General features: G+C 34.7%; 56 protein-coding genes (1 of these 56 running past the window's edge). 14 read left to right on the top strand and 42 right to left on the bottom strand.

Annotated elements, in window-relative coordinates:
- From FLB_RS10285 to FLB_RS10300, 4 genes are all read right to left on the bottom strand, one after another.
- A partial coding sequence (locus FLB_RS10285) for a PorP/SprF family type IX secretion system membrane protein (RefSeq protein ID WP_157490596.1) occupies window positions 1-1,849 on the bottom strand: 1,849 nt, incomplete at its 3' end.
- Between the two features lies 1 nt (window position 1,850).
- Window positions 1,851-3,341, bottom strand: coding sequence for a gliding motility-associated C-terminal domain-containing protein (locus tag FLB_RS10290; RefSeq protein ID WP_064715882.1), 1,491 nt, complete (start codon window positions 3,339-3,341; stop codon window positions 1,851-1,853).
- Between the two features lie 95 nt (window positions 3,342-3,436).
- Window positions 3,437-4,729, bottom strand: a complete 1,293-nt coding sequence (locus FLB_RS10295; protein WP_064715883.1) for a hypothetical protein — start codon at window positions 4,727-4,729, stop codon at window positions 3,437-3,439.
- Between the two features lie 107 nt (window positions 4,730-4,836).
- Window positions 4,837-5,277 carry a hypothetical protein gene (locus tag FLB_RS10300; RefSeq protein ID WP_064715884.1) on the bottom strand — a complete coding sequence of 147 codons (441 nt, stop codon included), beginning with the start codon at window positions 5,275-5,277 and terminating at the stop codon, window positions 4,837-4,839.
- 349 nt (window positions 5,278-5,626) lie between these two features.
- On the opposite strand from FLB_RS10300, the gene FLB_RS10305 reads away from it, so the two are divergent.
- The 4 genes from FLB_RS10305 (at window position 5,627) to recA (ending at window position 8,883) form a co-directional block, all read left to right on the top strand.
- Window positions 5,627-6,775 carry an ATP-binding protein gene (locus FLB_RS10305; protein ID WP_064715885.1) on the top strand — a complete coding sequence of 383 codons (1,149 nt, stop codon included), beginning with the start codon at window positions 5,627-5,629 and terminating at the stop codon, window positions 6,773-6,775.
- Between the two features lie 5 nt (window positions 6,776-6,780).
- Entirely contained in the window at window positions 6,781-7,164 is a 384-nt protein-coding gene (locus FLB_RS10310) for a DoxX family membrane protein (RefSeq protein WP_064715886.1), read from the top strand.
- Between the two features lie 29 nt (window positions 7,165-7,193).
- Entirely contained in the window at window positions 7,194-7,703 is a 510-nt protein-coding gene (locus FLB_RS10315) for an acyl-CoA thioesterase (protein WP_064715887.1), read from the top strand.
- A 172-nt stretch (window positions 7,704-7,875) separates the two neighbouring features.
- The gene (recA, locus tag FLB_RS10320) at window positions 7,876-8,883 is read left to right on the top strand and encodes a recombinase RecA (RefSeq protein ID WP_064716079.1); all 1,008 of its coding nucleotides are present in this window, start codon (window positions 7,876-7,878) and stop codon (window positions 8,881-8,883) included.
- A 195-nt stretch (window positions 8,884-9,078) separates the two neighbouring features.
- On the opposite strand, the gene FLB_RS10325 is transcribed toward recA, so the two are convergent.
- The 9 genes from FLB_RS10325 to FLB_RS10365 all read right to left on the bottom strand — a co-directional run bounded on the left by FLB_RS10325 (window position 9,079) and on the right by FLB_RS10365 (window position 18,783).
- Window positions 9,079-9,828, bottom strand: coding sequence for a lysophospholipid acyltransferase family protein (locus FLB_RS10325; RefSeq protein WP_064715888.1), 750 nt, complete (start codon window positions 9,826-9,828; stop codon window positions 9,079-9,081).
- A gap of 68 nt (window positions 9,829-9,896) precedes the next feature.
- The gene (locus FLB_RS10330; protein WP_064715889.1) at window positions 9,897-11,285 is read right to left on the bottom strand and encodes a murein hydrolase activator EnvC family protein; all 1,389 of its coding nucleotides are present in this window, start codon (window positions 11,283-11,285) and stop codon (window positions 9,897-9,899) included.
- Between the two features lie 106 nt (window positions 11,286-11,391).
- Complete coding sequence (locus FLB_RS10335; protein WP_064715890.1) at window positions 11,392-12,615, bottom strand: murein hydrolase activator EnvC family protein; 1,224 nt, start codon at window positions 12,613-12,615, stop codon at window positions 11,392-11,394.
- A gap of 23 nt (window positions 12,616-12,638) precedes the next feature.
- Window positions 12,639-13,412, bottom strand: coding sequence for a DUF4292 domain-containing protein (locus FLB_RS10340; RefSeq protein ID WP_064715891.1), 774 nt, complete (start codon window positions 13,410-13,412; stop codon window positions 12,639-12,641).
- Window positions 13,412-14,761 carry a tetratricopeptide repeat protein gene (locus FLB_RS10345; RefSeq protein WP_064715892.1) on the bottom strand — a complete coding sequence of 450 codons (1,350 nt, stop codon included), beginning with the start codon at window positions 14,759-14,761 and terminating at the stop codon, window positions 13,412-13,414. Before FLB_RS10345 ends, FLB_RS10340 begins: the two co-directional genes overlap by 1 nt.
- Window positions 14,762-14,774: 13 nt before the next feature.
- A complete protein-coding gene (locus FLB_RS10350; protein WP_064715893.1) occupies window positions 14,775-15,791 on the bottom strand; it encodes a sugar phosphate nucleotidyltransferase in 1,017 nt (338 codons plus the stop codon).
- Window positions 15,792-15,926: 135 nt separating this feature from the next.
- Complete coding sequence (dut, locus tag FLB_RS10355; protein WP_064715894.1) at window positions 15,927-16,361, bottom strand: dUTP diphosphatase; 435 nt, start codon at window positions 16,359-16,361, stop codon at window positions 15,927-15,929.
- A 115-nt stretch (window positions 16,362-16,476) separates the two neighbouring features.
- Window positions 16,477-17,940 carry a lipopolysaccharide biosynthesis protein gene (locus FLB_RS10360; RefSeq protein WP_064715895.1) on the bottom strand — a complete coding sequence of 488 codons (1,464 nt, stop codon included), beginning with the start codon at window positions 17,938-17,940 and terminating at the stop codon, window positions 16,477-16,479.
- A gap of 399 nt (window positions 17,941-18,339) precedes the next feature.
- Complete coding sequence (locus tag FLB_RS10365; protein ID WP_064715896.1) at window positions 18,340-18,783, bottom strand: GNAT family N-acetyltransferase; 444 nt, start codon at window positions 18,781-18,783, stop codon at window positions 18,340-18,342.
- Between the two features lie 232 nt (window positions 18,784-19,015).
- Between FLB_RS10365 and FLB_RS10370 the strand changes: the two genes are divergently transcribed.
- The gene (locus FLB_RS10370; protein ID WP_064715897.1) at window positions 19,016-19,282 is read left to right on the top strand and encodes a hypothetical protein; all 267 of its coding nucleotides are present in this window, start codon (window positions 19,016-19,018) and stop codon (window positions 19,280-19,282) included.
- A 55-nt stretch (window positions 19,283-19,337) separates the two neighbouring features.
- On the opposite strand, the gene atpG is transcribed toward FLB_RS10370, so the two are convergent.
- From atpG to FLB_RS10445, 15 genes are all read right to left on the bottom strand, one after another.
- On the bottom strand, window positions 19,338-20,198 hold the full coding sequence (gene atpG, locus FLB_RS10375) for an ATP synthase F1 subunit gamma (protein ID WP_064715898.1): 861 nt from the start codon (window positions 20,196-20,198) through the stop codon (window positions 19,338-19,340).
- Between the two features lie 74 nt (window positions 20,199-20,272).
- Entirely contained in the window at window positions 20,273-21,850 is a 1,578-nt protein-coding gene (gene atpA / locus FLB_RS10380; protein WP_064715899.1) for a F0F1 ATP synthase subunit alpha, read from the bottom strand.
- Between the two features lie 38 nt (window positions 21,851-21,888).
- Window positions 21,889-22,422: an ATP synthase F1 subunit delta gene (atpH, locus tag FLB_RS10385; RefSeq protein WP_064715900.1), complete on the bottom strand. Its 534-nt coding sequence runs from the start codon at window positions 22,420-22,422 to the stop codon at window positions 21,889-21,891.
- 2 nt (window positions 22,423-22,424) lie between these two features.
- Window positions 22,425-22,925 (bottom strand): F0F1 ATP synthase subunit B, encoded by a 501-nt coding sequence (locus tag FLB_RS10390; protein WP_064715901.1) that lies wholly within the window; start codon window positions 22,923-22,925, stop codon window positions 22,425-22,427.
- 84 nt (window positions 22,926-23,009) lie between these two features.
- Window positions 23,010-23,201: an ATP synthase F0 subunit C gene (gene atpE, locus FLB_RS10395; RefSeq protein WP_064715902.1), complete on the bottom strand. Its 192-nt coding sequence runs from the start codon at window positions 23,199-23,201 to the stop codon at window positions 23,010-23,012.
- Window positions 23,202-23,297: 96 nt separating this feature from the next.
- A complete protein-coding gene (gene atpB, locus FLB_RS10400) occupies window positions 23,298-24,455 on the bottom strand; it encodes a F0F1 ATP synthase subunit A (protein WP_064715903.1) in 1,158 nt (385 codons plus the stop codon).
- Between the two features lie 118 nt (window positions 24,456-24,573).
- Window positions 24,574-24,969, bottom strand: a complete 396-nt coding sequence (locus FLB_RS10405) for a hypothetical protein (RefSeq protein ID WP_064715904.1) — start codon at window positions 24,967-24,969, stop codon at window positions 24,574-24,576.
- Window positions 24,969-25,196: an AtpZ/AtpI family protein gene (locus FLB_RS10410; protein WP_064715905.1), complete on the bottom strand. Its 228-nt coding sequence runs from the start codon at window positions 25,194-25,196 to the stop codon at window positions 24,969-24,971. Before FLB_RS10410 ends, FLB_RS10405 begins: the two co-directional genes overlap by 1 nt.
- On the bottom strand, window positions 25,177-25,569 hold the full coding sequence (locus FLB_RS10415) for a polymer-forming cytoskeletal protein (protein WP_064715906.1): 393 nt from the start codon (window positions 25,567-25,569) through the stop codon (window positions 25,177-25,179). The genes FLB_RS10410 and FLB_RS10415 overlap by 20 nt, the downstream gene beginning before the upstream one ends.
- Window positions 25,570-25,572: 3 nt before the next feature.
- A complete protein-coding gene (locus FLB_RS10420; RefSeq protein ID WP_317039027.1) occupies window positions 25,573-28,098 on the bottom strand; it encodes a gliding motility protein in 2,526 nt (841 codons plus the stop codon).
- A gap of 170 nt (window positions 28,099-28,268) precedes the next feature.
- Window positions 28,269-28,964, bottom strand: coding sequence for an ABC transporter ATP-binding protein (locus tag FLB_RS10425; RefSeq protein ID WP_064715907.1), 696 nt, complete (start codon window positions 28,962-28,964; stop codon window positions 28,269-28,271).
- A gap of 50 nt (window positions 28,965-29,014) precedes the next feature.
- Window positions 29,015-30,475 carry a DUF5687 family protein gene (locus tag FLB_RS10430; protein ID WP_064715908.1) on the bottom strand — a complete coding sequence of 487 codons (1,461 nt, stop codon included), beginning with the start codon at window positions 30,473-30,475 and terminating at the stop codon, window positions 29,015-29,017.
- 215 nt (window positions 30,476-30,690) lie between these two features.
- Window positions 30,691-31,398, bottom strand: coding sequence for a hypothetical protein (locus FLB_RS10435; RefSeq protein ID WP_064715909.1), 708 nt, complete (start codon window positions 31,396-31,398; stop codon window positions 30,691-30,693).
- On the bottom strand, window positions 31,395-32,030 hold the full coding sequence (locus FLB_RS10440) for a hypothetical protein (protein WP_064715910.1): 636 nt from the start codon (window positions 32,028-32,030) through the stop codon (window positions 31,395-31,397). Before FLB_RS10440 ends, FLB_RS10435 begins: the two co-directional genes overlap by 4 nt.
- An 11-nt stretch (window positions 32,031-32,041) precedes the next feature.
- Window positions 32,042-32,377, bottom strand: coding sequence for a PadR family transcriptional regulator (locus tag FLB_RS10445; protein ID WP_064716081.1), 336 nt, complete (start codon window positions 32,375-32,377; stop codon window positions 32,042-32,044).
- Window positions 32,378-32,518: 141 nt separating this feature from the next.
- Between FLB_RS10445 and FLB_RS10450 the strand changes: the two genes are divergently transcribed.
- Both FLB_RS10450 and FLB_RS10455 read left to right on the top strand, forming a co-directional pair.
- The gene (locus tag FLB_RS10450) at window positions 32,519-33,571 is read left to right on the top strand and encodes a ferredoxin--NADP reductase (RefSeq protein WP_064715911.1); all 1,053 of its coding nucleotides are present in this window, start codon (window positions 32,519-32,521) and stop codon (window positions 33,569-33,571) included.
- A gap of 46 nt (window positions 33,572-33,617) precedes the next feature.
- A complete protein-coding gene (locus FLB_RS10455; protein WP_064715912.1) occupies window positions 33,618-33,926 on the top strand; it encodes a hypothetical protein in 309 nt (102 codons plus the stop codon).
- Window positions 33,927-33,981: 55 nt separating this feature from the next.
- On the opposite strand, the gene FLB_RS10460 is transcribed toward FLB_RS10455, so the two are convergent.
- From FLB_RS10460 to FLB_RS10475, 4 genes are all read right to left on the bottom strand, one after another.
- Complete coding sequence (locus FLB_RS10460) at window positions 33,982-34,743, bottom strand: GLPGLI family protein (RefSeq protein ID WP_064715913.1); 762 nt, start codon at window positions 34,741-34,743, stop codon at window positions 33,982-33,984.
- A gap of 83 nt (window positions 34,744-34,826) precedes the next feature.
- On the bottom strand, window positions 34,827-37,610 hold the full coding sequence (locus tag FLB_RS10465; protein ID WP_064715914.1) for an outer membrane beta-barrel protein: 2,784 nt from the start codon (window positions 37,608-37,610) through the stop codon (window positions 34,827-34,829).
- Between the two features lie 233 nt (window positions 37,611-37,843).
- Complete coding sequence (locus tag FLB_RS10470; protein ID WP_064715915.1) at window positions 37,844-38,833, bottom strand: glycosyltransferase family 9 protein; 990 nt, start codon at window positions 38,831-38,833, stop codon at window positions 37,844-37,846.
- A gap of 136 nt (window positions 38,834-38,969) precedes the next feature.
- Window positions 38,970-39,575, bottom strand: coding sequence for a DUF4254 domain-containing protein (locus FLB_RS10475; RefSeq protein WP_064715916.1), 606 nt, complete (start codon window positions 39,573-39,575; stop codon window positions 38,970-38,972).
- Window positions 39,576-39,663: 88 nt separating this feature from the next.
- On the opposite strand from FLB_RS10475, the gene upp reads away from it, so the two are divergent.
- Window positions 39,664-40,317 carry a uracil phosphoribosyltransferase gene (gene upp, locus FLB_RS10480; RefSeq protein ID WP_064715917.1) on the top strand — a complete coding sequence of 218 codons (654 nt, stop codon included), beginning with the start codon at window positions 39,664-39,666 and terminating at the stop codon, window positions 40,315-40,317.
- Here upp and FLB_RS10485 read toward each other — a convergent pair.
- On the bottom strand, window positions 40,312-41,241 hold the full coding sequence (locus FLB_RS10485; protein WP_064715918.1) for a DUF6427 family protein: 930 nt from the start codon (window positions 41,239-41,241) through the stop codon (window positions 40,312-40,314). The two genes, upp and FLB_RS10485, sit on opposite strands and share 6 nt — an antisense overlap.
- Window positions 41,242-41,388: 147 nt before the next feature.
- Here FLB_RS10485 and FLB_RS10490 point away from each other — a divergent pair, with 147 nt between their 5' ends.
- On the top strand, window positions 41,389-41,619 hold the full coding sequence (locus FLB_RS10490) for a DUF6341 family protein (protein ID WP_064715919.1): 231 nt from the start codon (window positions 41,389-41,391) through the stop codon (window positions 41,617-41,619).
- 79 nt (window positions 41,620-41,698) lie between these two features.
- Here the strand turns inward: FLB_RS10490 and purD are convergent, their stop codons facing one another.
- Window positions 41,699-42,973: a phosphoribosylamine--glycine ligase gene (purD, locus tag FLB_RS10495; protein WP_064715920.1), complete on the bottom strand. Its 1,275-nt coding sequence runs from the start codon at window positions 42,971-42,973 to the stop codon at window positions 41,699-41,701.
- Window positions 42,974-43,126: 153 nt separating this feature from the next.
- Here purD and FLB_RS10500 point away from each other — a divergent pair, with 153 nt between their 5' ends.
- Genes FLB_RS10500 through FLB_RS10515 form a run of 4 tightly spaced genes read left to right on the top strand, consistent with a single transcriptional unit; the run spans window position 43,127 to window position 47,286 of the window.
- Window positions 43,127-44,446 (top strand): phenylacetate--CoA ligase family protein, encoded by a 1,320-nt coding sequence (locus FLB_RS10500; RefSeq protein WP_064716082.1) that lies wholly within the window; start codon window positions 43,127-43,129, stop codon window positions 44,444-44,446.
- A gap of 32 nt (window positions 44,447-44,478) precedes the next feature.
- Window positions 44,479-45,000 carry an ORF6N domain-containing protein gene (locus tag FLB_RS10505; RefSeq protein ID WP_064715921.1) on the top strand — a complete coding sequence of 174 codons (522 nt, stop codon included), beginning with the start codon at window positions 44,479-44,481 and terminating at the stop codon, window positions 44,998-45,000.
- A gap of 7 nt (window positions 45,001-45,007) precedes the next feature.
- Complete coding sequence (gene wecB / locus FLB_RS10510) at window positions 45,008-46,102, top strand: non-hydrolyzing UDP-N-acetylglucosamine 2-epimerase (RefSeq protein ID WP_064716083.1); 1,095 nt, start codon at window positions 45,008-45,010, stop codon at window positions 46,100-46,102.
- Complete coding sequence (locus FLB_RS10515) at window positions 46,102-47,286, top strand: glycosyltransferase family 4 protein (protein WP_064715922.1); 1,185 nt, start codon at window positions 46,102-46,104, stop codon at window positions 47,284-47,286. The genes wecB and FLB_RS10515 overlap by 1 nt, the downstream gene beginning before the upstream one ends.
- Here the strand turns inward: FLB_RS10515 and FLB_RS10520 are convergent.
- Window positions 47,283-48,632 carry an exopolysaccharide biosynthesis polyprenyl glycosylphosphotransferase gene (locus FLB_RS10520; RefSeq protein ID WP_064715923.1) on the bottom strand — a complete coding sequence of 450 codons (1,350 nt, stop codon included), beginning with the start codon at window positions 48,630-48,632 and terminating at the stop codon, window positions 47,283-47,285. The genes FLB_RS10515 and FLB_RS10520 overlap by 4 nt on opposite strands.
- Before the next feature lie 24 nt (window positions 48,633-48,656).
- Window positions 48,657-49,640, bottom strand: coding sequence for a UDP-glucuronic acid decarboxylase family protein (locus tag FLB_RS10525; RefSeq protein WP_064716084.1), 984 nt, complete (start codon window positions 49,638-49,640; stop codon window positions 48,657-48,659).
- 291 nt (window positions 49,641-49,931) lie between these two features.
- Here FLB_RS10525 and FLB_RS10530 point away from each other — a divergent pair, with 291 nt between their 5' ends.
- Window positions 49,932-51,038 (top strand): glycosyltransferase, encoded by a 1,107-nt coding sequence (locus tag FLB_RS10530; protein WP_064716085.1) that lies wholly within the window; start codon window positions 49,932-49,934, stop codon window positions 51,036-51,038.
- Here the strand turns inward: FLB_RS10530 and FLB_RS10535 are convergent.
- The 6 genes in view from FLB_RS10535 to FLB_RS10560 are tightly spaced (at most 45 nt apart) and all read right to left on the bottom strand, a layout consistent with a single transcriptional unit that may run on beyond the window.
- On the bottom strand, window positions 50,974-52,278 hold the full coding sequence (locus tag FLB_RS10535; RefSeq protein ID WP_064715924.1) for an O-antigen ligase family protein: 1,305 nt from the start codon (window positions 52,276-52,278) through the stop codon (window positions 50,974-50,976). The two genes, FLB_RS10530 and FLB_RS10535, sit on opposite strands and share 65 nt — an antisense overlap.
- Window positions 52,250-53,314 carry a hypothetical protein gene (locus FLB_RS10540; RefSeq protein ID WP_082923266.1) on the bottom strand — a complete coding sequence of 355 codons (1,065 nt, stop codon included), beginning with the start codon at window positions 53,312-53,314 and terminating at the stop codon, window positions 52,250-52,252. Before FLB_RS10540 ends, FLB_RS10535 begins: the two co-directional genes overlap by 29 nt.
- 26 nt (window positions 53,315-53,340) lie before the next feature.
- A complete protein-coding gene (locus FLB_RS10545; protein WP_064716087.1) occupies window positions 53,341-54,651 on the bottom strand; it encodes an MATE family efflux transporter in 1,311 nt (436 codons plus the stop codon).
- A gap of 31 nt (window positions 54,652-54,682) precedes the next feature.
- Window positions 54,683-55,666 (bottom strand): hypothetical protein, encoded by a 984-nt coding sequence (locus tag FLB_RS10550; protein WP_064715925.1) that lies wholly within the window; start codon window positions 55,664-55,666, stop codon window positions 54,683-54,685.
- Between the two features lie 8 nt (window positions 55,667-55,674).
- On the bottom strand, window positions 55,675-57,354 hold the full coding sequence (locus FLB_RS10555; RefSeq protein WP_064715926.1) for a DUF6909 family protein: 1,680 nt from the start codon (window positions 57,352-57,354) through the stop codon (window positions 55,675-55,677).
- Between the two features lie 45 nt (window positions 57,355-57,399).
- Window positions 57,400-57,671 carry the final stretch of a carboxypeptidase-like regulatory domain-containing protein gene (locus FLB_RS10560; RefSeq protein ID WP_197488956.1) on the bottom strand. The gene runs 625 nt beyond the window's last position, so only the last 272 of its 897 coding nucleotides appear in the window; its start codon lies beyond the right edge, outside the window; its stop codon occupies window positions 57,400-57,402.

Here is a 57,671-nt window from a genome sequence, read left to right on the forward strand (position 1 = left end):
TTGCCTTAGCATCCGCAGCTATTTTTTCTTGACGAAGACGCTCGGCTTCTGCATCGGCTTTGGCTTTAGCATCGGCTGCTGCTTTTTGTTGTGCTTCGGCATCAGCTTTTGCCTTAGCATCCGCAGCTAGTTTTTCTTGACGAAGGCGCTCGGCTTCTGCATCGGCTTTGGCTTTAGCATCCGCTGCTGCTTTTTGTTTTGCCTCTGCATCAGCTTTTGCCTTAGCATCCGCAGTTATTTTTTCTTGACGAAGACGCTCGGCTTCTGCATCTGCTTTAGCTTTAGCATCGGCTGCTGCTTTTTGTTGTGCTTCGGCATCAGCTTTTGCCTTAGCATCCGCAGCTAGTTTTTCTTGACGAAGGCGCTCGGCTTCTGCATCGGCTTTGGCTTTAGCATCCGCTGCTGCTTTTTGTTTTGCCTCTGCATCAGCTTTTGCCTTAGCATCCGCAGCTATTTTTTCTTGACGAAGACGCTCGGCTTCTGCATCTGCTTTAGCTTTAGCATCCGCTGCTAATTTTGCTTGACGAAGACGCACAGCTTCAGCGTCAGCTTTGGCTTTAGCATCCGCGGCTAATTTTTGTTTTGCCACTGCTTCGGCTTTTGCCTTAGCATCCACTGCTAGTTTTTCTTGACGAAGAAGCTCGGCTTCTGCATCCTCCTTGGCTTTAGCATCGGCTGCTGCTTTTTGCTTTGCTTCCGCATCAGCTTTCGCTTTAGCATCCGCTATTTCCTTTAATTTAGCTTGACGCATGGCTTCTCTAGCCGCTTGTGCTTCTAATCGAGCAGCTTCTAGATTAGCTTTATCGACTGGAGAAAGCAAAGTACTTTGTTTCGGTTGGGTACTTATAGGTTTTGCTGAAGGTTTCGTTGGAGCTTCATTTGGCTTAATTAAAGCACCTTCTTCTTCATCATCTCCATAATAATACGTTTTGTTTTTGAATTTGTAGGCCAAAACAATATCATGTGAGGCACCAAAATTATCGAAAGCACCCATCGCCTTTTCAAAATTATATTCAATTGAAATAGTAGAAGTAATATTTAAACCAATACCTCCAGAGACTCCATATAAGCTATTGTATCCAGCTTGTGCCCAAACACCCATAGGAATTGAAAACATAGCCAATCCAGAAACAACCGTTTTGTCTTTTTTGAACTCAGAACGTACTAATGCAGAGAATTTACTTTTATCGAAAAAACCATAGGAATCCAAATATCCCGTATACATAATATGGGCTTGGATCGCTTTTTCTGGATCATCCTTAAGCATATTGGAAGTACCAAAATTGTAACTAACGATATTATTTAATGCTAAACCAAAATCTAAAAAAGTAGTTCCATAATTAATCCCTGGACTAACCGTAAGTAAAAAATTGGAAGGAATATTGTTTAAAGAAGGATCCGCAATGCCGTTTGTGATGACTTTTCCAGCATCCAAACCACTCTTATATGCACCTAAATTTAACCCAAAAGTAAGGTTACTATCTTGTTCTAAAATGACATTATGTGTAAAGTTGGCTACCGCACCAAAAGTAGCAAGTACACCATAATTTTGTTTAAAAACACCTAAACCTACTCCTTGATTTTCTAAAAAACGTCCTGAATAGCTTGCAAAATAAGTAGTGGGAGCATTATCAAATTGAACCCATTGTCTTTTGCTATATATAGTCGCTACAGTATTTTGTTCACGGACAAAACTAAAGGTAGGATTGATTACAAATCGATTGTATTTTAAAGAATTTCGTATCGGAAGGGAAAACGAAACAACTCCATCCTCAGCCGGAACAGCTTGAGCATAGAGTTCGTGGTGCATACCATAAAAAAAAGCAATGAATAGTAAAATTTTCTTCATATTATTTTATCACAGTTATTGACCCTTTTTTTACCTTTTTATCTGGAGTAGTGATAATATAATAATAAATGGGATTAACATTTTTAAAATCGGTAGGGCTTGTTACCGAAGGCCAATCGTTTTGATAATCATTAGTTTGAACCACAACTTCACCCAAAGCACTTACAATTAAAACTTCGGTATTAGTGCCACTAACATACGCTAAAGGAAGTATCCAAGTATCATTGATAAAATCCCCGTTTGGACTAATCACATTAGGGATCTCAGCTACATCTGGAAAAGGATTCGGATCCGTTGAATAGGTTACCTCAAAGGTTAAATCTTTGGCTACAGTACAACTTCCAGGTTGCGTAATGGTCACTTTATAAATTCCTTTAACAGTAGCACTATACGTATTTGAAGTTACATTGGGTATTTGAACACCATTTAAAAACCACTTAAACGTTGGATTTACAGCATTAGTAGTAACCGCAACTGCTAAACTTTCACCTGGAACAATAGCATAAGTAGCCGCAATATTTAAACTACTGGTAAAGGATACTTCCTTCAAATCTATAGTCGCATTAGCATCACAAGAACCAAAACCAACTTTTACACTATATTGCCCAGCTGTGGTAGCCGAATACGTTTGATTTGTAGCATTGGGAATCGCCACGTTGTCTTTATACCATTGATAAGTGTTTCCTTTAGTAGCCGACAAAATTGTTGGTCCTTGACTAGTACAAAAAGGATTGCCCAAACTTGAAGTAATAACAGCTGTAGCGCCAGAATTAGATGAAGTAACGGTAACACGATTAGAATATGAGTCAGAAGTACAGGTCCCATAATTGGTCTCGGCATAATAAACACCCGGAGAAGTTACGGTATAATTAGCACCTGTTGCAGAAGCTACTTTAGTTGGTAAAACTGTAGGGCCGTTATCTCTAAACCAATTAAAGGTAAGTCCTGGATATTTTAAAGGAGAATCATTAGTTACAGCTCCAGGGTTATCGATCGAAAGCACATAGGAACCTCCAGAGCAAATTACCACATTAGAGGTGTTATTGTTAATGGTAAATTGACTGTCTTGTGGCTTATAGTAGGCAGGAAAAGAATTGGAGAGTTGACTAGTTGCTGCTGGTGAAGTACTTCGAATACGCAATCTATAGCCTTCTCCACTTGTGGTCACAGGAACAGCAAATGTAATTTTGGCTGGCGAAGTCGTTATCGCTCCCGCCACTGAAGTGTGCAATACCGTAGGTGTTACGAAACTTCCATTACCGTCAGATAGCTCAACAATAAATTGGTTTGAAGCTGTAATTCCACTAGTTGGAGTGAAACTAAAAGTAACATCGAAAGTATTGAATGATGGATTTGCACAAATCTGAGTAAATGGGAAAGTAGGTTTTCCAATTGCGATTTGTGCCTGAATTTTATTTACAAATGGGAAAAAACCAATTGAAAAATAAAAAAAAAATTGTACCAAAAAAAAGACCTTATTGTACCTTTTCATGTTTTAAATCTGTGGTTTTACAAGGTTTTTGAATAAAAAAATAAAAACTTCGATTGTTGGGGTGCAACCAAAGTTTTTATTTTTTTAAAAACAGTCTAGTTGTTGTTTGAAGCTGTAATTTTTGAAATTCTTAATCTGAAATCTGGTCTTTTTTCATTTGAGAAATCAATAAATGCCTCAGCGTTATTCTTTTTATCATATACATTAAAGAAGGCACTATTGCCATACCAATTTTCTAACTCCTCATTTTCAGGGTTAAACTCGGTAAAAATATTCCCTTTACAGAAATTAATGTACAATTGTTCTAATTTAATTTTTTTCAAATTTGGTGCTGTAACTTCCATTTTGGCATCTAAAACTACAGCTGGATTAAAGCCTGAAATCACACTTTTCTTTAATTCTAAAAAGGTGTTTTCTGCAACACGCACGGCATCTTTAATCAAACCATTTTGAATATCCGCTGCTATATCATCACTATCATTAACAAATGTCATATTACTTGCAACGATATTGGTTTGTTTTTTATTAAAATCAACTTCGCTTTTTTGATCATATGAAGCCAAGTCAAAACATCTTGATGCTGAAGTATTACTAGAAATATAAGATGATCGTATCGCTAAGGAATTATCTATTTTACATTGAACACCATAATTAAACTTATAGTCAATTCCGTTAGATTTTAATGAAATCATTTTATTCATGACTACATCACCACCATACACTTCAAAAGAATCTCCTGCACAATAACTTACCATAACATTTTCAACAGTGGTTTTGTTGCCTACTCCACCTAAAAATAATCCATTAAAATTACCACTTCCTTTTACTTTTTTTCCAGCATATTCAATGCGAACAAAACGTAAAACTCCAGAATTTGCAGCAGGATTACTACCACCGTAAACAGTCATCGCATTATCTAAATCATAATTTACAGAGGCTACTCCACCAAATTTGTTTATTGGAGCCTCACCTAAAATTATTAATCCTCCCCAATCACCAGCCTTTTTAACGCTACGATTAGAAGTAAAAACAATAGGATCGGTTTCTAAACCGTCAGCAATGATTGAAGCTCCTTTTGTTATAATCAAAGCAGCTCCTGAATCAAAATCACCAATAATTACAGTACCTGGTTCAATAGTTAAGACTGCATTATTACTAACATAAACTGCACCTTGCAATAGGTAGATATTCTTTTTTAACAATTTAGTGTTAGAAGAAATAGTACCAGCCAAAATTTGATTGGCTTCACCATAATCCACTTTAGCTGGCTTAAATTCTGTCCAATTGCTCAACCAATTTGTAGAACCTATGATGCCTTTCTCTTGTTGTGCATTTGCACTACAAACAACCAATAGCAATAAAGCTAAAACTTGAATACTTTTTTTCATGAGGTTAAGATTTAGGGGGGGGATATATCTTTCACATCTATTTAAAGAGTGACAAAAGTTGAAAACAATTTGGTTAAATTAATGGAAGTTAAGTCTATTGACTACTTCTAGTTTTCACCTAAAGAATTCAACGATTTTAAAGTTTCTTCATAAAACAAAATAGCAGAAATTAAATTTCCTTTATCTGCGTATGGCACCATTTTTCTTTGAAATTCAACGGTAACTTCCAAGAAAGAATTCATACTTTCTGACTGCACTGTCAATGCTTTAGTATTATTAGCATCTTCTGGAATACCTAAATCAGTTAAGGTTACGCCAGGTTTACTTACCAATGCAATGTATGGCAACGTTTTAACTAAAACTTTAATTCTTTCTATGTACAACTCCAAAAGAGGACCTTTTTGCAACTGCTCCAATTCTGGCTTCGTATAGTATTTTTTTACTAAAGCTGTTCTACTAATAATACTTTGAGGAACTTTAGTTTGTGCAGAAGCTACTCCTACAGTTAATAAAAATACTAACCCAAAAAAAATAATTTTCCCTTTCATGCTTTTCTTTTTTGTTAATTAAAATGTTAATAACAAAAATAAACAAATTTACTTAACTCACAACTTTTCACAATAATTTTATGAATAAAAAATAGTACATAAATTAAAGAAAGTGGTTGTTTGTCGATAAAACAAAGCACTTAACATTTTGTATAATAGGTATTTATACGTAATTTATTAACTTAATATTAACAAGAATATAGGCGAAAGAAGCCAAATATTAACAGTTTTAAATTGTTAATAAACAGTAATTATTTACAAAAGAAAATGATAAAAGCGACCTTAGCAATCCGCACAAAGTTTAATCCATAAAATTTTCGTCTCAATCAATTTCTATTATCTTTGCTTTATGCTATTTTCATCTATTCTAGGTCAACAACACATTAAAAATCATTTAATTAAAAGCGCCGAATCCGGAAGAATTCCCCATGCACAATTGTTTGTAGGACCAGAAGGATGCGGAACACTTGCCATGGCTATAGCCTATGCACAATATATTCTTTGCAACAATACCAATTGTGAGAATCAAAATGGAAATGAAAGCCGCAATTTGAAGTTTCAAAATTTAGCACATCCAGACCTCCATTTTGTCTACCCAACCGTTAGTACAGAAGAGGTAAAAAGTAAGCCAAAAAGTATTGATTTTATAACGGATTGGCGAGCATTCGTACTTCAAAACCCATATGGAAGTTTATTAGACTGGTATTCTTACCTTGGGGTACAAAACAAACAGGGTGAAATACGAGTAGATGATGCTCAAGAAATCCTTAAATCATTAGCCCTGAAAGCGTACGAAGGTGGGTATAAAATAATGATCGTTTGGATGGCTGACAAACTCAATACGGCAGCAGCTAACAAATTACTAAAACTGTTAGAAGAACCACCAGAAAAAACGATTTTTTTATTGGTAACCGAAAATGAGGAATCCATAATTTCTACTATCCGTTCAAGATGCCAAGCCATTCATTTTAATGGAATTCCAGAGCATGATATCACCCAGGCTTTGGTTGAATTACAAAACTTGGATATAAAATTGGCTCAAAATATAGCCCATCAAGCACAAGGAAATTACAATAAAGCCCTACATCTATTGCATCAAGACGCTGATGATTTGGCCTTTGAAGAATGGTTTGTGGTTTGGGTTAGAGCTGCTTTTAAAGCCAAAGGCAATCCTGCCGCTATTCAGGATTTGATTCAGTGGAGCGAACAAATTGCTCAGTTAGGAAGAGAAAGACAAAAAAAATTCTTAGAATTCTGTATCGAAATGTTTCGTCAAGCTTTGTTACTTAATTATCAAGCCCCGCAATTGGTTTATCTAAGTCCAAAAGTTGAAAAATTTAAATTAGAGAATTTTGCGCCTTTCATACATGGCAATAACATTGATGCTATTTTTACCCAACTATCAGAGGCTTTGTATCATATTGAAAGAAACGGAAACGCAAAAATAATCTTAACCGACTTATCCATCCAATTAACTCGATTAATTCATAAAAAATAACGATCATGCACAATACTGCCTCACTTTTATTACTTGTCTTTCTGGCCATCACGTTCATACAGTCTGGATATGACAAAATATTCTACTGGAAGGACAATGTAGCTTGGCTTAAAGATCACTTTGCCAAAACACCATTAAAAAAACAAGTGCCTTTGGCCTTAGCAAACGTTCTTATTTTAGAACTACTATCAGGGATTTTATGCATCGTTGGAAGCATCGAATTATATCTAACCAACGAAAAACTTTACGGATATTATGGCGCTGTATTTTCTTGCCTTACCTTATTAATGCTTTTGTTTGGACAACGTTTGGCCAAGGATTATGATGGCGCAAGAACCATAGTAATCTATTTTGTTCCAGCAGTAATGGCTGTTTTTTTGCTCAACTAATTTTAATTTTAATATTTTACCTTACCTATATGATTCCAAAACATCCTTCAGAATCCTTGACCATTTTAACAGATTTGGTTTTACCAAGTGAAACCAATCCATTAAATAATCTTTTTGGCGGAGAACTTCTAGCACGAATGGATCGCGCTGCCAGCATTGCGGCAAGAAGACATTCTAGAAGAATAGTAGTAACTGCTTCTGTAAATCATGTAGCCTTCAATAGAGCAGTACCTATTGGAAGCGTAGTAACTGTAGAAGCAAAAATCTCTAGATCATTCAAAAGCTCAATGGAAATCTATATTGATGTATGGATTGAGGATCGCGAATCCGGGCTTCGAAATAAAGCAAACGAAGGCATCTATACCTTTGTAGCCGTTGACGATACTGGAAGACCTGTAGAAGTGGCTCCAATTATTCCTGAAACCGAATTAGAAAAACAACGATTTGATGCCGCTTTACGCAGAAAACAATTAAGTTTGGTACTTGCTGGAAAAATGAATCCTCATGATGCTACAGAATTGAAAGCACTATTTAGTTAAGAAATCAACTCGTGCTATTTTTTATTTTGAATACTAAAAGAGAGCGCGATTAGCATTAAAAAAAAATGTATTTTTACCTTAACTATTTTAAAAGTATTTCGTTATTTCATAATATAAAAATTCATATACGCCAAAAATTAGTTATAAACCAAAAAATTAGATGAAAGAAAAGATGAGTTCAGACAAAGAAGCCAAATTAAAAGCGTTACAACTTACGCTTGACAAATTAGACAAAACCTACGGAAAAGGGACGGTAATGAAAATGGGCGATAAGGCCATTGTAGAAGTAGAAACAATCTCCTCAGGTTCGTTAGGAATAGATTTAGCATTAGGAGTTAATGGATACCCAAAAGGGAGAATCATCGAAATTTATGGTCCTGAATCTTCAGGTAAAACTACGCTAACCCTACACGCAATAGCCGAAGCTCAAAAAGCAGGAGGAATCGCCGCATTTATTGATGCGGAACATGCCTTTGACAGAAATTATGCCGAAAAACTAGGAGTAGATATTGAAAACCTCATTATTTCTCAACCTGATAACGGGGAGCAAGCTTTAGAAATTGCGGAAAATCTAATCCGTTCTGGAGCAATTGATATTGTAGTAATTGACTCGGTAGCTGCCTTAACTCCAAAAAGTGAGATAGAGGGTGAAATGGGAGATTCAAAAATGGGCTTACATGCTCGTTTGATGTCTCAAGCGTTAAGAAAACTAACAGGAACCATCAGCAAAACACATTGCACAGTTTTCTTTATCAACCAATTGAGAGAAAAAATAGGTGTAATGTTTGGTAATCCTGAAACTACAACTGGAGGTAACGCTTTGAAATTTTATGCTTCCGTTCGTTTGGACATTCGTCGTTCTACTCAAATTAAAGACGGAGAAAATGTTTTAGGAAACCGTACCAAAGTCAAAATTGTAAAAAACAAAGTCGCTCCACCATTTAAAGTAGCCGAATTTGACATTATGTATGGAGAAGGAATTTCAAAAACTGGAGAAATTTTAGATCTTGCTGTAGAATTCGAAATTATCAAAAAAGCGGGTTCATGGTTTAGTTATGGAGAAACCAAATTAGGTCAAGGTCGTGATGCTGTAAAAACTTTAATCAAAGATAATCCTGAATTAGCCGACGAATTAGAAGTTAAAATAAAAGCACATATCAAAGAATTGGCTAACGAATAAACGATTCAAAAAAATATAAAAAGCTATCTATTCACTATTTGTTAGTGAATTGATAGCTTTTTTTATGACAATTCTTTAACAAATAAAGAAAAAACCTACGATTTAAGTCGCTGAGAATTGCGTATTTAAAAAAAAATGAACAGAGTACTGAAATATTTAAAAATCAAGAGGTGTTAAAATAAGGAAAAACTTAAATTAACTTTCTCTCTTTTCAAAATCAGAGAGCTTATTCAATATAATCAATCGAACCCGCTCTTTTATTTCTTTTCTAGCTTCACCTGTCAATCCATTCGTTTGAAGAATAGGATGTATATGTGCACGCATCAAACCAGGACTTCCGCTAAAAAAAGTATAGGAAAAACGTTTTTTATTATCAGGGAACGTAATGGGTAAAATGGGTATTTGATGTTCAATCGCAAGCCTGAAAGCTCCATCTTTAAACTCGTCCAGTAAAATTGATTCGTCATCCGGAACACCGCCTTCGGGAAAAATACAAACACTCAATCCTCTATTAATTCTTTGTTGGGCGGCTTCAAAAACAGCTCTCCTACTCTTCGCAGAACCACGATCCACAAGGATACAAGTTCTTTTATAGAAAAAACCAAACAACGGAATCTTAGATAATTCCTGCTTTCCGACAAAAACAAATGGATTTTTTATTATAGCTAACATCAACATGATATCTGCCATCGAGGTATGATTCGCCACAATCATATAGCTCGTCTTAGCCGCTATAATGGGTTCTTGTTTTACTTTGTAATTGAAACCCATTCCGAACAAAATAACCTTTGCCCAAATCCGAGCCATCTTAAAAAAATAGGGATACCCACTCTCTGTAAGGATGGAGATCACCAAAAAAGGAAACATCACCAGTATAGGAATGGCCATAAGTATGTAAAACCAAATCCTCCAAATTATCCAAAAAAAAACTTTCAACATTCTCATGGTCTCAAAAGTAAGGAATTTTGAATACCAATTGTAAAAAAAAAAAGCAAGAAAAGCTACACCAAATATTATTTAGGAGATAACCAAGGTCTTGGATTCACATAAACTACATTCTGACACAAAGTAAATTTTAGAATAGTCTTCCCATCAGAATTGGTGCGTATGGTTCCCAAACTTTGCTTGGTACTCACTTTGTCTCCTTTACTAACATTAATCGTACTCAAGTTTTGGTACACTGTAAAGTAATCTCCATGCTGAATCATAACTGCTTTATTATTTGAAATAGCAATTACCGAGAACACTTCTCCAGCAAAAACAGCTCTCGCATGAGCACCACTATATGTCGAAATTGACAATCCGCTATTTTGTATCGTTAGGGTTTTATAAACAGGGTGTGCCTGTGTACCAAAACCAATAAAAACCTCACCGCGATCTACTGGCCAAGGCAATCTTCCTTTGTTGGCCTTAAAATTATCTGAAACCAATTTGCTTTCTGAGGTCAGTTCCATTTTGGTTGACGAAACTGGCGCAATAGCAACCGCTTTGCTTGGACTATCTTTAACAGGAACAACTATTTCTTTGGTTTTAGTGTCTTTTTTGCTACCATTTTTAATTTTCTCAGCCAAAGCTTTTTCCTTTGCCAATCGATCGGCTAATGCCTTTTCTTTGGCAGCCTTTTCTTTAAGTGCTTTTTCTTTGGCAGCTCTTGCCAAAGCTGCTTTTCTATTGGCCTCGGCTATAGCTTTTCGAATCAATCGATCTATTTCTCTGTCGATATTACGAGCTTCTTGTTGTTTCTTTTTTATATCAGCCGCAATCTTCTTTTTGTCTTTTTGAAGCAAATTCACAATTTTCTGTTGTTCATTTTTAGCTTCTTCTAATGATTTTTTTTCTTTTTCATTCTCGGCGATAAGACGTTCTTTCTGAATTTTTTGAGATTTTAATTGTTCATAATACCCCATTAATTCTTTGGATTTCAGTTGTATTTCCTGGCCTTGTACTTTTCGAAAATTGGCATATTGCTTCATGTATTGCAACCGTTTATAGGCCTGCAAAAAACTAGAAGATGATAAAACAAACATAGCTTTACTTTCCTCTGAACGGCTCTTATAGGATTTGAGAATCATTTCTGCATAATCTGTCTTTAGCAAACTCAATTCATTGTCCAAACGATCAATTTTTAACTCACTAGTCTGCATATCATTGCTTAACAAATGGGTTTGTTTTTCGGTGGTTTGAATTAAAGTTTCTTTGAGTTTTATTTTTTGCGTTTGCAAATCCATAACTTCTACCGCCGTTTTTTCTTTCTTTTTAACGGTCAATAGTTTTTTTTCATTAGCAATAATTTCTTTTTGAATCTTAGCTTTTCGGAGTTCTAGATTTTCTTGCTGGGATTTTTGGGCAAATATAAAAGTGGTAAAACCAAATAATACTATACTAAAAAGAGACTTAGGCATGAAGCTTTATTTTTTTTGCAAAAATAGTTATTTCTAAAGTAGCAATTAAAAAAGACTACTTAATCTTAAGAGAAAAATAGTCCTTTTAGTATAACATAAAAAAAGATTACATATTGTATAACCAACTCGCTGGATTATTATAAGTCGCGTTTTGAGAGATTGTAAATTTAAGTACGGTTTTCCCTTCGCTATTGGTTCTAATTTTACCAAGATTTTGTTTAATGCCTACTTTATCCCCTTTAGAAACCGATACTGAACTCAAGTTTTGATAGACTGTAAAACAATCTCCATGCTGAATCATTACTGCTTTATTTACAGGAGAAAGCACCATAATATTAGTCACTTCTCCAGCAAAAACTGAACGTGCATAAGATCCAGCATCTGTAGTAATTTCTACTCCACTATTGTTGATTACAAGAGTTGGGTACACAGGATGTGGCTGTTTACCATACCCTAAGGAGACAAATCCTTTTTCTACTGGCCAAGGCAATTTGCCTTTATTCGCTCTAAAATTATCGGCCAAAATTTTAGCCTCAGCTGTAAGTGCTATTCTTGAGGACGAGCCACCTGTTGCTGTTCCGTCTTTGGCTGCTTTTCTATTAGCCTCGGCAATAGCTTCTCTAATCAAACGATCAATCTGACGGTCTATGGCTTTGGTTTCGGATTGTTTTTTACGAATCGCAGCCATGATTTTGTTTTTGTCTTTCTTGATAGCATTGACCAAACGTAATTGTTCTTTCTTCTGTTTTTCTAATGCTAAGCGCTCTTTTTCTCTTTCGGCAATAATCTTTTGCTTTTCCTTTTTCTGAATAGCTAAACGGCCGTTATAATCTTGTAATTCGAGTGATTTGGATTTAATTTCTTCTCCTTGCATTTTGCGGAAACTCGAATATTGTTTCATATATTGCGCTCGCTTGTAGGCTTGCAAGAAATTTTCTGAAGACAACAAAAACATCGCTCTACTCTCTTCGGATCTGCTTTTATAGGATTTGACAATCATTCTGGCATAATCTTCTTTAAGTATTTCTAACTCTTTTTTAAGTTTATTGATCTTAACTTGGTTAATGTACATATCATTACCTAAGATCTTGGCTTGCTTTTCAGTGGTTTTGATTAACTTTTCTTGTAATTTGATTTTATTGGCTTGCAACATGACCACCGTTACTGCCGATTTTTCTTTTTTCTTAACCGACTGCAATTGACTTTCATTTTCTCTAATTTCTTGAAGAATCTGTGCTTTGCGTTGTTCTAACTTTTCTTGCTGCGATTCCTGTCCCCAAACCAATGAAGTCAAACACAAGAAAAATATACTTAGGAGAAATTTTGGCATGTCAAAAATGTTTTGATTCAAATTTACTTAATTAAAATTCTTTTATACCCACTTGGCACACTATATGGAAAAGAAAGTGCTTCGTTTACTGTTATGGTGTTATAATTGAGTTTAATTTCGGTTTTCCCTTTGGGTTGCAGTGCTACTATTTGAACATTAGAAGGCAACACAACGTTAGCATGTTGCTCAAAATTACCATAAGCAACTTCTATACTTCTACCCTCTTTGGCTTGGGTGATTTCTTGCTTTTGAAGGACAAATTTTAGGGCATCAATAAAAAAGAATTTTTGGGTGTTTTCTTTAGACAAATCTTCTAATTTATACTTTTGATCTGCTTCAAGCGTTTCTTTATATTTCCCTTTCGTCAAATCATCTATTGCTTGTCCGACCAACAAGTTTTGAATTTTTGAATAATCCAAATCGGTTCCAAGCCATTGACTCAAGCCTTTAAAATCGCCTTCAAAATAACTTCCATTAATTTTTTCGTAATAGCTTACTCCTTCTGGTGTAATTAAGGCTTTGGCCATAGTAATTCCCAAAAAACGAACGCTCACTAATATTTGTTCATCTTTTTTTATCTTAATTTCTGCCGTAACATTTTGTGACATCTTTTCATCAGCATAATTTGCACTAGATTTGATGTACAAAGTCGAAAAATCACTTTTGTTTTGGTATAATTTTTCGATGACAGAACTGTTAGTGTTCTTGATTTCTTTTGGTGCAGTCATGACCACACCCGATTTAGATTTACAAGAAATCAGTGCTATAAGTACAAAAAACGATACGTATTTCTTCATTATTTTTTTTCTTTTACTAATTGATTGGCTTTGAAAAAAAAGAAGTCTTTTTTAGCCATATCTCCAAGACCATTGAATGTTTCGCCTAATTGAATATAAAAATTAGTTTCTAAAACTGGATTCTCAATCACATAATCTATTCCAGTTTCCAACACGTCTTTTGCTTTTTTAAATTGTTGTAATTGGTTGTATCCTAAACCAGCATAATAATAAAAATGAGGTTGCGATGGATAACGCTCTAACAAGGATTGTGCCTTTTTGGACAATACCTCAAATTGCTTCATTTCGGTGTAAGATTGCAGCAACAAGATAGGTGTTTCTAATGGCAAATTAGGATCTGTGGCTAATGCCTTTTCATAATATTTTGCTGCTTTTTCCCATTGTTTTTTGTTGTAGTAAAAATTACCCACTTCTTTGGCAACAGGAACCGTTGGATCGGCCTCCAACATTGTAATTGCTTTTTCTAAATCAGCATCGTATTGTGGATTTTTTCCAGCGAAAAGTAAAAACTCATTCAATACTCGATGCTTAATTTTAGTATCGATTTTTTTACTCGCCAAAACTACATTCATCGATTGAACCGCTTTTGGACCGTCATTTTTCTCGATATGAAATTTAAATAAACTTACTTGCGCCCACTCCGAAGTAGGAATTTCTCGTTCTAACTTTTTGGCTACTTCGAGCATTTTTTCTACTTCATTATTTTTGGAGTAGCGATAAATCAAATCGATATAATTGGATTCCTCTTTTGGAAATTTCTCGATTTGTGCAATCAGATGGTCTATTTCGGTATTTTGATATTTTCCTTGCGATAAAATTCGGATTTTATAGGCTTCTCGCTGATCCGATTTTCCAACCGTTTCATTCAATTGGTTGATTAAATCCAAAGCTTTGTCGTATTGGGTTGTAGCCATATACAAACTCACCAAATCTTCTTTGAATTTTGGATCCAAAACAATGAGTTGGTTTAACACTATAATTCCATTAGTGTAGTTCTTTGTGGCATACGTTACGTCATACATTCCTACCCAAAACCATTTGTTTTTGGGGTCGATGGCTGTTGCTTTTTCAAAAGAAGCATAAGCACTTTCATAATTTTTTAACGCTAAATAGTTTTTGCCCAACTCATAATGGATCGTCGCATCATCGGGTTGCGATTTCAAGCATTTTTCAAGAGCCACTATGGCTTTATCATAATTCTCAATTCCCTTTTGCTTTAATGCTTCGTAAAAAGAATCTTGAAATTCGTTGGTAGCCATAGCAATCTCTTCCGGTTCAGCTTGTGCCTGAACGAAAGTTGGAATTCCAAAGAATCCCATAAACAAGAATGCTACAATGCTACGATTCATTTTACTTTATTTTTTATTCTAAAACCGAATAATCTCCAATACTTATGCTTGTAAAATTCCCATCATAGGTAACGTGATTTCCAATCATCGCATTATCTAAGGTTGCGTTTTTGATGTGAGTGTGCGTTTGAATCAAACTGTTTTTGATGGTTGAATCAAAAACGTGGCAAGCTTTTCCTAAAGATACATTAGGTCCGATAGTTACATTCGATAAAACAACATTCTCACCAATAAAACAAGGAGGAATAATAGTAGCATTCTCTAATTTTGCTGAAGGATCAATTAAATTAACACCATCTTGCTGCAAGAATCCAAGCATACGACCATTGGTCTCTACAGTTACGTTTTTGTTTCCACAATCCATCCATTCGTCTACACTTCCGGTTTTGAAAACTTTGCCTTTGGCCATCATTCCTTTGATACCGTCGTTGATTTGGTATTCTCCTCCGTTTTGGATGTTGTTGTCCAATACGTTTTGCAATTCTTGTTTGAGTACGGCTACATCTTTGAAATAATAAATTCCGATAACGGCTAAGTCACTCACAAATTCTTTTGGTTTTTCAACCAATTCTACGATTTCATTTTGCTCATTAAGTTTTACTACCCCATAGGCTTCTGGTGCATCCACTTGTTTTACCCAAATTACAGCATCAGCCTCTGGATCTAGCTCAAAATCGGCACGAATCAAGGTGTCAGCGTAAGCAATAACTGCAGGTCCTGATAACGATTCTTTGGCACACATTATAGCGTGACCAGTTCCCAACGGTAAATCCTGACGGTAGATCGAAGCTTTCGCGCCTAATCCTTGTGCTAATTCTTGTAAACTCGACACAACATCGTCTCCAAAAAAGGCTTCGTCTCCTAAAATAAAAGCAATCTCTTCTATCGGTTGCTTTAAAATTTTGGCAATATCTTCAACTAATCTATGTACGATTGGTTTACCTGCAACAGGAATTAATGGTTTTGGAACGGTTAAAGAGTGTGGTCTTAAACGAGACCCACGTCCCGCCATTGGTACTATTATTTTCATTAAATTTTGTATTAAGATTTTAGAATTAAGTATTAAGACAAAACAAAATACTCTTCTGATTATTATTTACCAGCTTTAGTTCAAACACTTTCTTTGAAGATTGCGAACTGAACACTAAAAGCTGAACACTGTATACTATTTTACTCCTGTGCTACCAAATCCTCCAGCTCCTCGGGTGGTCTCAGATAATTCGTTGACTGCTACCCACTCGGCGCGTTCGTGTTTGGCGATTACTAATTGAGCGATGCGTTCTCCATTTTGGATTACAAATGTCTCATTGGATAAATTTACTAAAATCACACCAATTTCCCCTCTATAATCGGCATCAATTGTTCCTGGAGCATTGAGAACGGTGATTCCGTTTTTGGCCGCCAAACCACTACGAGGTCTTACTTGTGCTTCGTAACCTATAGGTAATTCAATAAACAATCCTGTTTTTACGATAGCTCTTTCTAAAGGTTGCAAAGTAATAGGTTCGGTTATATTCGCACGCAAATCCATTCCCGCCGAAGCGATGGTTTCGTAATGAGGCAATTCGTGTGCGGATGTATTGATGATGTTGATGTTCATTTTTTAAATCTAAAAGTCTTGATTACTACTTGGCCCTAGCCCTGATGGAAGCGGCATCCTGTGGTCCTGGGGTTCAGGACCACAGATATAGCGTACAGCAGGAAATAGCTCCTTCTTATTTTTTTCGTTTAATAATATTTAAAATTGTGGTTTTCTCATTGTGATAAATGAAATAAAGAAACGCTAGCAATAACGGAATTCCTACGAAATAATTCTCTCTAAATCCATAAAAAGAAATCACCGAAAACAAAATTGAAATGCCCAAATAAGCACCAATTTTTTCCATATCATAAGGAATAGGATAGTGTTTTTTGCCCAAAATATAGGAAATCAACATCATACTTCCATAAGCCGAAATCGTAGCAATGGCCGAGCCGTAATAGCTGTATTTTGGAATCAAAATATAATTCAGAAGCAAAGTCAAAAGTGCACCAACGATAGAAATATACGCTCCAATAATTGTCTTGTCCGTTAACTTATACCAAACCGAAAGATTGTTATAAATGCCTAGAAAGAAGTTGGCCAAGATAATCAACGGAACCACTTTCATCGCTTCCCAATAGGATTCATTGTCTAATAATAACAGTTTTAAAATATCAGCAAAAACAATGACACCCAAAAGAATCAAAGAACCAAAAATGACAAAATATTTGGTAATCATCGCATAGGTTTGTGGGGCGTTCTCGTTACTAGAATGACTGAAGAAAAAAGGCTCAATTCCTAATCGAAAAGCAGTAGCAAAAAGCACCATAAAAAGCCCTAATTTATAACAGGCCGAATAAGCCCCTACTTCGGATTTGGCAATGTTGTCTGGCAACCAATAGCCTAATAAAATTTTATCAAAATGTTCGTTTACGGCAAAAGCAATTCCTGCAATTAAAATAGGCAAACCATAACGCATCATTTTTTTCCATAGTACCACATCAAAATTGCGTTTTAAGGAAACATAATTAGGTGAAAGTACCACAAAAGTGAGCAAACTCGCCAACAAATTGGAAACGAAAATGTACCCAATTTCGAAATTATCGATATACATATTCCCCAAAAAAGAGTCGGGACTATCGGCATAAATTTTAGGTAAAACCAATAAGAAATACAGGTTGAGTGCCAAGTTAACGACTACATTCCCTATTTTGATAATAGCATACATCATAGGGCGTTTGTTAGCCCTTAATTTTGAAAAAGGGATAATCACCAAGGCATCTAAAACCAAAATCCAAATGGTAAACGTAATGTACTGCACATCTACATGCGCCCATGAGGCTAAGGTGTTTCTAAAAATTAAGGCGCCAAACAAAAACAAAATGGAAGACCAAAAAATAGAAATGGTACTGGTGGCAATGACGTTTTCTTTGTCGGTTTCGGCACTGTAGAAACGGAAAAAGGCGGTTTCCATACCGTAGGATAAAATTACGTTGAAAAAAACCATCCAAGAGAGAACGATAGATACTTCGCCATACTCTGCTGTTGGTAAAATTCCGGTGTACAAGCGCACCAATAAAAAACTGAGCATACGAGGCAAAACGGTTGCAAGTCCGTATATCGCAGTTTGTTTGAATAGACTTTTATATAATCCCAAAGTAGTTTGGTTTTGATTTGACTTAAGAAAACAAAAATAGCGAATTCAAGGTTGACTTAATAAAAAAATTTAAACCCATAACTTGTGGTTTTATTTAAACATTGAAGTCATTGAAGTCTTTTTGGAATAGCCACAATTTTTTGAACCATATAAGGGCATGTAAGGTCATATAAGGATAGTAAAATTTAGCAGTTTATTATACTTAAAAACTCAACCGCAAAGTTCGCAAAGGGTTACGCAAAGTGCGCAAAAGAAATTAAACGTTTAGGACAAACTAAACTTATATGAACTTAAATCTTATATGGTTCAAAATTAACCGCCAAGTTCCCATAGTACTTACAAAAATTAATTTTTGTGAATGCTATACTATACAACTTAATTGACTTATATGTTTATAATTTATGAAAGCCCGTCTTCGTTGATGATTTTCAAAAAATGAAAGCCTTTGGGCACATACCCTTGATTGTAATAAAATCGATGCGCATTAAAGTTTCCAGTAAATGCATCCAAAACGATCATGGTGCAGTTCGTGGCTTTGGCTTTAGCATCGATATAATCTGTCATCATTTTTCCAATACCTTTGGCGCGATGATCAGGATGCACTACAAAATTATCGATTTCGATATACTTCCCTGACCATAATTTATACCCTTGCCAAAAACCCGTAATACCCAAACAAACTTCACCTTCAAAAACGGCAAGCTGTTTATAGTTATGCGGAATCATTTCGGTAAGATAACTATCGTATTTTTCAATAGTAAAAGTGGGGTACAAATGACGCATCATGTCAATATGAGCTAGCATCTCTTCTTTAGTGCTCAATTCTCTAAGTTGAATTTCCATAGGTAATTTTAAAAGTGTAAAATTAGAGAAAAAAGGGATGAGATTGAACCATGTGGGAAGGTGAATTTTGGGAAAAGCTAATAAAACATTAATTTAGTTCATTCTAAAATAAGTTTGAAGCTAAAAGAATAACATCAAAGCTATTTAAATCTAATTCTTACGATTTTTAAATAAAAAGTGTCACTGGCACAATTTTAGTTATAGTACAGACAAACTAACCCAAAATTAAACCATGCATAAAAAACTACACTTTGTACTCTTCTTTTGCGCATTTTCTACTTTATCCTATTCACAAAAAAAAGGAAAAATGGCCATCCCCATCATAGAAGAAAAAGAGACTTCGCTATGGGTAAGTAAAAAAACAAAGTCATATTCTTGGTTAGTCATTTATGACCAGAAAAAAATAGATTCTATTTTAGCAATAAAAAGCTTGGTGACAACAAATGAAAAACCAAAGCAAAAACAACAGGAACTAAAATGGATTCGTAAGAAATATTAAAAAACAAAAAGAGCCAACATCAGTTGGCTCTTTTTGTTTTTATGTATAGAACGAATTAAGCGTTCAAAGCTTCTGCTCCACCAACGATTTCTAAAATCTCGCTAGTAATGGATGCTTGACGTGCTTTGTTATACGTCAACTTCAATTGATCACGTAATTCTGTAGCATTATCTGTTGCTTTATGCATAGCAGTCATACGAGCACCATGTTCTGATGCAAATGAATCTCTAATTCCTTTATATAATTGTGTTTTCAATGATTTAGGAATCAAAGTCAACACGATTTCTTCTTTTGAAGGTTCAAAAATGTAATCGCCAGGAGTAACCGCTTTATCAGCTTTGATAGGAGCTAAAGGCAAAAATTGTTCTGTTTGAACGATTTGAGTCGCTGCATTTTTAAATTGGTTGTAAACCAATTCAATTCTGTCATAATTACCAGCAATAAATTGTTGCGTTAAATTATCAGCTATTGTAGCAACGTTCTCAAAACTTAAGGCATCAAAAACTTTACTCTCGTTACCAACTACCGCAAAACTTTTACCCAAAACATCGTTTCCTTTTTTACCAATAGCAAAAACATCCACTTGCTTACCTGAATAATAGTCTGCACGTACTTTGACTTCCTTAATTACATTTGAATTAAAAGCACCACACAAACCACGATTAGAAGTAATAGCTACTAATAACACTTTTTTGATTTCTCTTTGTGTAGTATACTCACCTCCTACATCACCATCTAAGGTAGCAGAAAGGTTTTGTAGTAACTCCGTTTGTTTTTCAGCATAAGGACGCATCGCAGTGATGGCATCTTGTGCTTTTTTCAACTTTGCAGCAGAAACCATTTTCATCGCCGATGTAATTTGCATCGTAGATGAGATGGAAACAATTCTATTACGGATTTCCTTTAAATTAGCCATTTTTTTTGAGTATTAAGATTTAAGTATTAAGTATCAAGACATCTTAATTCTTGATACTCAATACTTAATACTTTTTAATTATATTTTGCTGAAATTTCTTTTGCGGCAGCTTCGATTACATCAGTAATTTCGTCTGTAAATTTACCTGCTTTCAAAGCATCCAAAGTTGCTCTGTTTTTGTTGTTCATGTATTCTAAGAAATCTTTTTCGAATTCTTTTACTTTATCAACAGGAACATTTCTCAACAAGTTTTTAGAACCTGCGTAGATAATTGCTACTTGGTCTTCAACAGTATAAGGGTCGTTCAAACCTTGTTTCAAGATTTCAACGTTTCTTTTTCCTTTTTCAATTACGTTCAAAGTAACAGCATCCAAATCAGAACCGAATTTAGCAAACGCTTCCAATTCACGGAATTGAGCTTGGTCTAATTTTAAAGTACCCGCTACTTTTTTCATCGATTTAATTTGAGCGTTACCACCCACACGAGATACAGAGATACCTACGTTAATCGCTGGACGAACCCCAGAGTTAAACAAATCTCCATCCAAGAAAATTTGACCATCTGTAATCGAAATTACGTTCGTTGGGATATAAGCAGATACGTCACCCGCTTGTGTTTCAATAATTGGTAAAGCTGTTAATGAACCACCACCTTTAACGATACCTTTTAAAGAATCTGGTAAATCATTCATGTTTTTAGCGATAGAGTCATCTGCAATTACTTTACAAGCTCTTTCTAATAAACGAGAGTGTAAGTAGAAAACGTCACCTGGGTAAGCCTCACGTCCTGGAGGTCTTCTTAACAAAAGAGACACCTCACGGTAAGCTACCGCTTGTTTAGATAAATCATCATAAACGATTAACGCTGGACGACCTGAATCTCTAAAATACTCTCCAATTGCAGCACCTGCGAAAGGAGCATAAACTTGCATTGGAGCTGGGTCAGAAGCATTAGCTGCAACGATCACTGTATAAGCCATAGCTCCTTTTTCTTCTAACATTTTTGCAATTCCAGCAACAGTAGAAGCTTTTTGACCAATAGCTACATAGATACAGAATACAGGTTGACCTGCATCGTAAAATTCTTTTTGATTTAAGATAGTATCGATACAAACTGTTGATTTACCAGTTTGACGGTCACCAATAACCAACTCACGTTGTCCACGTCCTACAGGAATCATAGCATCAACTGCTTTTACACCTGTTTGTAATGGTTCAGTTACTGGCTGACGGAAGATAACTCCAGGAGCTTTTCTTTCTAATGGCATTTCGTATAATTCACCTGTAATTGGTCCTTTACCATCAATTGGCTGACCTAAAGTGTTTACTACACGTCCTACCATTCCTTCTCCTGTTTTAAGAGAAGCAATACGTTGTGTTCTTTTGGCAGTAGAACCTTCTTTGATTCCAGTTGATGGTCCTAAAAGTACCACCCCTACGTTGTCTTCTTCTAGGTTCAAAACGATTGCTTCTAACCCATTTTCAAATTCAACTAACTCACCATATTGAACATTAGATAGCCCGTAAACACGAGCAATACCATCTCCAACATTAAGTACTGTTCCTACTTCTTCTAGTGTAGCACCAGATTCAAAACTTTCAACTTGCTTCTTTAATATTGCTGAAATTTCAGCAGGTTTGATTTCCGCCATCTTACTTTATAATTTAGACACTTAAATGTGTGATAAAACTAGTTACTTAATTCTCTTTTTAAAACTTGCAATTTGTTAGCAACAGAAGCATTGTATTGCTTGTCACCTATTCTTAAAATAAAACCTCCAATGATAGCAGGGTCTATTGTATTTTCAATTTGAATTTTTTTATCAGAAAGGGTGGCAATTTTGGCCAAGACTTTAGCTTCTAAAGCTGCATCCATAGGAATAGCTGTAGTAACTTGTGCCATTTCAACACCATTCATGATATCAAATAATTTAGTGTATTCTGAAGCAATACCTTCTAGAATTTCGAATCTTTTGTTTTCGAATAATAGATGAAATAAACTTTTAGTTACACCATTTGCAGAACCAAAAACTTCTAAAAGGGCTTGTTCTTTAACCTCAACTTTTAAAGTTGGGTTTTGAATGAAAGTGCTTAATTCTAAATTAGAAGCAATAGTATCACCTATCAACTTCATATCATTGTTCACTGCTTCAGCGACTTGCTTTGCATTGGCAATGTCTAGAATTGCTTTCGAATATCGAATTGCTGCTCTTGTACCTGCCATGATTAGTTCAATTTAACGTCTCCTAACATTTTCTCAACTAATTTAGTTTGAGCTTCTTTGTTAGATAATTCGTCTTTTAATACTTTTTCTGCAATACTCAATGACAAAGTAGAAACTTGTAATTTCAACTCATTCATAGCCGCATTTTTTTCACTTTCGATTGCCGCTTTCGCTTGCTCGATCATTTTTTGACCTTGAGCTTGCGCTTCATTTTTGGCATCAGCAACGATTTTTTCTTTCATTTCACGAGCTTCTTTAAGCATGCTGTCACGCTCTAATCTAGCTTCTTGTAAAATACGTTGGTTGTCTGCTTGCAATTCTTGCATTTCTTTCTTAGCATTTTCAGCAGATTCCAAAGCATTTTTGATCCCTTCTTCTCTTTCGTTTACTGCGTCAAGAATTGGTTTCCATGCAAATTTTTTCAACAAAAGAATCAATCCAACAAATATTACTATTTGCCAAATAAACAAACCAAACGAAAAATCATTTATTAACTTATCCATTTTTATCTCTATTATATAATTTTAATGTTTTAATTTTAAAACAATAGTCACAACCAACCGTTGTAACTATTGTTTTTTTAGTTATTATTTCGCGAACAAAGCAGCGAAACCAATACCCTCAATAAGAGCTGCAGCAATAATCATAGCTGTTTGGATTTTTCCAGAAGCTTCTGGTTGACGAGCAATAGCGTCCATTGCTGAACCACCAATTTTACCAATACCTAAACCTGCTCCGATTACAATTAATCCTGCTCCAATAATTTCTGGAATTTGCATAATATATATATTAAAAATTAAACATTCAATTTAAGGTTAGAGGTCAGAAATACTAGGTTAGAAAATTTCTAACTTCTTACTTCTAATTCCTAACTTTTAATGGTGTGCTTCTTCGTGATGGTGTTCTTCGTTACCAGCACCAAAATACAATGATGACAACATAGTGAAGATATACGCTTGAAGAAAAGCTACTAATATTTCTAGAATAGAAAGTGAAAATGCCAATACAAATGACAAAGAACTTCCAATCCAGCTTTTGAAAATAAACATCAACCCAATAATACTCATCAATACTACGTGACCTGCCATCATATTAGCATACAAACGAATCATCAATGAAAATGGTTTAATGATTGTTCCTAATAGTTCAATTAATGCCAAAACCGGTCTTAGCAATACAGGAACTCCAGGCATCCATAACATATGCGACCAGTAATTTTTATTTGCTGAAAAAGTAGTAATCAAATAAGTTAATAAGGCCAATGACAATGTGATTGTGATATTTCCGGTTATATTAAACCCTAAAGGCATTAATCCTAAAATATTCAAGAAAAAGATGAAGAAGAAAATAGTCAATAAATAACTCATGTATTTTTTGTACCCTTTCTCTCCAATATTAGGGATAGCAATCTCGTCTCTTACATAGATAACTAAAGGCTCAAAGAAACGTCCTGCTCCTTTGGCAATTCCTCCATTTTTAGCATACGATTTAGCTAAACTTGAGAACAAGACTAGCATTAGAATAGCTACAAATAAAATTCCAATTACACTTTTAGTAATGGACAAATCTAATGGACGAACATTTGTTGGATGACCGTGCGCTTCAGTAAGAGTACCTTTAGCATCGGTTTTATAAATTTTTTCGTGGTGTAATTTGTAGAAGTTTCCGTTGTGCTCTGCAACATCAGCTACAGGACCGTGGTGAAATTCAGCTGAAGAGAATACTTGCAAACCATTATCCCAAAGAATAATTGGTAATGAAAATCCGTAGTGTTCTCCTGTTTCTTTATCGGCATTAAAGTAAAAAGAATGCGAGTCTAATAAGTGGTGATTGATGAATTCTTTGATTTCTGATTTTACATCTTGTGGCTCAGCATGCGCACCTTCTTGTTTCCCTTCGTGAGCAACTGCTCCTTCATGTGCTTCAACCTCAACTTTTGCACTATCAACCACAGGGTTTGCAGTACTAAACAAAGGAAGGCAGGCTACTAAAATTGCTACTAAAAATCGAAGTGGTTTGTTTGAAATCACCATAACAGTTAATTATCTTAATTTATTACGTTTCTGAAATTTGGTGCAAAGGTACATTTTTTATTAATATGCAAAAGAATATAAAAAATAATTTTTTTGCTGATTTGGCTTTTTCAATACCCTATTTTTGCTTTTCATTTACTAAGTGAATAGTGAACAGTGTTTCTAGTAATAAAAAGAAAATAAAAAGCCCAAAAAAGTTAATTTTCTCAACGGAATCCTGAAGAGTCGTTACTTTCAATATAGGACGTAACAGGAGATAACAAAAAAGCATTTTTACACTCGTTACCAACAGAAAACTCATTCCTACATTATCTAAACTTTTTCTTTTTACCAATAACAAAACAAAAACTATTAGTACTGTAAATAAAGTAAACCACGCATAAAGCTCTTTTAAGGAATATACAAAATGTGAAGTGTTTTCATGTAATGCAAAAAACAACCCTTCATGTAAGCCATAAGCCGATATGATGATCAGTAAAAGAGGAATGATTTTTTTAAAAAAAGAAGGATTCATTATTGATTTTTATTGATTTCATTTACTTGTCGGTGCACATTATACATTGCTAAGAACACACCAACAATAACTAATATTTTAACGTAGTACACTTTTGGACTTGGGTGCTTCTCGTCTAACCAATGGCCTAAATAAGCAAATAAAAAAATCAATATTCCCATTTGAATGGGGATATTGATTAAAGCTAACCATTTATTGGGTTTTCGTTTATTTGGATTGGGTTCCATCAGGATGGTTAATTTCAGGGTTTTTCATAACACAGGTTGCCGTAAAAAGAGCTCCTGGTTCTATAGCTAACTTTCCTACACAAACATCGCCTTCAACTGTTGCTGTCGCTTTTATATTCAGTAATTCATGCGCTGTTATTTTTCCGTTAAAAACACCTTCGATGTCGACATTTTTACAAACAATTTCACCAATTACTTTTCCTGAAGGACCTATCACTAATTTGCCATTGGAAGTAAAATTCCCAATCAATTCTCCATCTAATCTAAAATCAGCATGAGAAAAAACATCTCCTTTAATTTGAGTGGCTTCTACAATTCTATTGGTTTTACCTAATAAATCAGTGTAAGGTGGTTTCTTTTTTTTATCGAACATCACTTAGGGCGTTTTTATGTTTAAATAGGCGTCTAAATTCTTTTTCATTTGGACGATCTTGTAATTCTCATCAGTTATTGGAATGGCCGTTTGTTTCACCGCAGGCAAGCCTTTTTTACTAAAGATAACCGACACATCGTTAGCATACACTTCTGATCTAAATCCGTGTATGCATAAAATGCGTTCACTATCGGTATAATTATCACAAGTATAATATAGATTTTCTATATTTTCCTTAGCCATAAATTCCAGAACTTGCTTTTCTATAGCACGTTCTTGCTTATAATCTTCGATAGGAATTCTAAAAATAATTTTCCATTTTTTAGTGTCTATCGTACTAAACGCCATTCTTTCCAAAATGGGAATTTGCGTGGTGATAATCTCTTCCGCTTTTTTTCCTTCTTCGGTATTGGCATAGGTATCGGCAACATATTGCATGGCTTCTTTGTAAGCTGGTAAGCCTTTTGTTTTAGCCAACGCATTCGCTTTGAGTAATTCAAACTTGGCTACAATTTCTTCTCCAGTTAACTGATTAATCATCATATTGCAACGCGCAATTACCGCTGCAAACTTTTCATCCTTAAACCATTCGTAGCATTCCTTGTATTTGTTCTCTGGGGAATCTTTGTCTTTCGAGCCATCAAAAGTTGGATCATTTATGATTTTAGCATATCTAGAATCCGGGAATTTTGAGCTGATATCCTCTTTAACAGATGCCGCTTTGGCTTTATTGGTGATTTCGTAAATTTTATACAAATTGTACAGAATGGGGGGAATCAATTTTACATCAGGCTGAAAGCTTAGTAGTTGCTCCAATTTAGCACTGGCCAGATCATATTCTTTGAATTTCTCTTTGTAAACCAATCCCAATTGATAATATCCCTTATTTCTTTCTTTAGTAATACTATCAATTGCCGAAGACTGAGTAGGCAACTGCTTTAGATAAAACGGTATTGTATAACGAGGATCTTCTACTGCTTTCTCAATGGCTGCACTATCATCATTTATAGTATCGTTTGAGATTTCATTGGCTCCTTTTTTCACATTAGAGAACAACCAATTTTCGACCAAAGCACGATTTCCATAAGCCTTTCTAAATTCTAATTTCCCAAAGGCTACCGTTTTTGGATTATAAAAATAAAAAGTGTTTGCCGATTCTGCTTGTGAATTATCCGTCGGAGGTAAAAATGCTTTTTTATTTGCCAAACCTGGACCCGTAGGCATAGCTGCTGGATCAGAAGCCGACAAATTACGTTCGATATTGGCTAATTTTTGTTTCTGTATTTCCTCCAAGACCTGTTTTATAGAGTCTTGCTTTTTAAGTGCAACTATATGCTTTTCATAATAGGCGTTTCGCTCTGAAGGAGACAACGCCACTACTTTTAAAATACTATCGTTTCTTTTGGTACTATTTTCTAATAAAATGACTTCGTCTAAATCTTTACGTTTTTTTTGAATTTTATAAAACTCTCTGGCTTTTGGATTGAGTTTTACTAACGTGCTATCATAATATTTGGCAGCCAACGGATAATTGGTTGCTTTGAAATAAATGTTACCAATATTTCTATAATTGGAGGCAGCTAAATAAAGATCTTTCGGTTTTTCTTTTAAGGAAATTTTATAGAAAATAGTAGCCGAATCGGGCTTATTGTAATGATCATAAAACAGCCCCATATTGTGGTAAATCACATCTAGAAAAGGGCGATTCTCACGGTCCTTGATTAATTCGTTATAAATGGCTACAAAAGCGTCAGGATTTCCTGTCTTGTAATCAAACAATTGCGCTTTTCTGGCGTAAGACTGGATAATATACTCTCTCTTAGCGCTGCGATTCATATCAATTACCGCATCGTAACAAAAAAGCGCACTATCTCTTTTTCCTAATTCTTGATACAACTGCCCCAAAATAAAACGATAACGGGCTTTTTCTTCATTCCTTTTAGTAAAATCTACCGCTATTTTTAGTTTAGCTACCGCGCTATCTTTTTTTTCTAAATTCAAAAAAGCTTCAGCCAAAAGGGCATTCGCATCCGCAAAAGGTTGGTCTTTGAATTCCTCGTCTTTGAGTAATTTATTGATGTTTTTTACCACTAAAGCATCGTTGCCCAAGCGCATATTGGTTTTTTCGCGCCAAACTTTAGCTTCGTATATTTTATCGCTTTCGGGATATTTATACAATATATAGTTAAAGGCATCTAAGGCTGGCACAAAACGCTGGTCATAATAACGTGCTTTCCCGAGCAAAAGATAGGCTTCGTCCATTTGGTAATTGACCTCACGGCCACCAATATTCATCGAATGTTTTTGAATGGCTTTGGTGGCTTTGGTTTCTGCCAATTCAAAATCAGCATTTTTGGTTTTATCATCAGAAGGAAGACTTCCTGAAAACTGCATTCTTTCAATCGGTAACAATTCCCAGAAATTATCTTTATCACCTGTTACCAACCCATTTAATCCCTTGTCTAAACCTATTTGTCCATTATACAAAATATTATACCGCGTACTCAAAGCATGCGAGTTTCTGGACAAAAAAGTATTCTTCTTGGTAGAACAAGCTATCAAGAAAACGAAAAAAAGTAGAATATAAAAGGGCTTACAACTGGTAGTCTTCAATAGGAAACGTTTTATCATTTAACTTGAAAAACATCATTTTAGTATAATGACTGGTAAAAATACGTTTCTTTTTGAAATATTCGAATTTAAACCGCAAAAAACGCTTCCAACTCGGCCAAAGTCTCCGTTGATGTTTGAATATCTTTGACTACTTCTCCTTTGTTCAAAGCGACAATTCGGTTACAAACTTCAACAGTATGCAACAAATCGTGACTAGAAACTAAAACGGTTACGTCTGGGTTTTGAGCCAATTCTTTGATGATTTTTTTCAATCGGTTTACGGTCGTTGGGTCTAAGTTGGCAAAAGGTTCGTCCAAAATAACGACTTCAGGGTTGCCTATTAAAGTGGCGATAATCCCAACTTTCTTTTGGTTTCCTTTAGACAAGTCTCTCAGGTATTTTTTGTTTTTTAGGATTTCGCCATTAAAAAATTCTTCGTGTTTTGCCAATAAGGCATCGACATCGGCTTTGTTTTGTCCGCGTAAATCTCCAATGAAATAAAAGTATTCTTCGGGTGTTAAATACCCAATCAAAAAGCTTTCGTCCAAAAAAGAACCCGTAAAAGGTTTCCAGCCTTCGCTGGTATTCACTTGAACGCCATTGTTAATAACGGCTCCTGTAGTGGGGTGAATTAAATCCAATAGCAAACTGAAAAAAGTAGTTTTTCCAGCGCCGTTGTTTCCGACCAATCCAAAACTTTCGCCTTTTGGTATTTCTAATTGGTCTATTTTTAAAACGGTGGTTCCGTTGTATGATTTTGAAAGGTTTTGTACTTGTATCATAATGAAAAGTCTGAAGTTAGAAATTAGAGGTTAGAAGGTATTCTTTTAAATTAGCTTTTTTGTTTATAAGCCGCAATGGTTTTGTATTTTTCTCTTTTGTAAATTTTTTCAATTTGAAGGAACACCCAGTTTCTCATTGCAAAACCAATTACTCCCGCAAGAGCAACAAGGCCCAAACCTAATTCTTGTCCGCCAAAATATTTCCCCAAACCATACAAAAGCAAAGGCAAAACTAATTTTGGAATAGAAAGCAACATCGTGTTGACATTGAAGGCTTTTTTGTCACCAAAAGCGCCTTGACTTTGCGTTAAATCGATTGGCGTTTTCGTAAAAGCTCCTCCTAAGAGTACCAGATGTGAATTGATTCCAATATTGTAAATCGCACCAGCCACAATGGTCAAATATATTTGCCATCCAAAGTAAAGATAAAAACTAGCCAAAATCGTAGAAGCAAAAGTGGCAATAACAATTAACCACCATTTGGAATTCAAATAGCCACGATACGGGATGTTTTGCGTCATCATCAATTGGTAATACGAACTATCCCAACTCGGTACAAACTGACCAAAGGTGAATAAAAATCCGCCCGACACAAAAATTCCTGCAAAAATGTGCATCACTTGTGGCTGTGTTGGGTTGCCAAAGAAAATCAATCCATAAAACAAAAACAACACACTCATAAGAACCGTTGTTTTGGAACGTTTGTTTCTTTTGATTAATTTAATGTCATTCTTCAAGAAAGTTCCCAAAGTACCAAACTGATTCAACCAGGTCAAATCTTCTGTCTTGGCGATTTCACCTTTTATCGCCAAACCAGCATCGAGATATAATTCGTTTTTGAAATAAACAAAGGTGTAATAATACAACAATCCTAAGATTACAAGCGGAATACCAAACATCCCTGGTGAATGAAATAAAGCCTCAAAAAACGGAGCACTGTACACCGTTACATCAAAATAACCGTAATATTGTAATCCACCAAGCACTGCAACAATAGCAAGGAAAATTCCAAACAATTGATCTTTATTACTCAATATAATATTCAAAAAATTATTGATGTACACCAAGGCAAAAACACCCAAATGCCAATACACTACAGAGGCCACATCATACCCTTCATAAATCAAAACGACACTTAAAGGAATAAAAAGAAAAGCGTGCAAAATATTGAAAAAAGACAAGGCCGTCTTTCCTAAAGAAAAATGCACAATCGTAGGTCTCTTAATCGGTAATACCAATAAAGGACGAATGTTGAGCACAGGGATTTTTTGAAGCATTAATCGAAAAGCTAAATCAAATAGAAAATAGTAGACCAAAAATTTATTGATGGTTACCAATGGGTCTAAATTCATTTTCTTAAGACCGTAAAAACCACCAATACCTAGCACTAAAAACAACAAGGTAAAATAAGCAATCAAAAAGCCCATTAAAATTTTCATTGCCAAGCTCGTTCCAAAGGAAGCTGAACGCAAAAAGGCTTTCCACTCGAGGTAAATAAAACGTAAAAACATAGTTATTTGGGTTTAGTTGAAGAGTAAGTAAACAAAAAATATAAAACGTTACAAGTTTTTATAATCGATAATGTAACTTTTATAAATTAAAATTTATTTGTTTTTTGAACCATTAAGTCATTAAGGTTCATAAAGTCTAAGAAAACTTAATTTTTCTTCATTTCTTAATGGTGAAAAATTTTGGTTCTTTTTTTAAACATTCATGGTAATATCCATCAAAAAATAGCCAAAGAATATTCTGGATAGGTTTGTAAAAGGTATTTTTTAGACTTTGACGGAATTTCAAAAAAGATAACATACATCAAAATAGTCATCAGTACCAAAAAGAAACTGGCGAAAACTAAAAAATAGGTATTACTTATATAATGTTCTACTCGATTAAACAGTTGCAAAAAGAGATTTAATGGAAAAATAATCGCGCCAGAGAAACCACCGTATTGATTCATAATATCCTCAAACAACCAACGTTTTTGATGCTTTTGAATTTGCTTTTTGTGTTTCATACGATTTGAGATCATACCATACAAAGCAAAAAGCACCAATAATCCATAGAAAAGCAACACCCAATCGCCATTGTAATGACTTGATTTTAGTAACAAAAACAGTACCCCTGTAACTCCAATCGTTCCCATAATTTTGGGTAGCGTAAAAAAAGTCTTCACAATAGACCACACAATCTGATTGTATTTCTTTTGTAAAAATCGTTGTTTGCCTTCTACCACATCCATAAAGCCAAAAACGCCAAATTTTTTGAATTCGTTTTGTAAGGCTTCATTAAATGAAAGCTTGGGATTTTCTTGCCATTGCTCCTCAATAGCATTCGCCAAATGATCCACCAATTCGGTTTGGAGATCATACCATTCTACATAATGTTGACGTGTGAATGTATATAATTGGTTGATTTGTTCGGTGGTTAGTTTCATGCTTTAGTCATTTTTTTAAAAAAACTAGTGTGCCATCTATAATTTTGAAAAGCCACAATGGCTTGAAATAACATTAATAGCGTATAAAAAATCTTTAATTCTATAACCTCGTGATCTAACAATAAAATAAAAAAACTTAAGATAATTATTGGAGCAGATTGATTCACCAAAAACCGATAACTTGTAGGTATAGAATGGAAATTTATCCTAATCACAACTAAACAAATAATACTACATGACACAATTGCTGTTATATTTACTAACTCATCAAATGGTGCTAAAAATGCATGAATATGAGATTTATAATAAAACATTGGAATGTAAATAAAGATACTCAAGCATAAAATAAACAAATGATATTTTTTCATTCTGGCAAGCAAACGGTCCAAAACAATCTTTGGAAACGAATAAATTATTCCAATTAAAAAACTAGAACTTGAAAGAAGTCTGGGTTTCCAATTGTCTTTAATTATGATAAAGGCTTCTTCAAAAGAACTATTGTGGTCATTCATTAAAGCTTCAATCTGCGAAGCAATGTGATCCAATAGTTCTAACTTAATGTCAAGATATTTAACATCATTTCTTTCTAGAAAAGTGTCGATTTGGTTGATTTGTTCGGTAGTTAATTTCATGATTTAAAACGTTAAATGGCTAATTTTGGATTCACTAAACTTTGCATATTTCGGATAAAATCCTCCAACTCCGCTAATCGATTAACGGTTTCTGTGGTTCCTTTTTCGGTGAGTTTATAATACTTTCTCAAGCGGTTGTCTACTCGTTCTATCTCTACATCAAGCAATCCTTCGGCTTCCAATTTGTGCAACGCTGGATACAAAGCGCCTTCGGTTATGGTCAATTCTCCTTGCGTCAACGCCTTTACTTTCTGGGTAATTTCGTACCCATACATTTTGCCATTCTCTTCCAACAACTTCATAATAATGGTGTTGAGACTGCCTTTGTATAATTGTGAGTTTTTCATATTTTGAAGAATTAGAAAATCTATTTTTGAATCACAAATATACATAAGATTCTTATACATAACAAAATTAGGTATAAAAAATTCAATCGGTTGCGCCATCAAAGTTATGGTCTTTGCTATCTTTGTAAAAAAAATCAAATTATGCCTTCCTTTTTAAAACTCCTTATCAAAGAAGTAAAACGCGAAACGAAAGACGCCGTTTCCATACTTTTTAATGTCCCAGAAGAACTTACCTCAAATTATACTTTTACCGCAGGACAATACCTTAACTTGCGTTTAACCCTAGACAATCAAGAGATTCGCAGAGCCTATTCTATTTGTGCTGCTCCTGAAAGTGGGGAATTGCGCATTGCTGTAAAAGCTGTAAAAAATGGACTGTTTTCTCAATTTGCCACAAGCCGATTAAAAGCGGGAGACGTACTCGAAGTAGGACAACCCGAAGGGAAATTCACCTTCACTCCTGATGCCGAGCGTCAAAGAAACTACGCCGCTTTTGTAGCTGGTAGCGGAATCACGCCTGTAATTTCTATCTTAAAATCGGTTTTAAAAAGCGAACCAAAAAGTTCTTTTGTCTTGGTTTATGGTAATAAAACACCTGAGGAAACCATCTTTCATCAAGAATTACACGACTTGCAATTGCAATATGTTGGACGTCTTTTCGTACATTATGTTTACAGCAAAGTACACGCTGGAGAAGGCTTTTTTGGACGAATTGACAAATCGGTTGTGAATGCCGTACTTACGCAAAAACACGCCGCTTTGAATTTTGACAAGTACTTTTTGTGCGGTCCAGAAGAAATGATTACTACCGTTTCTACTATCTTAAAAGAGAAAAATGTAAAAGAATCCGCCATTAAGTTTGAATTGTTTACTTCTTCTACGCAAGAAAAAACAATTTCAGCAGCTGTAGATGGTCACACTACTATTACCGTATTAGTGGACGACGAAGAAACTACTTTCGAAATGTCGGCCAAACAAACCCTACTCGAAGCGACTCTTAAACAAGGCATCGACGCTCCATATTCTTGTCAAGGCGGAATTTGCAGCAGCTGTTTATGTCGTATCACCGAAGGTACAGCCGAAATGAAGAAAAATTCTATTCTTTCTGATGATGAAATTGCCGAAGGTTTAATTCTGAGTTGTCAAGCTTATCCAACTTCTTCAACACTTCGTGTGGATTTTGATGATGTGTAATCCCCCTAACCCCCAAAGGGGGAATAATTGAAATTAGCAGCGTTTTATGAAATCCATACGAGAAATTTTTAAAAACAAAGACTATCTTTTGGATGAACCTGAAGTGGCAGAATTGATGGACTATTGCGAAGCCTTGCAAGATGAAATTGTGGAATTCAAATTTCAACAAGCCAAAAACAAGGAATTGACAATGCTCGATATGTTGAAAGAAGTGCTCAAAGGTTGCAACGCTATCGAAAAAGAACAAATGGAACACGAGCGTTTTGGTTACGAAGCGCCGAATTATCAAGCCACTATTTCGAATTTGAAAAGCTATATCCTAGAACGCTGTCGAGACGAGAAGATTTATTTATGATGAAATCCAAATTCCAATAACTATACTCTTGGAATTTGGATTTTTTCATTGATTACTATAAAAAAGCATTCCACAAGAACATATTTTTTTGTCTTTTGTTTTCTTCTTTATCCTCACCATAGGTAAACCAATCTTTTGTTTTTTCTTCCATCAACGATTTTAAACCCTTTATGTCATATGTTTTTTTGGCTACAATAGGCTTTATAATGGTAGTATCTTTAACTGAAACATCTACTTTAGTAGCTACATAAGAAGTATATAATCGTGGAATAGTAAGCCCCAAAATCATACCTGGCAAACCACTTATTGAAACTGGACCACCAGAAATCGTAATTTCATCAGTGTAAAAAGCAAATACATAGACGTCATCAAATATTTTACCAACCGCTTTTCTGCAATTATACCCCGCAATTTCTCTGTTTTCATTGGTAATCTTCCATTCTATTTTTGGAATACTATCAGTTACAACAAAATTAGTTCCTATAATTTGCTTTTGCATATTGAATATTCCTAAATTAAAATCAAAATACCAGCTGTTTTCTTCATCTGAATCTTTAAGGTATTTTGGAATTCTTGTTTTTGGACTCCATCTATCAAATTTAAATACGCTTTTATTATCGGCAAAAGTGTAGTTGAAATAAGAAATTTTAAGGTCCGAAAGATTGTCCTTCATCATCTCATCCCAGCTATCGTTGCTCATCGTCTTTTTTAGATTGGTATTTACTTCGTATTCAATTACAGCTTTATCTACAAATTGCTGAGCAGTTGATGTTATTGTAAAAAAGAGTGCCGTTATAAAAAAAAGTATTGTTTTCATTGTTTTTAAGTTGTGAGTTAAGATTACACATGATAAAATTTTTATTAAAATTTCTGTTTATTATAACCTAATTAGCCTTTAATCTATCTTTTTTCTGTTTCACCTTTATTTTTAAAATTCCAAGTAAAACCTATCATAGCATATCTTTTTAGCCTATCGTTTTGTTCCTGACTAATCGTGTTTCCAAAAACATTTCTTTGTATGCCTATGTTTTGATTCAAAATATCACGTACCATAAAATAGGCCGTAAATTCGTCGTTTTTAAAAGTACGTTGCAATCTAGCATTCCACAATTGATTCGTTAGATTGTCTTGAAAATCAACCGTCTTTTGTCTTGTATTTAAACTATAATCTGTAGATAGTTTCCATTTTTCTGCAAAATAAACCCCAATATCTAAGTCCAAAGTATTGGTATTAAACGATTTAATTTCACTGTTTTGAGTAGTACTGTTGCGATTATATGTAAACCTATTACTTAAATTTATATCATATTTCTTTTGTTTGGACTTACTTAAATAAACCGACAGACCAGTGTTTAAATTCTCTGAACTTCCCATTATATTGTTAATATTGAGTGCTGATTTAATGTAACCAAAAAATGGACTGAAATTAGCGTCTATATCTATTTTTTTGAATTTCAATCCGTATCCTAAATAAAAATTTCCTGAGAAATTTCCATTGGTATTAATAGGTTTAGAAATGGTTTTAGCCGATTCTGGGTCTATTAAACTACTGTAGATAATGGCATTAGTGGTTGTGTTAAAATAAATTCCTTGATAAAATTGAGTTTCCGTCAACATATCATAACTACTCTGAAATATTTCTATTCTATTTTTAAAAGATTGTTTTAAATCTGGATTCCCTAAAGTTTGATTAAAAAAATCTTGATTATTTCTTAATGGTTGTAATTGATCTAGAGTAGGCTGAATGGTTGAACCATAATAATTAACCCTTAAGTTGCTATTACTTTTATACTTATAGGAGAAACTTGCCGATGGAAAAAAGTTAGTATAGCTACGTTTGTATTCTTTATTCATAGTTTTATCTAATAAATCAAAAGAAGTAAAACCAAAACCACTACCTATACTATAATTGATTTTTTTTGTATTGTAACTCAATTTTAAATTAGGCCTATGCGTAATTATTGCTTGGTCAAATTCATTCGACAATGAAGCCACCAATTGATCGTACTGTCCTGTATTTGCTGAATAATCATAAGTAAAATAGTTGTTTTTTCCTTTATCAAAAGCAATTTGATAAGCAAACTGAAGTGAAAATTGTTTAGCAATAGGTTCAGAATAACTAAAACTAGCTGAAAAGTTTTTAGTTGTTTTATCACCTATTTTATTTTGATCTACTTCATTTTTTGTATCAAAAACACCATTGACATAACTCTCGTTAGAGGACTTTAAAAAATTATTCGAGTTGGTATTCATCATATTCCAACTACTATTTACAGTAAAAGTACGACGCGGTTTAGTAAATTTATGTTTAAACAAAACACTAGCAGACAATGAAGTCTTATCTGAATTTATGGTAAAAGCTCGCTGCTGTTTATTTTTTAATATTCCGCCATTTCCTGTTGTAGTTCCGTTAGTAAATTCATCACTTTCTGTATCATAAAAATTTGAGTTCGCTGTAATTTTCAAGGAGTTTACTGAATCTAATTTTACATCATAAATAGCTTTGAGTTTAAAATTACTTCGATTTACATTTGTTACTGTCGACTCATCTACATTCAATTGCGTATCTCCAACTTGTGTTTGAGAAAGTCTAGTATTATGGTTAGTATAAATTTGCTTATTATATTTTGGCGATACATTTAAGTTTTGTTTTTCATTCCACTTATTGGAGTATTGTAATCCTGCATTGGTGTTCTTTATAAATCCATTTTGAGTATCCACGTATGGTTCACCATCGTTATTATCGCCTGCCCATTCATAATTTACATTTCCATCATCATCCATATTCATACTGAAACTGTCATCGCGAGATCCAAATTTCTCGCTATCTTCCCAACCCAGTCCATCTTGACCTGTATTTCCGTTTAATAAAAATGCAGATAGTTTTCTTTTGCCTTTAAAACTACTAAGCATAAGATTAGTATTGTTTCGGGAGTCAGCATCCGTAAATGGCTCATTGGCTCCGTCTATTTTACCAAAATATCCTTTCTTCTTATCTTCTTTTAATTTTAAATTAATGGTTTTTTTGGTGTTACCATCATCTATTCCTGTAAATTCGGCTTGATCACTTTTTTTATCAAAAACTTGTACTTCTTTTACCGCATCAGCTCGTAAGTTTTTTACTGCCATACCTGGGTCATCTCCAAAAAATTCTTCACCATCTACCAAAACTTTTTGCACCGTTTCTCCCATAGCTTTTATGGTTCCATTTTTATCTACTTGTATACCAGGTAATTTTTTTAAAAGTTCTTCTACGTTTGCGTTTTCACTAACAACAAAATCACTTGCTCTGTAACTGGTAGTATCCCCTTTAATTTTAATCGAACCTGTTTTGATAACCACTTCACGGAGCAATTCTATCTTGCTTTTCAAAGCAATTGTTTCCAATATATTTTCGTTTCCCTTAATAATTATAGGATCTATATAATCGGCATATTGATAATGTGAAGTCATCAGGATGTAGTTTCCTGCTTTTACATTATTAAAGTTAAAATCTCCCTTTTTATCGGAACGGGTAAACTTATATAAAATAGAATCTACGGGAGTCAATAAAGCAACAACTGAATTGTAAACGGGTATTTTTTCTTTTCCATCGGTTAGAGTACCCGAGAGATGTGCTTGTTGAGAAAAGACTGAAAATGAACATAAAAACAAAATTGTTATTAATCCTGTAATTCTTTGCATAAATAGTTTCTGTTTAATTGTATTAAAATTTTAAGATGTAAAACCATCTCAAAAATTACTCTATTCGCTTAGATTTAACCCCTACTTGTAAGAGCAAACTCACAGCGAGCCAAAGTAGTATTTTTAACACGAATTAATTAAAAGCTAATAGTTAAAAAATTGATAAAATTATTCTTTCAATAAAACACAAAGGTAATATTAGGATTAACTAAGAATACAACTTAATTTATTGCTTATAACAATTTCAAAGCTTTTAAAATAGAATCAATAGTAATCGTTCGCATAGCGTCTTCGTAGCCTTCTACTTTTTTATTTCCATATACCGAAGTGGGTAACTTTGGGAACAAATTTCTATCAGCAACCAAGGCGTTTTCTAAAGGTTGATTAAATGGTGCAAAACCAGCATAAGGATGGGTTGCTCCCCAAAGCGTAATGACTTTTACGCCCAACATCGCGGCAATATGTGCATTACCAGAATCCATAGACAACATTACATCAAGGTTACTAATCAATTGTAGTTCTTGTCTAAAGGTAAGTTGCCCTGCAATGTTGATTACATTATCAAATGGTTTTGCCAAGGCATCCAATAGCTCCGTTTCTTGTTGCCCTCCACCAAAAAGCAAAATAGTTTGGTCTGGATTCAGTGCTAATTTGGCAATCACTTCCTGCATTAAATCCAAAGGATAGACCTTGGATTCATATTGTGCAAAAGGCGCTATTCCAATTAATTTTTGATTCGGATTACCAATGATTTTCAAGATCTCATCGGATAAAACTGCTTTTTCAGGAAAGATAGGATTGGATAAATCCAAAGTAAAACCCAGTGCTTCAAAAACTTGGCTATGTCTTTGAAACTTAGTCGGCAGGGGTATAAATACCTTATTTTCAGGACGCGTTAGGGCTTTTTTTCCGGCTCTGCCTTTGTCTACGGCTACCACTTGTTTTCCAAATAACTTAAAAAGGGTTCGCACAACCTGAGAACGAAGCACATTGTGTAGATCCACAAAAGCATCTATTTTGAGTGAATGCAACTCACGAAAAAGGCGTACAAGTCCCAAAAATCCTTTGTGTTTTACTTTTTCGTCAAACGCAAAAAAAGTAAGATTTGGAATTCCGTCAAAAAAAGGTTGAAAAAAAGGTCGAGAGACCATCGTGATTTTTACCTTGGGATATTGCTGAGTAAAGGCGCGAATAACAGGAACGGTCATCGCTACATCTCCCATAGCCGAAAGTCGGATAATTGCGATATGTTGAATTTTCTTTGACAAGAGAACTACGGCATTAAAAAACCATTAAGAAATTAAGTTCATAAAGCCTTGCTAAATTTTCTTAATTCCTTAATGGTTCAATTATTTTGTTTTATTTCTTATTTTGATATAACACCGGATTCAATTCATCGTCATTGTACATTTTCATTTGTTTGTACACTTTCATGAATTTGTCACCGTTTTCGATATCTTGCAACAAATCGTCGATGGCTGTAGACAAATCTGTTCTTTGTTCTAAAAGGATATTTAACTTGGTTTGACAATTGTCTCTGTGTTCCTGAGAAGCTTCAGCCCGAGTAGCTTCTTCGTTCATATGATAAATTTTCAACGCCAAAATTGATAAACGGTCAAATGCCCAAGCCGGACTTTCAGAATTGATTTTTGCTGAATCTTTTACCGCTACACCGCTGTATTTTTGAAGAAAATAGCTATCAATGTATTCTACCATATCGGTACGTTCTTGATTCGATGCATCGATTTTTCTTTTCAAGGTCAAAGCTGCTACTGGATCGATATTCGGATCACGGATGATGTCTTCATAATGCCATTGCACAGTGTCAATCCAGTTTTTCAAGTACAATAAATGTTCGAACTTTTCTTTTGGAAAAGGGTTATTTATTGGTTGATCAACGCTATCAAATTGATGATAATCTTTGATGCTTTGCTCGAATACAGCATACGCTAATTTTGAAAACATATTTTAATAATTTAAAAAGACAAAGATACTTTTTATACTTTTATAGCATTGAAAATTCTACAAAAATTAAATTTCAAATTCGCTTATCATGCAAATCCATAATTTATCGGAATCCAATAGTGTTTTAAATCATTTTTTAGCACAAATTCGCGATGTTTCCATTCAAAATGACAGCCTTCGTTTTCGCAGAAATATTGAACGTATTGGTGAAATTATGGCTTATGAATTAAGCAAAGTAGTCTCCTATGAAGACGTTAGCATTTCAACTCCTTTGGGAACAAAAGCTACTACAAAAATCAAAGATCCACTAGTTATTTGCTCCATACTTCGAGCTGGATTAACCTTACATCACGGTTTTTTGAACTACTTTGATGCTGCCGAAAACGGTTTTATTTCTGCGTATCGTCATCATCCTAATAATGATGATTACTTTGATATTTTGGTCGAATACAAAGCCGTAGCCGATATTGAGGGTAAAAACGTACTTCTTGTAGATCCGATGCTTGCCACTGGACAATCCATTGTTGCGGTTTACAAAAAATTGGTTGAGAAGAAAACACCGGCCGCGCTTCACATTGCGGTGGTTATTGCTGCGCCAGAAGGAATTGCTTACTTAAAAGAACATTTGCCAAGCTCTTGTCATTTATGGGTTGGAGCAATCGACGATAAGCTGAATGAGAAAAGTTATATCGTTCCTGGACTAGGAGATGCGGGCGATTTGGCGTATGGTACTAAATTATAGTTGTGTGAAAAAAGTGAACAAACTACAAACAATCAGTACGCCCAAAATTAATTCTTGTTTTAATTGCTGTTGAAATACTTCTAAAGCATTAGTTCCCATAATAGCCAAAGGGGCAAACGCAAAAAGCAATAGATCGTTGTTTTTATCAGGAGAAATAAAAAAGACAGTCATCGCAATTACAAAAAAAGCAATCAGTTTTTTATAAGAACTAAGCAGTACTTGTGGTTTGCTAGAATAAGATAATAGCATAACAATTACCATGAAAAGCGCTACAGTCATAAAGATTGCAAAAGCCCAGTTTTGATAGTTGTTGTTAAAATAGGTCAATGTTACATCAATATACAATTTATTTAACCAAAACTCTTGGACAGTAACCGCTTGAAAGGTAGCATAAACCATAAAACCAATCACTACAACCATCAAGGCAATAAAGGGTAAAACCCAGTTTCGGTAGTCATTAGAAACATGAAAAAGCACCGAAATAAAGACCAAAGCCATAAACAAAATGCACCAAGGTTGTAACATTGAAGCTAACAAAATCCATAAGGAAGCATCAAATATTTTCTCCTTGGAAGCTTTTAAAGATTGCAAAGAAAGTAATCGTCGCAACGCCAAAAGCAAGAACAAATTAACCACAACAATTTTTAAATTATCAAATATCGAAGGAAAAAAAAGGACGTATAAAAAGAAAAAGAAAACCGTGTAAGTACTGTCCTTGCTGAGTCCGTTTTTTTTACATATAAAATTGGTAATAAAAAGCGTCCCTACCAAAAGCAGAAAAATAAACACCTTTTGTGTTATCAACAACACAGATTTGAACCATGCTAAATCTTGAAATTGATACAATAAAAAGAAAAACAACATTAAAATTACTACTAACGAATAATTTAATGGTGTAGATTTTTTAAAAACACTTGTAATCATAAGGATATTTTATACTTTTGTGACTGTAAATATAATACTTGTTTAAAAAGGAATTGCGCAAGTGACTAAAGATTCTTCATTTTTTTGATTGCTTTTACTCTTTCGCTACTCTAAAAAAACACAACACATCCTTAATTTATATAAATTATGAAAGCATTTTTCGAAGCAATTCAATTTTTATTTGTAGACATTTTATTCAAACCACTAGATTTGCTACGTGAATTTGAACTTATTTCTTGGTTTGGTGCCAATTTCATCAACTGGGTTTTTATGATTATTTGCGCAGCTGCGATTGTATATTGGATTAAACAATTACAAATTTTTGACGAAGCAGGAACAGAAAACCAAGACACCACTGCACATTCATTCTTAAAATAGTTTATTTCTATTTTGCGATTAAAATAAAAAAGCCCAGTAGTTTAAGAATAACTACTGGGCTATATTTTGCAATTTATTTTTATATCAAATCAAATCCGATGTCTTTACGGTAATTCATTTTCTCGAATTGAATTTTAGATACATTGTCGTAAGATTGCTGTAACGCTTCTTGAAAAGTAGCCCCGTAAGAAGTAATCGCCATTACGCGTCCACCATTTGTAACGACAGTTCCGTTGTCTAATTTGGTACCCGCATGAAAAACAATAGCGTTTTCTACGTTTTCTAATCCTGAAATTTCTTTTCCTTTCTCGAAATCTTCTGGATAACCTCCTGAAACTAGCATTACGGTAGTAGCGCTTCTTTCATCAACTTCTAAGTTAAAATCGGCAAGTTTTTCATTGGCTACAGCCAAAAACAACTCCACTAAATCTGATTTCAATCGAGGAATGACAACTTCGGTTTCTGGATCACCCATACGAACGTTATATTCAATCACAATCGGTTCGTTATTCACGTTAATCAAACCAATAAACACAAAACCTTTGTACGGAATGCCATCTTTTTGTAGGCCAGCAATAGTAGGTTGTACAATACGCGTTTCAATTTTTTCCATCAAAACAGCATCTACATAAGGCACAGGAGAAACCGCTCCCATTCCGCCAGTGTTCAATCCCGTGTCGCCTTCACCAATTCGTTTGTAATCTTTGGCTGTAGGCAAAATTTTGTAACTTTTACCATCGGTTAGTACAAAACAGCTTAACTCAATTCCATCCAAAAATTCTTCAATCACTACTTTTGAACTCGCCGCACCAAATTTTTGGCCTACCAACATGTTGCGTAATTCTGTTTGGGCTTCGGCTAAATCCTGAATGATTAAAACCCCTTTTCCAGCAGCTAATCCATCGGCTTTAAGAACGTATGGCGGTTGAAGTGTCGCCAGAAATTCACATCCTTTTTCTACTGTTTCGGCTGTAAAACTATCGTAAGCCGCAGTAGGAACTTGGTGTTTCATCATGAATTCTTTAGCAAATTCCTTGCTTCCTTCCAGTTGTGCTCCCAATTTTGAAGGACCAATAACAGGGATGTGCTTTAAATCGGCATCATTCAAAAAGAAATCATACACGCCTTTTACTAATGGATCTTCTGGTCCTACGACAACCATTTCTATGTTTTCTTTTATCACCACGGCTTTGATGGCTTCAAAATCTGTAGCGCTAAAATCTAAATTGGTTGCTATAGTAGCGGTTCCTGCATTTCCAGGAGCTACAAACAGCGTGTCACAAAGTGGACTTTGAGTCATTTTCCAAGCAAAAGCATGTTCTCTTCCGCCTGAACCTAATAGTAAAATATTCATGTTGTAGTGGTTTATTGTGTTGATTTTTCTCCTATTGAAGAAGTGGTGCAAAAATAATTGCTTTTGAACGTAAAAAATAATTTAATTGTAAAAAGTTCGTGTATATCTACCGATGCCCACTTAGATAGTTTATTTTTGATAAAATTTTATGCAATGTTTCGTCTTTTTAATTTAACCCTTCGACTTAATGGTTTCCCAATTCGTGAAGCAGAATTGGAATTGGATACCATTTTTAAATTATCCGATGCCGAACACCAGGCCTTTTTAGCCAAAAAAAAGAGCGAAATTGTGGCGTATCATTTAGAGAATAATGCTTTTTATAAAACATTAGTAGGGAAAACAAGTATTGAAAACTGGAACGATTTACCTGTTTTGAACAAACAACATCTTCAAAAACCATTGGCAGAACGTTTGTCGAAAGGTTATACAACCAAAAATGTGTATCTCAATAAAACCTCGGGCTCAAGCGGAACTCCTTTTGTTTTTGCCAAAGACAAATACACCCATGCATTAACTTGGGCATCGAATATTGCCCGATTTGGTTGGCACGGTATCGATTTTAACAGTTCCTATCAAGCCCGATTTTATGGCATTCCGATGGATTTTTTGGGCTATAGAAAAGAACGATTGAAAGACTTTTTGAGTCATCGCTATCGCTTTCCTATTTTTGATTTGTCGGATAGGGTTTTAGAAGGATTTTTGAAACAATTCGAAACCAAAAAATTCGATTACATCAATGGCTATACTTCTTCGATTGTTTTGTTTGCCAAATTTTTACAGCAAAAAAACAAGGTACTCAAAACGATTTGTCCTACACTGAAGGTTTGTGTCGTCACTTCAGAAATGCTTTTCCAAGAAGACAAGATACTCTTAGAAAAACAATTTGGCGTTCCGGTGGTTAATGAATACGGCGCCTCTGAGTTGGATTTGATTGCTTTTCAAAATCAAGACGGAGTATGGCAAGTCAACGCTGAAACTTTATTTGTAGAGATTTTGGACGAGAACAATCAAGCAGTTCCTAATGGTACTCCTGGGCGAATTGTGATTACTTCTCTATTCAATAAAGCGCATCCTTTTATTCGCTATGACTTGGGTGACATTGGAATTTTGGATGAAAAAAGCACTGCAAAAAAACCTATTCTCAAACAACTAATTGGACGAACCAATGATGTGGCGCAGCTGCCTAGTGGTAAAAAATCACCTGGATTGACTTTTTACTACGTAACCAAAAGTATTATCGAAGACGACGGCACTATCAAAGAATTTATCATCAAACAAACCCAAATCGATACGTTTGAAATTGAATATGTAAGCCAAACCGAATTGACCGCAACACAAATTCAAAAAATTGAAAGTGCGATTGCCTTGTATTTAGAAAGTGGATTGATTTTTAGTTTCATTCGAAAAGAAAAGCTAGAACGAAGTCATCGTGGGAAATTGAAGCAGTTTACTTCATTTTTAAAAAGTAAATAAAATCGTATATTAGTTTTTTCAAAAGAGAACATATGACTATCAATTCGCTACTTTCGGAAGAAACAATTGCTAACAAAATATACTTTATCCGTAACCAAAAAGTCATGATGGATCGTGATTTGGCGATTCTTTACGGGATTGAGACTAAAGTATTAAATCAAGCAGTTAAACGTAATATGTCACGTTTCCCAGAAGATTTTATGTTTCAACTTACTGAAATTGAATTCCAAAACTTGAAGTCACAATTTGTGACTTCAAGTTGGGGAGGAAGCAGAAAGTTACCATCGGCTTTCACCGAACACGGCGTTTTGATGTTATCGAGTGTTTTAAAAAGCGACAAAGCCATTCAGGTGAATATCCAAATTATGCGCATCTTTACCAAAGTAAGAAAAATGCTTTTGGATACCACGGAACTAAAAATCGACATCCTTCAGATTCAGAAAAAACTAGAAAATCACGACAAGAATATTGAATTGGTTTTCTCTTATTTGGATGAGTTGACAGAGAAAAAAGAAAATGAGCCACCCAGAACAAGCATTGGGTATAAAAAATAGACAACAAATGAAAATTACCATAATTGCAGGAGCAAGACCCAACTTCATTAAGATTGCACCGATAATAAAAGCAATCGAAAAAAAACAAAAAGAAGGACACAAAATATCGTATCGGCTAATTCATACTGGTCAGCATTATGACAAGAATTTGAGCGACACTTTTTTTGAAGAACTAAATATTCCAAAACCCGGTGCCAATTTAGAAGTAAAAAGTGGGACACAAGCCGAACAAACTGCTGCCATTATGGTCGCTTTTGAAAAAGAAATGATAGCCAATCCTTGTGATTTAGTGTTAGTGGTGGGCGATGTCAATTCGACGATGGCTTGTGCGATTGTAGCCAAAAAACAAAATATAAAAGTAGCACATGTTGAAGCCGGAATTCGTTCTGGCGATTGGACTATGCCCGAAGAAATCAACCGAATCGTAACCGATAGTATTACGGATTATTTCTTTACAACTTCCACCTCAGCATCTGAAAATTTATTGAAAAACGGAGTCGAAAAATCAAATGTTCATTTTGTTGGAAATGTGATGATAGATACCTTGTATCAAAATTTGAATCGGATAATAGAACCGATTTTTTGGAAGGAATTACAGTTAGAAACTGGGGGTTATATTGTACTTACGCTTCACCGTCCCTCCAATGTAGATGAAGAACAATCGCTAATTCAATTACTTCAGGGTATTGATAAAATGGCAGCTGATAAAAAAATAATTTTTCCAATTCATCCACGAACCAAGGCAATTTTGGGAGAAAGAAATTTAGATGTAAAAAACATCTTTTTTGTAGAACCACAAGGCTATTTAAATTTTATGTTTCTCATTAAGAATAGTTTTGCCGTAATTACCGATTCAGGAGGTATTTCAGAAGAAACAACGGTTTTAGGGATTCCTTGCTTTACTATGCGAAATAATACCGAACGCCCAGAAACCCAAACCATTGGCACGAATACGCTGGTAGGAACTTCTATAGAAAATCTAGAAAAACACTATACTACGTTTTTAGATGCTCAAGGCAATGCCAAAAAAGCACCTGGTATTCCAGAACTTTGGGATGGAAAAGCTTCGGAACGAATTGTTGCTATTTTACTTCAAATGTAATGAAAGACATTCTTATCGTATCAAATTATTATCCTCCAGAAAAAGGAGCGGCAGCTAATAGAATAGAACAATTAGCATTAAAATTGTATCAAAACAAGTACAAAGTAACCGTAATCTGTCCTTTAGGAAATTATCCCAAAGGCGAATTATTCTCTGAGTACAAAGGAAAATTTTCGGTTACAGAAGAAAGACAAAATATTACGGTCAAACGTCTCTGGATTTTTCCGAGTGTCAGTAAAAACATTTTCAAAAGAACACTTTCGGTTTTATCTTTTTCGAGTATGCTTTTTTTTAATTTGTTATTCAAAAAGACACCTCAAAAAGTGATTGTACAGTCGCCTCCGCTTTTACTATCGTTTGTCTCGGTTGTTGCGCTATGGTTGAAAAGAAAAACCATTGTATTGAATGTTTCCGACTTATGGCCAACAGCTGCCATTGAGCTAAAAGCAATAAAACAAGGAAGTATTTCACACAAGGTTTCCTTGTTTTTTGAACGTTTTATTTATGCCAAAGCTGAAGTGATTTTGGGACAATCGAACGAAATTATCACGCATATAAAAGAACGATTTCCAGATAAAAAATGCTATTTATATCGCAACTTTCCCGATCACCAAAGGGAAGAAATTCAAATGGATTCCAATGTAAATGAACCCATTAAATTGTTTTACGCTGGATTATTAGGTATAGCCCAAGGGGTTTTAGAATTGTGCCAAAAAATTGAGATACAAGGACTTGATTTAGAATTACACATTTTTGGCGATGGTGCCGAAAAAACTGCCCTAGAAGATTTCATTGCAAAAAATCCTCACAAAAAAATTATTTTCCATGGCATGCTAGAACGCCACCTATTACACGAAAAACTAAAGAGTTTTGACATTGCAATTATCCCTTTAAAAACAAGAATATATGGTTCCGTTCCTTCCAAAATTTTTGAATATGGTGCTTTAGGATTTCCAGTTCTCTATTTTGGAGGTGGCGAAGGAGAAACCATTGTCTATGAAAACAAATTAGGTTGGGTAGCCTCAGTTGGCGATTTTGATCAATTAAATTCGGTGCTCAATGAAATTTCAACTACAGGAAAAACCTATATTCAGCAAATGAAAAAAGAGGTTTACTTGACCGCACAAAAAGAGTTCAATTTAGAATCACAAATCCAACAATTGATAAAAGAAAAAGTATTTTAATACGCTTTATCTTCGCCTTTGATGGTGTTGAAAATGGTCATAAAAATGATTTTGATGTCCAACAAAATCGACCAGTTTTCCATATAAAAAATATCATATTTCACTCGGTTGATGATATCCGTTTCTTTTTCTACTTCGCCACGATAGCCTTTGGTTTGCGCCAATCCTGTAATGCCGGGTTTTACAAAATGGCGCACCATAAACTTATTAACGCGTTGCGCATACATTTCAGTATGGCTCACCATATGTGGTCTTGGTCCCACTACCGACATTTGTCCCAAAAAAACATTTATGAATTGTGGCAACTCGTCGATACTGGTTTTTCGCAAAAATCGCCCCACTCGAGTAATCCTTGGATCGTTTTTGGACACCTGTTCTAAATGAGCTTCTGGGTTCAAATTCATAGAACGGAATTTGTAACAATTGAATTCGTGGTAATTCAGTCCATTTCTTTTTTGTACAAAAAACACGGGGCCTTTGGATTCTAGTTTGATGATAATTGCCAAAATTGGGATTAGCCACGACAGAATTCCAACAATAACCAATAAAGAAAACACCAGGTCAAAAACTCTTTTAATGCCTTTGTTCAGCGCACTATCTAACACAATATTTCTCAGTGATATTACAGGAATGTAATCATAATAATCGAAGATGAAATTTCGAGAAAGGATTTGTTTTTCATTAGGAATAAACTTCAAGGTTTTCAAGTTATTGTCTGCAAAATCTACTAAATCTGAGATTTGTTTCTGAGTCAAATCATCCATGGCGCAGTACATCTCGTCGATTTTATGAGCCAAAACATACTCACAACTTTCTTTAATATGATCTTTTCGATGATGTTCTAAGTCGAATACTTTCTCTAAAACATAGCCATAATCTGGGTTTTCGGTAAAAAAATGTTGCAAAGGCGCTATATTTTTTGGACTACCCAAAAGAACCACTTTTCTAAAATTACCTCCAAAAAGCACTCTAAATTTTTGCAGAAAAAAGTAAATCGCCAACTTAAAAAACAACACAGCCGCAATAACAACAGAACTAAAAAAGAACGTCTTTGCAAAACTGGTACTTGGATTATTGATAAAAATTACGGCCATCGAAAACAGTGAAAATAGCATCCACTGTTTGAAAGCGCAATTTATGATTGCAATAACTTTCGTATACCGATACACTTCATAAAATCCTAAGGACGATGCAATAATCAACCAAGCCATAATTAAGGCAATAGGATTATACGACAACAAAGGTAAATCGGTACAATAAATAGCAGCTACTAAAATGATTGCACTATCCAAAACATAGGAAAAGGGCCGAATGTATCCTGAATATCTACCGGTTTTGGTCTTCACTGATGATGAAAATGGGCTTTGGGATTAAAAAATATATTTCGAAAAATCCTTATGTTCTTCCTTAGACAACTCTTCTTTCGAAAGCGATTTGAAATAATCATAGGTAATTTTCATTCCTTCAGCACGATTCACTTTGGCCTCCCAACCCAATAATTCTTTGGCTTTGGTAGTATCGGGTTGACGCTGCAAAGGATCGTTTATTGGCAATGGATGATACACCACTTTTTGAGAAGTGCCCGTTAATTTGATGATTTCCTCGGCAAAATCTTTAATCGTAATTTCGTCTGGGTTTCCAATATTTACAGGATATACATAATCCGAATGCAACAATCTAAAAATGCCTTCCACTTGGTCATCTACATAACAAAAAGAACGCGTTTGCATCCCATCGCCAAAAATAGTCAAGTCTTCGCCACGAATCGCTTGCCCAATAAATGCTGGAATGACGCGACCGTCATTGAGACGCATTCTTGGTCCATAAGTATTGAAGATACGAACAATTCTAGTTTCTACTCCGTGAAACGTGTGGTAGGCCATCGTAATCGATTCCTGAAAACGTTTCGCCTCGTCATACACACCACGAGGACCAATAGTGTTTACGTTGCCGTAATATTCCTCAGTTTGCGGATGTACTAAAGGATCACCGTATACCTCTGAAGTGGATGCGATAAGAATTCGGGCTTTTTTAACTCTCGCCAATCCCAATAAATTATGAGTACCTAATGACCCCACTTTTAAGGTTTGAATCGGGATTTTTAAATAATCGATAGGACTGGCTGGCGAAGCAAAATGTAAAATATAATCCAACTTTCCGGGAACATGCACAAACTTGGTAATATCGTGATGGTAAAACTCAAAATGTTCTAATTTAAATAAATGTTCTATATTCTTTAAATCTCCCGTAATCAAATTATCCATCCCAATTACGTGGTATCCCTCGTTAATAAAACGATCACACAAATGCGATCCCAAAAATCCAGCTGCTCCAGTGATAAGTATTCTTTTCATTGCTTCCATAATATTGAATAACAAATGTAATTGATTTGAAGAAAACTCAACCACAAACCTCGCCATTCTTTTACTCTAGAAGCAGCCAGCAAAGGCATTTTAGGTTACATCGTCCCGTGATCCGCTATATCTTTGCTTTTTTTCTTTAAAAAAGCAAAGGATGCCGCTACTCCCGGGGCTAAGGAGCTACAACAGGCATTTTTGGCATTATTTTTTACTCAATTACAACCAGATGTTAGTATAAGTTCTCAAGAAAACTTTATTTTTGTTTTCCAAGCAAAAAGAAAAAAATTGAAAGTTGTACATATCATCGAAGCATTAGGCGGAGGCGTTTATACCTATTTTGAAGATCTAACCCATCATTTTGAAAAAGAAACTATCCGTCAAAAAGTGTCAACTTTCATACTCTATAGCGACAAGCGCAAAGAAATTGATCCGCAAAAAGTAGCCCAATTGTTCGCTGCCCTCCCAAATAAAAAAGTAGCGATGAAACGAGAAATTAGCCCTATTTCCGACCTCAAAGCCATACAAAACTTAATCCATGAACTTCAAGCAATCAAACCCGATGTGGTCCATTTGCATTCCTCCAAAGCTGGAGTCCTAGGAAGAATCGCATGCTGTTTTCTCAACCCAAAACCTCTAGTTTTTTATACGCCCCACGGTTATGCTTTTCTACGCACCGATAGTTCTCCTATGGCCAAAAAAACATATTGGTACATCGAGAAATTATTTCAAAAAATCTTCGGAGGAATCACTATCGCTTGTGGTGACTCTGAGTTTGAATTAGCAAAACAACTAGGAAAATCCGAAATGATTCGAAATGGAATCAACATTTCGAGTATTCAACTCTATTTACAACCCTTTGTTAATCCAAAATTAACCATCGGAACCACAGGAAGAATTACTGCCCAAAAAAATCCAAAATTATTTAATTCAATTGCCTTACAATTTCCAAACTATCAATTTGTTTGGGTCGGTGATGGCGAAGAACGAGAACAGCTTACAGCATCAAATATAAAAATAACCGGTTGGTTTTTAGATAAACAAAAAATTTATGAGCACTTAAATTCTTTCGATATTTATCTTCAAACATCGCTTTGGGAAGGATTATCCATCGCCATACTTGAAGCTATGGCGTTACAAAAACCAATTGTTGCTACACAAATTGCTGGGAATATTGATCTCATTCTTCCCAACAAAACTGGCTTTTTGTTCCAAGAAACGTCAGAACTAACAGAATACTTCAAAACATTGGAAGATCCAAAGGTTAGATCCGAAATTGGCAAAAATGCCCAATCAAGATGCGCTAATTTATTTGATACAACCAAAAACTTTACGGCACTTCAGGCATTGTACGAACGGTATTTTTTTGCTGCAACCAAAGACTTCCAAAAATAGAAAACCAAAAGCCGCTGAACGTAATTCCATCAAAACGCAACAAAAAATCATCCGTTAAGTTCGAAGTGAAAAAAAGAAAAAAGAACGAAAAGACCAATGCATTTTTTAAATCAATTCCCAAATAGCCAATTGTACCAATATAAAGCAAAACGACAAGCGGTCCTAAAACACCAAATTTTAATAAAAAATCAAGAAACTGATTGTGGGTAGGAAAAGCATATTCCGCCAAAAAATACTGATGGGTTTGTTTATAATACTTCACCAATTCTGGTTTTCCATCCGAAGCACCCACGCCAAAAGGCAAATGCTGTAACGATAACTCCCAAGCCGATTTCCAGATAGAAACTCTGGTTACCAAAGAATTAAAAACCTTTATTTCGGGGTGATCAATTTCGTCTAGTTTTCCGACCTTGTCCATATAAGCAAACGTCACGGCACCATATTTTTCTTTCATGTAAGGATTTTTTTGAACAAAGAGTATTAAAATTCCGAGCACTACTCCACCGATGGCAACACTATACAACATCATTTTTTTTAAATTAAAATGCGCTAAAAAAAACGAGAACACTACCAATAAATAACCTGTAAGTACATTGAATAATGCCATTCGAGTATTGACCAAAAGCACAAAGAAAAAAGAAAACACAAACACCAAAACGGATAAAATGGAAGTTCTATAATCCTTTTTTATTTGCCAAGAATCTAATAACAAATACAAAGCCGCTACACTCACAAAAGCCAAGTGCATATTGAGTGCAGGCGCATGAATTCCGATAGAATTAGCAAAAACATACCCCATTTCCCAAAGGTGAACGCCATGCCAATACTTGGTGACGTACTCTGGAAAAACCAATAGAAACCGAAGCGTAAAAACAATCATTACTAAAGTCGTACCATTCACATAATACCGCAACAATTTTAAAAAAGAAATCCTTTGGTAATTCCCCAAAATAAATAAGGGAAACAGGACCAATGCCGACGTTTTTTCAATAGATTTAATGCCTTGAACCAAAGAATCATTGTTCCAAAAAAACACTAATTCTAACAAAAAAGGGGAAGCGATGATAGTTGCTAAAATCAAGGCCTTTTTGGACCATTGTGTTTTCTTAAAATAGAAAATATTAAAAACCGCAAAAGCAAAAATTAACCAAGTACAAGGTTTCCTGAAAATTAAGGTACAAGCAATGGCTACCAAAAAAAAGGAGAAAATTTTATTGAAATTCTTTTCGGAAATGGTCATAGTATAACGCGTAATAAATTAGTGGAAAAATCCCCATTTTGTGTCGAATTGCTGATCCCAAATCCGGTTCAAAAACACCTTGCAGTATAAAAAATGAGAAGACAAAAAGAAGCATCCACAACTCGTAAACGTATTCTTTTTTGTCTTTTATACAACGCGCCAATCGAACCAACAAAATATAAAAAAGAAACAGTTGCCAAATTACGAAGAGGACGATTTGTGGTTTCAAAAAATGCTTTAGCCCATTTAAAGGCAGGTTTACTGTAAAAAAACCATATAGAATTCCAATGATTTCACCATACCATGTATCCGTTTTTACTGGTGATAAAATGATCGAATTGGCATCAGGCGAATTCAATCGAGCCAAATTTAAGAACTCACGCGTTTGCTCTGATAAAAATTTACCTTGTATTACTCCGTAACTCAAAGACAACAAAATCATAACTCCAATACCATAACACAAGGTAGCAAAAGTTCGATTTTGGATTTTAATACAAGAAATCCAATACATACTCATGGCAACAATAGGAAGTAATACAAAATAAGGACGATATACCGCACCAAAAAAAACAAAAAGCAATAAGGCAATTAATAAGTTCGTTTTGAAATTAAAAATTTTCTTTTGAAACAAGAAGACAATAGTAGAAAGGTACAAAAAAGTCAGAAACTCTTTTGAAGGCATTGAAATAAAAATAGCAATAATCGAAAAAGAAAAATACACTAAAACGTTCTTAATCGTAATTTTTTCAAAGGTACTTGGAATGCCAATTTTGTAAAGAATCAGCATCAAAATTGGAAATTGAATCAAAGCAATCACAGCAAAAGGCAAATAACGTAAACCCGTTATTTTATAAAACAAAATCGTCAGTGGATAACTTCCAAAATAGCCTATTTCATTGCCTTTGTCATACGCTATGATGGCAGCATCGTAAAAGAATTTTGGTGGTAAAAAAAAACTCGCGGCAAAGGCAAGTCCCAAATTGAGACCGAAAAGAAGTAAAAAAGTAGCGGTGTTTTTTTTTATGATAAAAGACATTTTGATGATAGTAAAAAATTTAGAAATTAACTCAAAAACAACTTAATACCGTCTTTAAAATATACAAAAAGTGCCGTACTAAAATTCCAAAACAAAGCACTGACCGAAAAAGCTATCGCACCTCCTATCATTCCGTACGAGGGAATTAAAAAATAGTTTAAAATAAAATTAAGCAAAAGCGCTAGTAAAACAATCCGTTGAAAAATGTGTTGTCGGCCTGTCATGTTCAGATAAACAGGAGCCGATCCAAAAAAAGCACAAAACCCTTGTCCCAAAACCAACACGAATAAAGCTTCTTTCGCAACTACATAATTAGAACCAAAAAATTGCAAAATAAACTCTGGAAAAATAAGCAACGCAAAAACTGCAGGTAGAGTAATTGCTACTATTAATCGGGAACTATTTTGCACAATTTGCTGCACTTTATCTATTTCTTTATTCGAAAAACTGGCTGCTATAGCCGCCGAAACAGTAATGTTTACCGTCAAAATGATAACAGACAACAACGTCATTAACTTGACCGCCACAGCATAATAAGCGACAGTAGCGTCTCCAAAATACTTTTTTAAAAACAGGATATCAAAACTCATCATCAAAAAAATAGCCATTCCGCTTACAGCAATAGGAAAGGAATGTGTGATAATCTCTTGAGAAGAAAAGCAATCAGTGGAACAAGTAGCTGGTTTTTTGGTAAAAAAATAAAAAGTCAATACGGTGGTCAAAATTCCCATAAAAACAAAACTCAGCAAAAAAGCATCTACCAAATAGGGTTCTAATTGCCATTGCACTAATAAAAAAGCAACTACAATTATAGGTAAGTATTTGAAAATATTCCGAAATAGTTCAGCTGCTGCTATTTCCTCTAACGCCCTAAAAACCTCAACATTTAGAATTGAAAGTCCATAAAAAAACAAGGCTGCCGAAGCTTTTAACAAAAGGAGATAAGTTGCATCGTCCGAAAAAAATTGTGTAATTACAGAAGCATCCAATACTGCTATAAAAACCAATAAAAGTAGGGAAGCAAAAAACAGCATCAAGACCATTTTTAGATATACTTTTTTCAAATGTCCCAAAGAAAAATCCGGATACAAACGCCCTTTGAAATACAATATGGATTGATCAAAACCCAATAAACAAATACTCCCGATAGCAAAAAGAAATGTGCGAACAAAATCATATTGCCCTACTATCTTAGGTGTATACTTTTGCGTTAAAAACAACGTAAAACCAAACAAAAGCACAACCCCAAAAACCCTAATGAACAAGGTTAGCAGACTTTGCCTAACTACAGGATTTTGAAAGGTCTTAAGGAAATGAAAGCGAAGAGTTCTTAACACATTAGGTTTTGTTTGTAAAAGAAAGAGATTTTTATGAAGCTGCTGTTTTGGATTTAGCCAATTGCTTTTGATAAAATCGGATGAACAAACGAATAAATACAAACAATAATACCAGAAATAATGGCAATACAAATTTCATTACGCCGTTTACTACCTTTGAAGTAGTACTGTTCAACGTGAAGGTTATCTCTTTGATTGTTTTTTGAAAGTTGATTACTTTCAACCTATTCTTACTCTGTTCAAATAACACATCTCTTTTAGATCTTATAATATCATTGAGTTGGGTGTTTTCGTTGTAGTACATGAGCTTGTCATTTTTCAAACTACTTTTTACATTGGCCGAAAACCCATTAAGAATTCCGTTAATTTGTTGAATAATGGTATCATTTTGTGCAATAGTTTGTTTCAAATTTGCGACTTCCACCTCCTGTATTGCTGAAAAATAGTCTGATTGATTGAGATAATTCATCAATGGAGTAATCAATTCCTTCTCATTGGTGATTCCAACAGTAACAACTGCTATATTATGGTAGGTGTAGTTTTTACTGGTAATATTATCCTCAAGTACCTTTTTTACCTCGCCCACTTCGGCCATTAATTTAATCAACTCAAAGTTGCGTTCTTTTTCTTCAATAAATTTATAGACGTCGGCAATAGGTTTAATTTCAATTTTTCTCAGCGCCTCGGGATGTATTAATCCCACTTCTTTTTGTAAAAAAGCGGCATCTCCAGCATTAATTTTAGATTGAAGCAGATTGATTTTAGCATACAAAAAATCGACGCTCCCAAAATTGGGAATCACCGTGATTTCATGGGTATACAGTTTATTGCTTTTATCCAAAAATAATCCAAAACCAAAACCAATGATAAGCAATGCAGCCACTATTTTCCATTGGTGTACAAAAAACTGAATGCAATTGAACAACAAAGTATTCAAACGTTCGAAACCCTTTTTTACTTTGGTGGTTATTTGAAATACGTCAATTTCTGAATCGCTATGCGAGGGTGTATTCATATCTTAATTTAAAGAGTATTCAAAATTTGTTCTAAAATTTTTATGGTAATCAAATACGTTGGTTTTACGCCAGTAGTTCCCAATCCTCCAGAGGCTAAGGTACTTCCTGTTTCTAACGGATTATCAGAAGCGTAGTAAGCATAACGCACTTTGATGTCTTTTGGTACACTCTTTCTGATTTTAGAGGCCGATTGTATCGCTTTTTGGTAATACGACCCTTCCATTTCTAGGCCTATTACTCCCCAAGTAGACTCATGAAAAAACTTCAATAAATCTCTATTTTGAAGCGATGTACCCAAAACAGTTACCATAGGTCCTGCAAACACAGCAATGTCATTGCCTTCGAACATTTCGGCGGTTAATTCATTTTCAAAGAAATAATTATCTGCTGTTCCTTCGTTGATATGGGCATTTGGAATCATAATATCGCCTTTGCCTCCTTCGAGAATTCCAGCTTTTCCCATAATAGAAACCGACTGTACATTGAGCAAGGTCTCTTTTTTGTAGGGTTTTAATAATTCATCGATGGTTTCATAAGCTTGTTCGCCAAAAGCATAATCCATAACAATCAAAACAGGTGCTTTGTCACCTAATTCTGCCTTTGGAAAAGCGGTTTTAGACCAATCAATTTTGGCGGTATCAAACAATTGTACATCGATATTAGTTCCTGAAGTATCGGGTAGAAATACCATTCCGTTTTTCTCAGCCAACGTTTCTACTTGCTTACGCAATTCTTTGGCGCCTGATTTACTCAATTCTTCATAAATCACAAAATCAGATTTGTCCTTAAACTTTGATTTTAATAGCGGCGTGGCAAATATGGAATTCATCACACTGTGCATGTTGGCACTAATAACATGTATAGGTCGGTCCAATAAGTTGTTGGCTTTTAAAACCTCTTTGATATTATTGGCCCAAATTTCTCCATGAATGTGATGCCCCAAACGTTCTCTCAAAATAGGACTAAAAGTGATGGTTCTTTTGTTGTTGTCTACTACTTCTTCGATGGCTAATTTTCCTAACCAATAAATCACATGCAGAAAACGATCAGGTGCATTTTCGGAACCAAAGGCATCATAAATAGCTAACACATCTTCAAAGGTTCTTCCCAAAATATTAGACGCATGCGAAATGGCTTTTTCTTTTTCGATTTGGGTAAGCTTCTTGGTTTGGTTTACGGCGGCTTGTAGTTTTAACCAATCTCTTGACACCTCGCCAGCATCATCGAGCAAAACGCGGTTTTTAATTTTATGGGATTCGATAAAAATAAAAGTCAAATGCGTCAAAATATCATAAATATCAGAACGTCCTCGAGTGATTTCGACATTCATTTGCTCTTCGTCAATTCGGTAGCAATTTCTTCTTCTCTTTGGCGGAACAATGGCCTGAAAATGGGATTTTGCATACCCCTCTTCGGAGGTTAAATTTATAAAACGACACTCCTCGATCCCAATTGGAAGTCGTTCAATAACATATAAAAGTCCGTTAAGTTCTACTTTTTCCTCGGCTATATTACCATAAATTTCGGGACGTAAAGCCAATAAAGCTTCGCGTAAAGTATCGCCCGAAACCCCCATTGGTTTGTAAAACCCACGGTTGAATAAATGGCGAATGGTAATGTACATTTTTTCTATAGCCGCAGACGATTCTTGCGCTCTAGATCTTGATATATGTTTGGTTGTATTCATCTTGTTTGTTTTTTATCACTTTTCAAAGGTAAGTAAAAGTTTTTTTTAGTTGGTTAACGTTAATTTCATCGCTAATTCTAAATATTTATCCTTGTAGCGATCTAAAAAGGTCTGAGAATTTTTAAAATTACTAATTCGCCATTTTCCTTTATAATATGTCCAAGTGGATGTTTCTTCACTAGGAATAGTCCCGATTCTAGGATCATAATACACACCATCAAATCTTTTGGATCCTTCATTGACCTTTGTAAATTTAAACTCAAAACGGTTGTCATCAATTATTAACCATTCAACAGCAACGAAAAATCCATTGGATG

It is taken from the genome of Flavobacterium succinicans, from assembly GCF_001662485.1.
Taxonomy (GTDB): Bacteria; Bacteroidota; Bacteroidia; order Flavobacteriales; family Flavobacteriaceae; genus Flavobacterium; species Flavobacterium succinicans_A.

Coding starts and splice junctions, on each gene's coding strand:
- FLB_RS10290 (WP_064715882.1), bottom strand. CDS start 3,341: ATGAAAAGGTACAATAAGGTCTTTTTTTTGGTACAATTTTTTTTTTAT.
- FLB_RS10295 (WP_064715883.1), bottom strand. CDS start 4,729: ATGAAAAAAAGTATTCAAGTTTTAGCTTTATTGCTATTGGTTGTTTGT.
- FLB_RS10300 (WP_064715884.1), bottom strand. CDS start 5,277: ATGAAAGGGAAAATTATTTTTTTTGGGTTAGTATTTTTATTAACTGTA.
- FLB_RS10305 (WP_064715885.1), top strand. CDS start 5,627: ATGCTATTTTCATCTATTCTAGGTCAACAACACATTAAAAATCATTTA.
- FLB_RS10310 (WP_064715886.1), top strand. CDS start 6,781: ATGCACAATACTGCCTCACTTTTATTACTTGTCTTTCTGGCCATCACG.
- FLB_RS10315 (WP_064715887.1), top strand. CDS start 7,194: ATGATTCCAAAACATCCTTCAGAATCCTTGACCATTTTAACAGATTTG.
- recA (WP_064716079.1), top strand. CDS start 7,876: ATGAGTTCAGACAAAGAAGCCAAATTAAAAGCGTTACAACTTACGCTT.
- FLB_RS10325 (WP_064715888.1), bottom strand. CDS start 9,828: ATGAGAATGTTGAAAGTTTTTTTTTGGATAATTTGGAGGATTTGGTTT.
- FLB_RS10330 (WP_064715889.1), bottom strand. CDS start 11,285: ATGCCTAAGTCTCTTTTTAGTATAGTATTATTTGGTTTTACCACTTTT.
- FLB_RS10335 (WP_064715890.1), bottom strand. CDS start 12,615: ATGCCAAAATTTCTCCTAAGTATATTTTTCTTGTGTTTGACTTCATTG.
- FLB_RS10340 (WP_064715891.1), bottom strand. CDS start 13,412: ATGAAGAAATACGTATCGTTTTTTGTACTTATAGCACTGATTTCTTGT.
- FLB_RS10345 (WP_064715892.1), bottom strand. CDS start 14,761: ATGAATCGTAGCATTGTAGCATTCTTGTTTATGGGATTCTTTGGAATT.
- FLB_RS10350 (WP_064715893.1), bottom strand. CDS start 15,791: ATGAAAATAATAGTACCAATGGCGGGACGTGGGTCTCGTTTAAGACCA.
- dut (WP_064715894.1), bottom strand. CDS start 16,361: ATGAACATCAACATCATCAATACATCCGCACACGAATTGCCTCATTAC.
- FLB_RS10365 (WP_064715896.1), bottom strand. CDS start 18,783: ATGGAAATTCAACTTAGAGAATTGAGCACTAAAGAAGAGATGCTAGCT.
- FLB_RS10370 (WP_064715897.1), top strand. CDS start 19,016: ATGCATAAAAAACTACACTTTGTACTCTTCTTTTGCGCATTTTCTACT.
- atpG (WP_064715898.1), bottom strand. CDS start 20,198: ATGGCTAATTTAAAGGAAATCCGTAATAGAATTGTTTCCATCTCATCT.
- atpA (WP_064715899.1), bottom strand. CDS start 21,850: ATGGCGGAAATCAAACCTGCTGAAATTTCAGCAATATTAAAGAAGCAA.
- atpH (WP_064715900.1), bottom strand. CDS start 22,422: ATGGCAGGTACAAGAGCAGCAATTCGATATTCGAAAGCAATTCTAGAC.
- FLB_RS10390 (WP_064715901.1), bottom strand. CDS start 22,925: ATGGATAAGTTAATAAATGATTTTTCGTTTGGTTTGTTTATTTGGCAA.
- atpE (WP_064715902.1), bottom strand. CDS start 23,201: ATGCAAATTCCAGAAATTATTGGAGCAGGATTAATTGTAATCGGAGCA.
- atpB (WP_064715903.1), bottom strand. CDS start 24,455: ATGGTGATTTCAAACAAACCACTTCGATTTTTAGTAGCAATTTTAGTA.
- FLB_RS10405 (WP_064715904.1), bottom strand. CDS start 24,969: ATGAATCCTTCTTTTTTTAAAAAAATCATTCCTCTTTTACTGATCATC.
- FLB_RS10410 (WP_064715905.1), bottom strand. CDS start 25,196: ATGGAACCCAATCCAAATAAACGAAAACCCAATAAATGGTTAGCTTTA.
- FLB_RS10415 (WP_064715906.1), bottom strand. CDS start 25,569: ATGTTCGATAAAAAAAAGAAACCACCTTACACTGATTTATTAGGTAAA.
- FLB_RS10425 (WP_064715907.1), bottom strand. CDS start 28,964: ATGATACAAGTACAAAACCTTTCAAAATCATACAACGGAACCACCGTT.
- FLB_RS10430 (WP_064715908.1), bottom strand. CDS start 30,475: ATGTTTTTACGTTTTATTTACCTCGAGTGGAAAGCCTTTTTGCGTTCA.
- FLB_RS10435 (WP_064715909.1), bottom strand. CDS start 31,398: ATGAAACTAACCACCGAACAAATCAACCAATTATATACATTCACACGT.
- FLB_RS10440 (WP_064715910.1), bottom strand. CDS start 32,030: ATGAAATTAACTACCGAACAAATCAACCAAATCGACACTTTTCTAGAA.
- FLB_RS10445 (WP_064716081.1), bottom strand. CDS start 32,377: ATGAAAAACTCACAATTATACAAAGGCAGTCTCAACACCATTATTATG.
- FLB_RS10450 (WP_064715911.1), top strand. CDS start 32,519: ATGCCTTCCTTTTTAAAACTCCTTATCAAAGAAGTAAAACGCGAAACG.
- FLB_RS10455 (WP_064715912.1), top strand. CDS start 33,618: ATGAAATCCATACGAGAAATTTTTAAAAACAAAGACTATCTTTTGGAT.
- FLB_RS10460 (WP_064715913.1), bottom strand. CDS start 34,743: ATGAAAACAATACTTTTTTTTATAACGGCACTCTTTTTTACAATAACA.
- FLB_RS10465 (WP_064715914.1), bottom strand. CDS start 37,610: ATGCAAAGAATTACAGGATTAATAACAATTTTGTTTTTATGTTCATTT.
- FLB_RS10470 (WP_064715915.1), bottom strand. CDS start 38,833: ATGGGAGATGTAGCGATGACCGTTCCTGTTATTCGCGCCTTTACTCAG.
- FLB_RS10475 (WP_064715916.1), bottom strand. CDS start 39,575: ATGTTTTCAAAATTAGCGTATGCTGTATTCGAGCAAAGCATCAAAGAT.
- upp (WP_064715917.1), top strand. CDS start 39,664: ATGCAAATCCATAATTTATCGGAATCCAATAGTGTTTTAAATCATTTT.
- FLB_RS10485 (WP_064715918.1), bottom strand. CDS start 41,241: ATGATTACAAGTGTTTTTAAAAAATCTACACCATTAAATTATTCGTTA.
- FLB_RS10490 (WP_064715919.1), top strand. CDS start 41,389: ATGAAAGCATTTTTCGAAGCAATTCAATTTTTATTTGTAGACATTTTA.
- purD (WP_064715920.1), bottom strand. CDS start 42,973: ATGAATATTTTACTATTAGGTTCAGGCGGAAGAGAACATGCTTTTGCT.
- FLB_RS10500 (WP_064716082.1), top strand. CDS start 43,127: ATGTTTCGTCTTTTTAATTTAACCCTTCGACTTAATGGTTTCCCAATT.
- FLB_RS10505 (WP_064715921.1), top strand. CDS start 44,479: ATGACTATCAATTCGCTACTTTCGGAAGAAACAATTGCTAACAAAATA.
- wecB (WP_064716083.1), top strand. CDS start 45,008: ATGAAAATTACCATAATTGCAGGAGCAAGACCCAACTTCATTAAGATT.
- FLB_RS10515 (WP_064715922.1), top strand. CDS start 46,102: ATGAAAGACATTCTTATCGTATCAAATTATTATCCTCCAGAAAAAGGA.
- FLB_RS10525 (WP_064716084.1), bottom strand. CDS start 49,640: ATGAAAAGAATACTTATCACTGGAGCAGCTGGATTTTTGGGATCGCAT.
- FLB_RS10535 (WP_064715924.1), bottom strand. CDS start 52,278: ATGACCATTTCCGAAAAGAATTTCAATAAAATTTTCTCCTTTTTTTTG.
- FLB_RS10540 (WP_082923266.1), bottom strand. CDS start 53,314: ATGTCTTTTATCATAAAAAAAAACACCGCTACTTTTTTACTTCTTTTC.
- FLB_RS10550 (WP_064715925.1), bottom strand. CDS start 55,666: ATGAATACACCCTCGCATAGCGATTCAGAAATTGACGTATTTCAAATA.
- FLB_RS10555 (WP_064715926.1), bottom strand. CDS start 57,354: ATGAATACAACCAAACATATATCAAGATCTAGAGCGCAAGAATCGTCT.